Source organism: Actinocorallia libanotica, from assembly GCF_039525175.1.
Lineage (GTDB): Bacteria > Actinomycetota > Actinomycetes > Streptosporangiales > Streptosporangiaceae > Actinocorallia > Actinocorallia libanotica.
Genome location: NZ_BAAAHH010000040.1, coordinates 1 through 54,906 on the forward strand (window position 1 = coordinate 1; position 54,906 = coordinate 54,906).

Genomic DNA, 54,906 nt, shown 5'->3' on the forward strand with positions numbered 1-54,906 from the left:
CCCGCCGGGCCCCGGCGCGGGCCCGGCGGGGGAGTCCAGCAGCACGGAGCGGTCCGCGCCGGCCGCGTTCTCGCGCACCCGGGTGCGCACCCCGGCGCCGCGCACGGCCGCCAGCAGCGGCTCGTCGGCCAGGCCGCGGCGCCGCAGCGCGGCGGCGAGGCCGGTGTCGGCCAGGAACACCCGGTCGGGCAGCGGATCGGCGAGCTGCCCCCAGGTGCGGGAGTGGAAGAGCAGCGGGCCGGTGGCGCGCGGGGTGTCGGCCGCGAGCACCTCGCCGACGAAGATCGTGTGGTCGCCGCCCGGATAGGCGTGCACGACCCGGCAGTCCAGCCAGCCGAGCGCGTTGGCCAGCACGGGCGAGCCCGTGCCGGGCGTCAGCCACTCCTGCCCGGCGAACCGCTCGGCGGGCGGCAGCCGGCCGGCGAAGCGCCGGCCCAGCTCGGCCTGGTCCTTGGCGAGGATGCTGATCCCGAAGGCGCCGCTGTCGGAGATCAGCCGGTGGCTGGCCAGCCGGGTGTCCAGGCAGACCAGCACCAGCGGCGGCGTGAGGCTGACGCTGGAGAACGAGCTGGCGGTCATGCCGTGCCAGTCGCCGTCGGCGGCGGTGGTGACCAGGACGACCCCGGTGGGCCACTGCCCGAGCACGGATCTGAAGGTCTCGGCGTCGACCGTCATCGGAGTCGCCTCGTTTCGCTTGTGGAAACACTGTCCCGCAGAAGGTAACAACGTGGTGGATGGGGTGTCAATGCGTTTCCCCGCCTGTTTCCCGTAGTGGAACATCGTGCTCTAGACTTTCGGCATCGGACCTCTTCTGAAGGGCGGGAACTTGCCGAGGACAGCGTCGACCCGGGGCGATGAGGCCAGCGAGGGTCAGAGCAGATCGATCGCCGCGGTGGAGCGGGCCATGGACGTGCTGCTGCTGTTCGGGCGCAGCGCGCGCCCCGACCTCGGGGTGACGGAGATCGCCACCGAGCTGGGGCTGACCAAGGCCGCCGTGCACCGCATCCTCACCGCCCTGCGCAGCAAGGAGCTCATCACCGTCGACCCGGTGACCCGCCGCTACTCCCTGGGGCACGCGGCGATCTCGCTGGGCCGCGCCTACATGGCGCGGATGGACCTGCGCGCCATGGTCGGGCCGGAGCTGCGGCTGCTGTCGCGCCAGACGGGGGAGACCGCCACGCTGTCGGTGCGCCGCGGCGACACCCGCATGTACGTCGACCAGGCGGTGCCCAACCAGGAGCTGCGGATGGAGGTCAGCCTCGGCATCCCCTACCCGCTGCACGCGGGCAGCTCCTCCAAGGCCTTCCTCGCCTTCCTCGACGAGGCCGAGGTCGACGGCTACCTGGCCCGCCACCCGCTGACCGCCCTCACCGACAAGACCCTCGTGGAGGAGGACGCCCTGCGCGCCGAACTGGTGGCGATCCGCAAGCGCGGGTACGCCACCTCGCTCGGCGAGCGCCAGGAGGGGGCGGCCTCCATCGCGGCGCCGGTCTTCGACCACGACGGCCGGGTGCTGGCCGTGCTGAGCGTCTCGGGCCCGCTGGGCCGGTTCAAACCGCACATCAAGGAGTACGCCCCGCTCCTGCTCGCCGCGGCGGCGCGCGTCTCCGCCCAGCTCGGCCATCCCGGGTGAGCCCTACAGGTTCGCGCCGGGCTTGAGCACGCCCAGCACCGCGGCGGCGAGCACGCTGATCCAGATGCCCAGCACGTAGGGGACGCAGCCGTCGATCGAGCGCTTGACGGCGCTCTCGGTCCCCGGGTCGCCGCCCCGCGTCATCAGCGCGCCCCAGGCCGCCCCGAAGGGCTTCAGCTTGATCCGGATGCCCAGGCCGCAGGCGATCGCCAGGCCGTAGAGGAAGATCTTCCCGGCGAGCCACCTGGGGTTGGTGGTGACGCCGAACGGCTCCGCCGCGGCGAAGGTGTAGGCGGCCGAGCCGAACAGCGCGGCGATGAGCCCGATCCGGATCGTCCAGTCGGCGCGCCGCACCCAGGGGTACTTCCCGTGCGTGCGGTGGTCGGCGATGGCGGAGGCCAGCCAGCCGGCCGCGAACACCCACGTCAGCACGACCAGCGGCCAGCCGAAGACCTCGTGCCCGGCCAGGGTCGCGCCGTGCGGGTCCATCGCCATCAGCGTGACCCCGCTGGGCAGGAACAGCACCAGGCAGATCTTCGGACCGAGGTCCAGGCCGTTCATGATGCTCAGCGCGGTACCGCGCGCGGCGGGTGTGAGGTCCGGGCGGATGACGAACCGGCTGGAGTAGTAGACCCCGAGGTCGCCGCCGAGCCAGAAGACGAACAGCACGAGGTGGAGGACGATCCACCAGCCGTAGGGATGGGCTCCCACCGGTCACTCTCCCGTCGTGAGGGGACCCACCCGCGGTGTGTCCGCCAGGGCCGTGACGGCCCGCGCCAGGGCCTCCGCCCGGTCCTGGGGCACCGCGCGGGCGGCGTTGAGGAGGAACTTGGCGCGCAGGTCGGCGGCGGGCAGGGGATGCCCGGGTCCGCCGCGTGAGGAGTCCACCCGGTGCTCCAGGACGGAGCCGCCGCGGGTGGTCACCCGCAGCACCGCGGCGAACGCGTTGGGGAAGATGTCACCGGCCTTCTCGTCGGCGAAGCACGTGACCTTCGCGGCGAGGGCGAGCCGCTCGGGGTCCTCGTGGGCGCCGTCGGCGAAGTCGTCCAGGTAGACGCCGAGGCCGCCGCCGCCCAGCAGCGCCGTGGCGATGGTGAACGGCCCGGAGAACTTGGCGTGGTAGGCCGAGCGCGGCCGTGCCTTCTCCTCCGGCGGCTCGCCGACGGTGCGCAGCGTCGGCGCGGGGAAGCCCGCCTCGATCGCGGTGATGTCGGCGGGGTCGAGGCCGCGCTCGCGCAGCGCCAGCGCGCAGTCGATGGCCGGATGGGTGAAGTGGTTGGTGGGGTAGGGCTTGTAGACCGTGCGGACGGTCTCCCAGCGCTCGCCGAGCCCTTCCAGCAGCGCGGAGGAGTCGTAGGTGCCGTCGAGCCACGCCTGGAAGAAGCCGAACCTGCCCTCCAGCACGGTCGGCGGCCCGGTCACGCCGGCGGCGGCGAACCCGGCGGCGGCCACGCCTCCGTGCGCGGCCCAGCCGCAGTGGATGCGCTTGACGGTGCCGCCGGTGCGGTTGGCCTCCAGGACGCCCGAGCCCATGCTGGCGGCGATGCCGACGGCCGAGGCGACGCCCTGGGCGTCCAGGCCGTGCAGCAGGGCGGCGGCGGCGGCCGCGCCGAGCGTGCCGCAGATGGAGGTGGCGTGCTGGCCCTTCTCGAAGAAGACCGAGTTGCGCAGCTCCCGGTCGTAGGAGGCCATGCCGAGCCGGTTGCAGATCTCCACGCCCGCCGCGACGGCGGCCAGCAGGTCGGCCCCGGAGGAGCCGCGTTCCTGCGCGACGGCCAGCGCCGCCGGCACCACCGAGGCGCTGGGGTGCAGCACCGACGGCAGGTGGGTGTCGTCGAAGTCCAGCGCGTGCGCGTAGGTGCCGTTGACGAGCGCGGCGTTCGGGGCGGGCAGGACCGTTCCGGTCCCCAGCACCTCGGCCGCGCCGCCCTCGCCCCAGCCGCGCACGGTGGTCAGCACCGCGTTGCCCGGGTCGGTCGCGGAGGTCTCCTCGGCCCGCCCGGCCAGGCAGTTGCCGACGACGTCCAGGATCCGCTCGGAGACGTCGCGGGAGACCTCGGCGGGGATCCCCTCGTCGCGGCAGCGGACGGCGAACTCCGCCAGGGCCTGCACCTGGGTGGGCTCACTCACCGGCCACCGCCGGGATGACGGCGAGCGGGCGGACGGGGGAGCCGGTGGCGCCGACGACCGGCAGCGGGTTGAGCACCAGCAGGAACTCCCGCACGCCGGACTCCAGCAGCGGCAGCAGCCGCATCGTCTCGATGATGTTGATGCCGGCCTCGACCAGCAGGATGCGGTGGACGGGCAGCAGCGCGTGGCCCTTGCCCGGGGCCAGGTGCTCGAAGGCGATCGTCTCGCCGCCCGCGGCGCGCACGCCCAGCCCGGCCAGCCACTCGCCCGCGGCCGCGCCGGGTCCCGGCACGCCGTCCCGGGCGCCGATGAAGCGCTCGCCGTCCGCCCAGTGCCGCGACCAGCCGGTGCCGATGAGCACCACATCGCCGGGGCGGACGTCGAGCCCGTCGGCGGCCTTCTCCAGGTCGGCGACGGTCACCTCGTATCCGGCGGGCAGCACCGGCACGCCGTGCACCTTGGCGACGTCCAGCAGTACGCCCCGCCCGACGTAGGGGGGGAAGTCGTCGATGCCCATCTCGGCGAAGCCGCGGTGGTCGGAGACCGCGGGGCTCCCGCCGTGCAGCAGCCCCTCGTGGGAGACGTGCGCCAGGGCGTCGACGTGGGTGCCGACGTGGCCGCCGGTGATGATGATCTCGTTGGCGGCGGAGCCCCCGTCGGCGCGCACCATGTCGCCGTGGCGCCGCTCCAGCAGCATCCGGAACGGCGGGTGGTTGGGCGACTGCGGCATGCCGGTCCGCATGGGCTGGGCGAGGTCGAGGACCGTCGCCCCGGCCAGGTCGTTCCAGAGCAAGGTCGATCATGCCTTTCTCGCGCGGAGCCCGTTTCGGTTTAGGGAAACGACGTTACACTGTGAGGAACAGTGAGCGGTAGTCGGCGGAGCATGATCGAAGTTCTCCCTGGCGGGGGCGCCGGTCAGGCGGACGCGCGCGGTTCGCTGCGCGCCAGTTCGGCGAAGACGATGAGCCGGTAGGCGGCGGAGAACTTCGGGTGGCAGGTGGTGAGCGTCAGCCGCGCCTTCTCCGGCCTGGCGCCGGGCTTGCCGGGCACCGGGGCCACGACCGAGACGTCCGTGGGCAGCACCACCTTGTGCCCGGTCACCCGGTAGACGTGGGTGGCCGTGGCGGTGTCGACGAGGATCTGGTCGCCGGCCACCAGCTCGCCCACCCGGTTGAACGGGCCGCCGTAGGTGGTGCGGTGCCCGCTGAAGACGGTGTTGCCGACCTGGCCGGGCATCGCGGTGCCGGGGTAGTGGCCGGGGCCCTTGGCGAGGTCGGCGGTGCTCACCCCCTCGACCGTGGCGTACCGCCAGGCGGAGCCGAAGCGGGGGATGCGGATGACCGCGAAGGCCCTGCCCCGCTCGGGGCGGGCGGCGGTCTGGGGCACCATCCGGGGGCCGCCCGGCCGGACGGCCGCCGAGACCGTGGTCTGCTTGCGCCAGAGCGCGTCCAGCTCGTCGTTGAGGCCGGCTTGGGCGCGGCGGGCGTAGTCGTCGGTGCCCCAGGTCAGATGGGCGACGAAGAGGGCGATGACCAGGCCCGCGGTGATGAGGAGTTCCGCGAGGAGGCGTACCACGGTGCGCATGCCCAGGGACGGTATCCCGAGTTTTGCACGAAAGGGAAACAAAAGTCCGGTGAAGGAAACGTTTGCGTTTCACGTCCCCGGACGGTCTTGACAGGGGCGCTTCCGGGGCGGTTCGCTGAACCGCAGTTGTGAAACTTTGTTTCCACCAGCGGAACAGACGGAGATTCATCCCGTGATGAAGAGACAGGCCGCCCTCCGGGGCCTGGTGGCCGGGGCCACCGCCGTGGCCGCCACGGCGGTCGCGGGGGGGCCGGCGCGGGCGGGAACGGGCACCGTGACCTACGACTGCCAGATGTTCGCCAGCAGCTTCACCTACACCGCCGAGGTCGAGGTGAGCGGTCCCCCCTCGCCCGCCGGCGTCGGGGACACCGTCCGGATCGAAGCGGACCTCTCCGATCTGCCCGGTGTCGCACCGCTCAAGATCGACTCCTGGCGGACGACGGCGAAGCTCCTCGCCTCCGGCGCGCAATCGGGAACATACGACCTCACGGGCCCCCGGCGAAAGGGCCCCGTGGAGAAGAAGAAGCCGCTGCCGATCGGCGAGCTCACCGCCCGGGTCCCGCTGACGGCCGGAGGCACCGTGGACTTCACCCTCGGCACGCTCACCCTCACGGGCACCTCGTTCGGCATCTCGGTGCCGATCACCTGCAGGCCCAAGGGCAGGACGCCCAAGCTGCTGTCGCTGAAGGTGCGCGGGGAGAGCTCGCCGGCCACCCTGCTGGCCGACCCCGCCACCGTCGCTCCCGGCGCCGGGATCAAGCTGTCAGGCTCCGGCTGGGGGAGCGGGGAGGTGAAGCTGGCGCTGTGCCGGGAGGACGGCACCGCCTGCGACGCCGGGGGGCTCACCGACGTCACCACCTCGGTGGCGGACGGGAAGCTCACCGGCGGAGCCAAGGTGAAGGAGGGCACGGCCACCGGCACCTACAAGATCAAGGCGAGCCAGGGCGACACCGCCAAGCTCGTGGCGATCCGCGTCGAGGCCCCCGGCGGCGAGACCGAAACCGACCCCTGCGCCGGCAAGGAACCCGAGCAGTGCGGGCAGCAGGACGTCACGGTGACCGTCACCGGCGGGCCCCTCACCCTGGCCCAGGACCCCGGCGAGGTCGTCCTGGACCCCGTCACCCTGAACGGCACCGCCCAGACCACCACCGGGACGCTCCGGAAGGTGACGGTCAGCGACGCGCGGGGCTCGTCCGTCGGCTGGTCGCTCATCGGCACCCTCAGCGATTTCAAGGGCCCGGCCGGCGCGTCCATCGCCGCGGGCAACCTCACCTGGACCCCGCAGTGCGCCGCGCGGGCCGGCGCGACACCCGTCGTCACCGGCACCCCCGGGCCGCTGGGCGAGGCGGGCGTGCTGCTGTGCTCCACCGCGGACAGCACCGCGGGTCCCGTCGGCGGCACCTACGACGCCGGCGCCGCCCTGTCCCTGAACGTCCCCGCGGCCACCGCCTCCGGGGAGTACGACGCGGTCCTGACCCTCACTCTCTCCTGAATCCCCCGCCCCGATACCCCCCGCCGGGCGAACGCGCCCGCCCGGCGGGGCACCCCCCCTCGTGAAGGAGGTGACCACATGATCAGAGTGATCACCGTCCTCGTCGCGGCGCTGGCCGCGCTGGCCCCGCTCTCCCCGGCCCGCGCGGACGGCACCTCTCCGCCCGTGAGCCAGGACGCCCCCCCGGAGAAGCCCGCCGGGACGACCGGAAACGGCTCCTGGGCCGTCGGCCCGGCGACGAACAGCAAGACGCTCACCCCCCGGCTGCACTTCACCCTCGAAGGGCGCGCCGGCGACGTCGTCCGCGACACCGTCCGGATCTGGAACCTCACCGGCGAGAAGATGAGGTTCGAGGTGTACGGGGCCGACGGCTACAACACCGTGCGGGACGGCGCCTTCGCCCTGCGCGGCGAGAAGGAGCCGCAGAAGGGCGTCGGCCTGTGGACCAAGGTCGGCAGCCGGGACGTCACCGTCCCCGCCGGCCGCGCCGTGGACGTGCCCTTCATCGTGAGCGTCCCGAAGAACGCCACGCCCGGCGACCACATCGGCGGCGTCGTGGTCGCCTCCAAAGAGGTGGAGGCGGTCAAGAAGACCGGAGGAGCCACCCTCGGCCTGCGCCGCGCCGTCGGCGCCCGGATCTACCTGCGGCTCGAAGGCCCCCTCGTGCCCGGCGCCAAGGTCGAGAACCTGCGGGTGGAGAACACCGAACCGGAGCTGCCCTGGGGCGGCCCCGTCGGCACCGTTATCCGCTACCGGATCGCCAACGTCGGCAACGTCCGGCTCACCCCGACCGCGCAGATCCGCGCCACCGGCCTCTTCGGGCGGGTCCTGCGCGACTTCCCCGAACGGCCGATGCCCGAACTGCTGCCCGGCGAGGACGTGGAGGTCGAGCTGGCCTGGCCCGGCGCCCCGCCCGCCGACGCGGTGAAGGTCACCGTCGAGCTCAAGACGCGGGCGGGCCTGCAGTCGGTCGCCCGCACCGGCTACGTGACCCTTCCCTGGCAGACGCTCGTCGCCCTGCTCGCCCTCGTCATCGCGGCCGCCCTCGCACTGCGGCTGCGCCGCCATCTCACCGCTCGGAGAAAAGCATGACCGGCACGCGTAGCCCGCGCGCTCTGGCCGCCCTCGTGCTGGTGTCCCTGTTCCTGTGGCCCGCGCCCGCCGCGGCCGACCCCGGCGCGAGCGCCTCCCCCGCCGGAGGCGCGCCCGGCACGGCCGTCCAGGTGCGCGGCGCCGGCTGGCCCGCCGGCGTGTCGGTGCAGATCTCGGTCTGCGGCCGCAACGCCGTCAACGGCTCCGTCGACTGCGACCAGCCGAACGCGGTGGCCGCGCCCGTGGGACCCGACGGGATCGTGACCGCCGGCCTCACCGTGTCCGCACCGCCCGTCCCGTGCCCCTGCGTCATCCACATCACCACGCCCGCGGGCGCGGAGCGGATGACGGTGGACGTCCCGTTCAGCGTGCTGGGCCACGAGACCGCCGACGTCGTCAAGCAGGAGAACCCGGCCCGCATCGACGTGGTCGACGCCGAGCTGCGCGGCAGCGGCGGCGTCAGCGAGCTGTTCGGCTGGCGGACCCGGCGGACGCTGGTGCTGACCGTCCGCAACAACGGGCCCGACCCGGTGACGGACGCGCCGCTGGTCGTCGGCTGGGGCGCGGACGCCACGGCCGACTCCCCGCTGACCGCGCCGCCGACCGGCACCATCGACCCCGGCGCGACCGCGGTCTACCGGGTGCCGGTGGAGCTGCCGCCCGCCTCCTACGGGACGTTCGTGGTCGGCGGCAGGTTCGCGGGCCAGACGGAGTTCCAGCTCAAGTTCACGACCTACCCCTACCTGCTGTTCGCGGTGAACCTCATCGCCCTCCTGGCGGTGCTCGCCGGAGTGCGGGCGGCCCTGCGCCGCAGGCGCACACGATCTCGCGGGGCCGCCGGGAACGCACTCTCCCCGGCCGCGCCGAAGGCGGCTCCGCGCCCGCTCGACCAGACCGCCCTGCTGACCTACCTGGAGGGCAGCGCCCGCCAGGAGGACGGCGAGACCCTGGTCATCGACAGACCCTCGCTGGTGGCCTACCTGAACGGGCCGCCTCTGGTGGACCCCCGGGCCCTCGACCGCTTCCTGTCCGATGGAGGGCCCGATGCGTCACGGTGAACGCGTCCACATCGTCGGTTCCGCGGCGGTAGCGCCGCTCGCCCTGGGCTCGCTGGTGCTGCTGGGCGACGGGCTCGGCACCCTGCTCAGCTTCCCCGGCCAGGTGGTCGGCTACATGGTCGCCATGGGCGTGCTGGTCGGCATCGGCGTGTCGCCGTGGGTGCTGCGCGGCGAGGGCCACCCGGCGGTCCGCCGCCTGCTGTGCCTGCTGCCCGGCCTGAGCCTGCTGGTGATGGCCGCGCTGCCGGCCGTCCCGGTGTTCGCGACCCTGGCCATGGTGATCGGCCTGTGCGTCCCGACCCTGCTGGCGATGACCCGGGGCGGCGCCGGACGCGGCATGGGGTACGCGGGCGTCGCGGGCGCGGCCGGAGCGGTGGCCGTCGCCGCGGTCTGGCAGGACCAGCCGAGGCTGGGACTGGCGGTGGCGGGCGTCTTCGCGGTGTTCACGGGCGCCTTCTCCGGACCCGTCCCCGACTCGCGCCGCGCCTTCCGCGAGGTGCGCTGGACGCTGCCCGCCTATGCGGCGGTCGGCTGGGCGCTGGGCGCGGTGATCCTGCCCGCCGCCAGGCTGCTGCTGTTCCGGTTCGAGCTGTTCGGCGCCGACCGGATGTACCACCTGCTCGCCGCGGTCGCCGGCGGATGCCTGCTGGCGTTCCTGCTCGGCAGGCTGACGGACGAGGTCCCGTCGCTGCTGATCGCGGCGGCCGGCGGCCTGCTGCTGGTGGCCACCGCGCCGTGGGCCGCCGGGATCGCCGTCGGCGCCGCGGTGGTGTTCGGCGCGGCGATGGCCGCGCTGGCCCGGCTGGACCGGCTCGCCGCGGGGCGGGGCGCGGCGCTGAGCGAGACCGCCGCGCTGCTGGGCGCCCTGGGCGCCTACGGGGCCGAGCCGCTGCTGCGCATGTTCGCCGGTTCGGGCTCGGTCCTGGCGCTCAGCACCGTCCCCATGGCGCTGCTCATCCTGTGGTCGGTGCACCTGACCCCGGTCGCCGAGGCCGGAGGCCCGCCGCTGGTGGCGTGGCGGCTGAGCGATCCCGACCGGGACGTCGACCGCCTCGACCTGCGGGCCGAGGCCGGGGAGAAGCTGGCCTTCTACGGGCCCGGGTCGCAGAGCCTGCTCCGCCTGCTGTCGGGCGAGACCAGGGCCGACGGCGGAAGGCTCCTGTCGCGGGGCGTCGACCTCACCCGGACCACCCGGGCGCGGCGCGCCGAACTCAAGGTGAGCCACCCGGCCCCGGCCGCGGCGGAGGGCGACCGCAGGACGGTCGCCGAACGCCTGGCCGACCTGGCGGTGAGCGAGCCCTGGCGGGTCCGCTCGGTGCTGGAGGTCTTCCCCGCGCTGGCGGAACGCCGCGGAGAGCCCGCCGCCGACCTCGACGGGACCGGCGCGCTGCTGCTGGGCCTGGCCGAGGCGCTGCTGCTGCGGCCCCGGATCGTGCTGGTCGACGCCCGCGACTGCGATCCGCAGCTGGTGCCGGTGCTCGACGGGCTGGCCCGCGGCGGCGCGGTGGTCGTCCTGGCCGAGCCTCCGGTGCCCCTGGCCGTCGCCCTGGACGCCCGCACCCTCCTGCTGCGCCGCGGCCGGCCGGCCGAGGAGCTCACGCACCCCACCGAAGAAGAACTGACCGCGAGCCTGGACCGAGGACGCTCATGAGAAGAACCACGCTCCTTGCCCTCGCCGCCGCCTCGGCGTTCGCCGTCGCGTCGGCGCCCGCGCCCGCCCTGGCCGAGGGCGGGCCCGCCCTGGAGATCAGCAAGACCGAGGGCATCGCCGAAGGCGACGAGATCAAGGTCACCGGCACCGGGTTCAAGCCGGGCCTGCAGGGAATCGCGGTCGGGCTGTGCATCGAGGGATACACCAACGGCCTGAAGCACTGCGATATCCAGGACAGCGGCGCCGCCTTCGTCGCCGCCGACGGGCAGGGCAGGCTGCCCGAGCTGACGCTGAAGGTCTCCACGAAGTTCCTCGAGTACGACTGCCTGGCCCAGCAGTGCGTCGTGGGCGCGGGCCCGCTTCCCGGAGCGGTGCCCGACTCCGTGCAGAAGGCCAATTCCGTGACCACCCGGCTCGTCTTCGAGGGCGCCGCCTTCGAACCGGAGCCGACCGAATCCGCGGCTCCGGCCGCGGCGGACGCCGACCCCGACGGCGTGGGCGGCCCCTCGGCCCCCCTGTGGTTCGCCACGGCGGGGCTGCTCGTCCTCATCACCTTCCTCGCCGCCCGGCGACAGTCCCTCAGGAGGATCACATGAAGTTCCGTCAGGTCGCCGCGCTGGGCGCGGCGGCGGCACTCGTCTGCATGCCGGCCTCGGCCTCGGCGGCCGCGGCCAAGCTCTCCTTGAGCAAGTCCAGCGGCCTGGCGGTGGGCGACACGATCAACGTCGTCTCGCTCACCGGCCTGAAGGCCAACCTGTCCCAGGTGTACGTCGCCCAGTGCAAGGCCAAGGTCGCCGGTCCCACCGACTGCGAGCTGAGCAGCGCCCTGTCGGGCAACGCCGACGCCGGCGGCACGTGGAAGTCCAGCAAGGGCACCGCCATCAAGCTGGTGAAGGCGATCGGAGGGACCGACTGCACCACCAAGGCCGGCGCCTGCATCATCGGCGTCACCAGCCTCACCAACCCGGGCGACGTCATCGCCACGGCGCCCCTGACCTTCGGCGGCGCCCCCACGGGCTCCAACGACGACAACGACTCCAACGACTCCAACGACAACTCGAACGACTCCGGCACCCCCACGACGAACAACAACGACACCAGCCTGCCGCAGACCGGCAGCCCCGACGGCGTGCCCACCTTCGCCCTGGCCGCCTCGGCCCTGGTGCTCACCGGCGCGGCCGCCCTGTTCCTGGTCCCGCGCCGCCGCCGGGCCAACTGACCCGCACGACCGAAAGGCCCCGGTCCTCAACGGACCGGGGCCTTCCTCACGTCTCAGGAGGCGGTGGACGTCACATGCCTTCGCCGCTCCAGCGGCCGGTCGAGCGGCTGCGCACGGGGAGGGTGGAGAGGATGGGGGCGGGGATCGGGTCGCCCTGCTTCCACTGGCGGCCCGCGCCCCAGTTGTGGCTGAGCCGGTCGGTGCGTTCGTCGGAGTGCTCCAGGGTCGCCGGGTCCGCGCCCCAGTCGACGGGGGGCGCCTCGTGGTCGTGCGCGTGGTCGTGGTCATGCGCGTGGTCGTGGCCGTGGCCGCCCTGGAGGGTGGCGGCGTCCAGGGCCTTGGCGAGCGCGATGAGGCTCTTGTCGGTGCCCGTGCCGTGCGGGACGAACGGGGCGTCCATCTCGCCCTGGGAGTGCTGGAAGGCCACGGAGGCCGCCAGCTCCTCGTGGTCGCGGTCCGAGCGTCCGGCGGGGCCGAGGTCGTGGGAGGACATCGACCAGCGCATGCGGCCCCCGTTCGGGCCGTAGTTGACCGCCTCGCCGCCCCAGCGCAGCCACTCGTTCTGGGTGTACCAGTTCATCAGCTCGCCGTCGGAGCGCAGCAGCCAGGTCGCGCCGCCCTCCTGGGTGGTGAAGTGGCCGTGCTTGACGCGGGCGGGCCGGAAGAAGTAGGTGCCCAGGTCCAGGGTGCCGAAGTTGTACTCCATGTGGCCCTGGGTGGTGTAGGCCTCCTCGTAGCAGGGGTGGTGGGCCAGGCGGTGGTCGGTCCACCCCTCCTGGGCGTGCACGAGGCGGGTGTAGAAGCCGGTGGCGGGATCGACGTGCAGGTACTTGATGAAGAGGCCGGGCATGGGGCCGGGGTTGGGGACGGCGTCCCACTGCATCGCTTCGGTGTCGATGACGATGACCTCTTCGCGGGCGTCGTCCCAGCGGGTCGCGCCGGGGTCGAACCCCGCGTCTCCGTACTCGCGGTAGTGCAGCACCTTGGCGCCTTCGGAGAACACCAGGGACTCGGCCGGCACCCCCTTGGGAACGTAGAGGTAGGCGCCCTTGCCGTACTCCGTGCCCGCGTACGTCATGGAGCCGTCGAGGACGTAGAACTCGGTGTCGGCGTGATGGACGCCGGGTCCGCGCCCCCAGCGGGTGTGGAAGTCGATGCGCAGCGAGCAGGAGCCGTCCTCCTCGTCCACCGACAGGCGGCGCTCGCTGGCGCGGCCCTCGCCGCCGACGAGTTCGGCGCCGTGCCAGACGTAGTCGTTCTCCTGGATCAGTTCGACGTGTGGCCGCATGTCTCCTTCAGTCCTTCCGCAGTTCGCGCTTGAGGATCTTGCCTGCCGCGTTGCGCGGCAGGGTGGTCAGGAACTCCACCCGGCGCGGCACCTTGGGGCCGGCCAGGACCGCCCGGCAGTGCTCCACCAGGGCGTCGGGATCGGGGGACTCCCCGGGCAGGGGGACGACGAAGGCGGTGACCCGCTCGCCCCAGCGCTCGTCGGGCAGCCCCACCACGGCGGCCTCGGCCACGCCGGGGAAGGCGCAGACGGCCTCTTCCACCTCGCGGGGCGCCACGTTCACCCCGCCCGAGATGATCATGTCCTTCTTGCGGTCCACGATGGCGAGGTACCCGTCGGCGTCCTGCACGGCGATGTCGCCGGAGCGGTAGAAGCCGTCCTCGGTGAGGGCCTCGGCGGTGGCCTCAGGGTTCTTCAGGTAGCCGTTCATCAGGAAGGGGGAGCGCGAGCACAGCTCGCCGCGTTCGCCGCGCGGCACCTCCGCGCCGTCGTCGTCGAGGACCTTCACCTCGGTGAGGAACCACGGGGGGCCGACCGAGCCCGGCTTGCGCAGCGCGTCGGCGGGCCGGCAGTCGGTGACGATGCCGCCTTCGGTCGAGCCGTAGAGCTCGTGCACGCCCGCCCCGGGGAAGGCCGACATCACCCATTCCTTGAGCGAGACCGGCAGCGCGGCGGCGTTGAAGAACAACGTGTCGAGGCTGGAGGCGTCGTACCGGTCCATCAGCCCGGAGGCGCGCAGCTGATGGGCGTGCGTGGGCACCAGGAAGACGCTCTGCGCGCGCGTCTCGGCGACCAGCGACAGCAGCGCCTCAGGACTGAACGCCCGCAGCATCACCACGGTGCCTCCGGTGAAGACCGGGGCGTAGCCGAAGGCGAAACCCGCTCCGTGGTACATCGGCGCGACCGCGACGCTGGTGCGCCCGGGGCCCAGGTTCCACTCCAGCGCCGCGCAGTAGAAGGTGAGCACGCGCGAACGGTGGCTGATGAGCACGCCCTTGGGCCGCCCGGTCGTGCCGGAGGTGTAGACGATGGTGAACGGATCGGTCTCGGCGACCGGCACTTTCGGGTCGACGGGGGAGGCGGCGGCGAGGAACTCCTCGTACCCCCCGTCCACCTCCACCAGTACCGGCGGGGGAGCGGCGACACCGCCCAGCAGCGCCCGCTCGGCGATGAGGGCGGCGCACCCGGAGTGCTCCAGCACGTAGGCGTTCTCCGCCGCGGTGGAGCGGGTGCCCAGCGGCACCATCACCAGCCCCGCCTTGGCCAGCCCCGCGGCGGCCTCCGGCCACTCCAGCCGGTTGCCCAGCAGGACGCCGACCCGGTCGCCGGGCGCCAGGCCCGCCGCGAGCAGCCCGTCGGCCAGCCTGCTGGACCGCTCGTGCACCTGGGCGAAGGTGAGCCGCCGCTCCCCGTCGACCACGGCCGTCGCTCCGGGACTGGAGACCGCGAACTCCCTGATCCCGCCCGCTATCGAAAGCTGCACCCGAGCCTCCGGGATGGTCCGATGCGTTTCCTAGAAGGAAACACTGTTTCATTATCGGCGCCAGCATCCCGCTCCGCGGGCGCTCCCGTCAAGGCGTGCGGGCGGCCAGCAGCTCCACGGCGGCATCGAGGGGGACGACCTCGGCGTACTTGTGGCGGAGGTCGAACAGGGCCGCCTCGTGCGGGCGCGGGTCGCGGTCGCCGCAGGCGTCGGCGACCACGTAGGGGACGAACCCGTGCTGGAGGGCGTCCACGCCGGTGGCGCGGACGCAGCCGCTGGTGGACAGGCCGCAGATCAGCAGGGTGTCGACGGACATCGCGGTGAGGGTGGCGGCCAGGCTGGTGCCGGCGAAGGCGCTGGCGTACTGCTTGACCACCACCACGTCCTCCTCGCGCGGCGCCGGGTCCGCCACGAAGTCCCCGTGGGGATTGCCGCGCTGGAAGGCGGCCAGTGCCGGGACCTTGCGGTAGAACAGGCCGCCGTCGGCGCCTCCGGGGAGGTACTCGACCTTGGTGAAGACGACGGGCACCGAGGCGGCGCGCGCGGCCGCCACCAGCGCCGCCCCCGCGGCCACCGCGTCCTCGACCCCGGCGTACAGGGGGGAGTCCCGGTCCAGATAGGCGCGCACCATGTCCACGACCAGGACGGCGGGCCGCCGACCGAACGGAAGCCGCCCACCGAATCCCGCTTTTTCGTAGTCTTGTTCCAAATTCATTGCGCATCCTCTCCGTGCCTGCCGCTCCAGCATACGGATCTGTATCTTCAAGCGAAACGCCGTTTCCCTAACTTGGGGAGTTGGTCCATGCGACACACCATCGGGCGGGGAATCCTCGCTCTGGGCGCGATGAGCACCTGCCTCACCGCCCTCTCCGGCACCGCCTCCGCGGCGGCGCCGGCGGACGACCTGTGCCTGCGCGCACAGCACCAGACCGCCGGGCTCGACACGGCGGCCTTCCAGGCGGCGGGCGGTGAGCTGAGCAACGTCGACTACCCCGACCGGGCCTCCTTCGAGAAGTCCAAACCGACGGAGCGGCCCCTCGTCACCGGCTCCTACACGACCTATGAGGACGAGGGGAGGACGCTGCCCCGGCAGATCCGGTGCAAGACCAAGCGGTCCGACCACCTGCAGCTGGTCTACGGCCAGCAGGTGGCGGGGCCTGAAGAGCAGTGCAAGGTGGTCAACGAGGCCACGCTCCAGGAGGTCGCCGCCTCCTTCACCGAGGCGGAGCGCGCCGCGCTGGTCTACCCGGTCTCCAAGGTCGTCGTCGACCGCGACGTGCCGGCCTTCACCGGCTGGGACTGGCTGTGGGAGTTCCCGGCGGCCTACCGCGGCATCGGCGGCAGGCTCCACCTGCCGTCGCGGTCGTTGTCCGTCCCGTGGACGTGGGGGGCGCTGCCCGAGAGCTTCCGCGGCCAGCACTACTGCACGTTCATCGCGCCGTCTTATCTCAAACGGCTGATGCTGGGCCAGGCCGTTCTCTGATCTGTCCGGGACCGGCCGTCCCTTCGCCCCGGAACGCCTCCTGCCTGCGGTTATCTGCGGAAACGGGGGAGTTCCGGGGCTCCGGTGAGACGAAGAGTGCTTCTTGGTGTCGTTTGCGCCTCGTGTCACGGTTGGCGGCGCATACCCTGTCCAGATGTCTCAGGTGACGATGCGCCCGCCCTCGGACGCGCCCTCCGGGCCCTCCGTCCCCCGAGAACCGGCACGGCTGGGCTGGCTCGACCTCCTCCGCGGGATCGCCGCGCTGATGGTGGCGCTGCAGCACGCCATGTACTACTACACCCCCGCGGTCTGGACGCAGATGTCGCGTTGGATCGATCCCGGCAAGTACGGCGTCCTGCTGTTCTTCCTCATCAGCGGCTACATCGTGCCCGCCTCGCTGGAGCGGCGGGGGAGCGTGCGCGGCTTCTGGATCGGGCGCCTCATGCGCATCTACCCCCTGCTGCTGACGGTCTGCGCGCTGCTGCTGGTCCCGCTCCACCTGGGCTGGTGGGAGCCGCGCGCCGAGGTCGAGGGCATGGACCCGCTGGTGGGGACCGTGGCGCACCTGACGATGCTGCAGGACCTGGTCGCCGTGCCCAACCTCCTCAACGTGCTGTGGACCCTCTCCTACGAGATGGTCTTCTACCTGCTGGTCGCCGCGCTGTTCGCCACCGGGGCGCACCGGCGCTCGGCGGAGATCTCGATGGGCTTCGCGGTGGCCGCGGTGCTGCTCGGCGGCCTGCTGCCCCGGGCCCTGCTGTCGGAGACCCTGGGCACCGGTCCCGTCGTCCTGGCGGTCGCGGCGGTCCTCGTGGCGGCGCTCGCGGCGTCGGTCTCCGGGCGGCCCGGTCCCGCCCGCTGGGGCGCGGTCGCCGGCGGGGCGCTGGGCCTGGTGCTCCTGCTGGTCAACGGGCGGCCCGGCGCCTGGGAGACGCTGTCCATCTTCGCCGTCATGTTCCTGGGCACCGCCGTCTACCGCGCGGAGCAGGGCCAGATCTCCCGGAGGAAGGCGGCGGGCGCGGCCGTGCTGGTGTTCGGCTGCGCCGCGGCGGCGGGGCTGCTCAACGCCGACCAGTGGCTGAGCGGCGCCCAGGCCACCGAGCTGCGGGTGGTCTGGACGGGCTCGCTGGTGCTGGCGGCCCTGAGCTTCTGGGCCGGCAGGCGCCTGCGCCACCGCCGCATCCCGCGGGCGCTGACCTGGCTCGGCACCGTCAGCTTCTCGCTCTACCTCGTGCACCCGGTGCTCCTCATGGCGGCCGAGGCGCTGCTCGGCGACGCGGGCTCCCAGCGCTGGGGCGGCCTGGCCGTCTTCACCCTGGTGCTCCTCGCGGTGAGCTGGGTGTCCTACCGCTGCGTCGAGGAGCCCTTCCAGCGACTCGGCCGCCGCCTCCTTCGCCGGGAGGCGGCCAAGGGGTAGAAGAGGGGGGTGAAACCTCCTGCCCTCACCCGGGTCGCCGACGGCGTGCACTTCGTGAACACCGGCTCGGCCAACTGGACGATCCTCACCGAAGGCCGCAGCGCCACCCTGGTCGACGCCGGATACCCCGGCGACCTGCCGGCCGTCCTCTGGTCGCTGGAGCGGCTCGGGCACCGCCCGGAGGACCTCGCCGCGGTCCTGGTCACCCACGCGCACGTCGACCACATCGGCTCGCTGCCGGAGCTGCTGCGGCGGGCGCCGCACGCGAAGGTCCTCACCTCGGCGGCCGAGGCGCGGCACGTCCGGCGCGAGTTCCTGGAGCAGGCCACCCCGTTCGACGTCGTCGCCAACCTGTGGCGTCCGGGGTTCCTGCCGTGGGCGCTGCACATCGTGCGGGCGGGCGCGCTGCGGGACGTCCGCGTCCCCGCGGCCGAGGCCTTCCCCGCCGCCGGCCCCCTGGACGTGCCGGGCCGGCCGGTGCCGGTCCCCACTCCCGGCCACACCAGCGGCCACACCTGCTACCACCTGCCGGAGGCCGGGGCGCTGATCACCGGTGACACGCTCGTCACCGCGCACCCCACCTCGCGGTCGGCCGGGCCCCAGCTGCTGGCGTCGCTGTTCCACCACGACGAGCCGGCCGTGCGCGCGGCGCTGGACGTGCTGGAGCCGCTGCCGGCCGGGCTGCTGCTGCCCGGGCACGGGCCGCACCTCGCCGCGTCCCCGGCGGACGCCGTCGCCCTGGTGCGGGCCGGGAGGGGCTAGGCGGGGACGATCGGGACGCCCGGTTCCGGGACGGGGTCGCCCGCCTGCGGGGTCCAGGACTCGCGCAGGTAGGAGATGCCCTCCTGGACCATGGCGGGATGGCTGGAGGCGATGTCCTCGCTCTCCCACGGGTCCTCGAAGAGGTCGTAGAGCTCATACGTCCACGCGGCGCCCGGTGTGCTGTAGTCGGCGCCGGGCCCCCAGCCGACGAGCTTCCAGCGGCCGAACCGCACGGCGGCGGAGACGTTCCGGCCCCGGCCGTCCTCCTCGGCGCGGTGCAGGGGGGTGCTGCCGACGTGCAGGCGCAGCCAGTACAGGTAGGGGTGCACCGCCACCGGGCCCTCGCCGGTGAGGACCGGGCGCAGGGAAAGGCCGTCGGTGCCCGAGGGCGGCCGGACGTCCGCGAAGTCGGCGAGGGTGGCCAGCAGGTCGTAGTGCGCCGTCGGATGCTCGACGGTCGTGCCGGAGGTGCGCCGGAACACGCCGGGCGACCAGGCGAGGAACGGGACCCTGATGCCGCCCTCGTACAGGTTGCGCTTGAGCCCGCGGAAGGGCCCCGCCGCCTGGAAGAAGTCGGGGTGGACGCCGCGCTCCTGGTGCGGGCCGTTGTCGCTGGTGAAGATGACGACGGTGTCGTCGGCCAGCCCCTGGGTCTGCAGCTCCTGGACCAGCGTGCCGACGTACCCGTCGAGGAGGGTGATCTGCGCGGCGTGCGCGGCGTCCTCGGGGTCCCAGCCCAGGCCGGAGTACTCCCCGAGCCGGGGCGCGGCCGAAGGCGCGTGCGGCAGCGGCAGGGTGAGCGTGAGCAGGAACGGCTTCTCGCCCGGCTCGCGCAGGAAGTCCAGCGCCCGCCGCATGATGAGGTCGGGCCCGTAGAGCATGCCGCTCTCGCCCTGGTTGCCCGGCACCGGCACGGACTCCCCGTTGTGCCACAGCGCGCGCGGGTAGTAGTAGTGCGCCGAGCGGTGGGTGAGGTAGCCGAAGAACTCGTCGAAGCCGTAGGAGTTGGGGTGCTCGGGACCGGGCTCGTCGGGTCCGAAGCCCCACTTGCCGAACAGGCCGGTGCGGTAGCCGTTGTCGCGCAGCATGGTGGCGAACGTCGGCACGCCCTTCAGCGGCAGGTCCTGGCCCTGCGGCGGGTTGCGGCGGACCGGTGAGCGGCCGCTGTGCAGCCCGGTGAACAGCGAGGCGCGGGCGGGCGCGCAGACGGGCGCGGCGGCGTAGGCGTGCGTGAAGCGCAGCCCCTCGGCGGCCATCCGGTCGAGGTGGGGGGTGCTGATCTTCTGCTGCCCGTAGCAGCCGAGCTCGCCGTAGCCGAGGTCGTCGGCGAGCACGATGACGAAGTTCGTGCGCCGCTTGGCGGCCCGGGTCCCGCTCTCCTCCGGAGCGCTGGAGGAACCCGGCGCCCGGGAGACCGGCCAGGCCGCGACACCCACCGCGCCGGCCGCCAGACCGCCCATCCCCAGCAGGAAACGGCGCCTGTTCGGTGAGGCAGAGATCATCGGTCGGGCTCCGGGCGGTCAAGCGGGGGGTGGTTTCAGCCAGCTTAGAGCACCCCTGATCATTCGGCGTCCGGTTCACGCCGGTGTCCGCTCCACGCCATTCCCGGTTCCTCCCGCTTCACACCCGAGGTCCGGTTCGATGCCCCGCTAGACCACCGTGACCGGGTGGCGGACGACGGCGCCGAACAGGTATCCGAAGGTGTTGTGCGGCACCGTCTCGGGCTGGCGGGCGCCGGTCTCGTCCACGGCGCGGGCGAGGAGCTCGTGGGCGCCCTTCGCCGGGCTCTCCCAGACGTGGCTCCACCGCTGCCAGGCGTACCGCGCGTGCGCGCGCTCCAGCCTGGCGGGGCGCCAGGAGGCGCCTCCGTCGACGCTGACCTCCACGCGCCGCACCGGCCCGCCGCCCGACCAGGAGCGCCCGGTGAGCTCCACCCGCCGGCCCGCCCGGATCTCGGCGTTCCAGCCCAGCTCGAAGGCGCTCTTGACGTTCTGGCGCGTGATGGGCTCGCTGCCCTCGGGCGGGTACTGCGCGCCGAACAGCCGGTAGTACTCGGTGTTCCAGGGGGAGAACAGCGGCTCGGCGGCGACCTGGATGTCGCCGACCCACTTGATGGAGGCGATGCCCGCCCAGCCCGGCACCACCACGCGCACCGGGAAGCCGTGGTCGGGCGGCAGCGGGCGCCCGTTCAGCTCGTAGGCCAGCAGGACGTCCTGCAGCGCCTTGGCGACCGGCAGGGGGCGGCGCACCCGGCCCTTGGCGACGCCCTTGTCGACGTATTCGGCGTCCAGGCCCGACGGCAGGACGTCCACCGCCTCGGGGGCGATGCCCGCGCGGCGCAGGACGGTCGCCAGCGGCACGCCCCGCCACCGTCCGACGCCGATCGCCCCGAGCTTCCAGGGGGTGCCGCTGACGGTCTGGCCCTGCTGGCCGGTGAAGAAGCTGCGGGCGTTGCCGGTGCACTCGATGGCGGCGGTCACGGTCTCGGCCCGCAGGGAGCGCAGGTCGTCGTACCCGAACTCGACGGCCTCCCCGGGTCCGGGCGCGCCGCGCAGCCCGCTGCCCCACACCCGCAGCCGGTAGGCGGCCGCGTCGATCTCGGGGGTGGCGGTGTGGTTGCGGACGAAGAAGCGCTCGGCGGGGGTGAGGAAGTCGCGGGTGCGCACCGACTCCCAGCGCATCTCGGCGTTGGTGCCGTGGGAGACGAACCACTCGGGGGGCAGCGGCTTGGCGATGGGCCCGGCGGCCCGCGCGGGGGAGGCGGCGGCGCCGGCGGCCAGCCCGGCGCCCAGGACCGCGGATCCCCGCAGCAGGCCGCGGCGCGACATCCGCGCCCACTGGTGCGCGCGGACGGCGTCGTAGACGTTCTCGTCGGTGAGGTCGTGATCCATGCGGACGATGGTCGCCGGAATTTCCTGCTAAGTCAATCGTGTTAGTGGGTTATTCCGGGGCGGCCGTCCGGTCCCGGTGGCCGCGCCCCCGCTGTCTGGAGTTACGGTCACGTGGGGGATACTGTATGTCACTTTCCGTTATTGGAGCGAGGGGGAGCATGCGAGGCCGGTTCTCGCCGGAGCGCGCCGGAGCGTCCGCGGGCACGGGGCGCCGCTCCCGGTGACCCCGGTGCGCAGAACGCTGAGTGTCCTGGTGCTGGGCGCCGGGGCGCTGGTCGTGGTGCTCTGCGGGCGGACCCTCGTCGTCACCCCCCAGCTGGTGGCCGAGAACCCGCCGCCCGCGCCGGGCCAGGACGCCGGCGCCGCCACCGCGCTGGTCATCTTCCCGCTGGTGGTCTCGGCGGGGCTGCTGGGCGGGATGCTGCTGATCTGGTCCGGGGTGCGGGGCGTGCGCTCGGCGGACCGCCCGGTGCTCTGGCGCGCCCGGCAGCGGACGGCCCTGTGGGGCTGCGCGGTCGGCACGCTCCTGGCCGCGTTCATCTACTTCTTCGGCGGCGCCGCCTGGACGGGCCTGCCCCGGGGCTCGCACGCCGTGGCGATCGGAATGGTCGTCTTCTACAGCGTCATGGGCTTCCTGCTGATCGCGGCCCTGGCCCTCCAGAACGAGCGCGAGGGCCTGAACGGGAGCAGCGGGCGCAATGGCCGCAATGGCCGCGACGGGCGCAATGGCCGCGACGGCAGCGCCGCGCGCGTGGCGGCGCCCCGCCGGCGCCCGCCCTCAGAATGAGGACGCCGCCAGTCGGCCGTAGTGCAGGACGGGTCCCTCCCGGCAGACCCGGACGGGCCCCTCCGGCGTCTTCAGCAGGCAGCGCCCGCAGCGCCCGCTGCCGCACTGGATGAGCTCGTGCGCGGCCACCTGGATCCGCTCGGCGGCCATCCCCTGCTCGTGCAGCATCCGCGCGGTGTCCACCGCCTGCCGCATCGGCCCGGCCAGCAGCGCCACCGCCGAGTCCGGGTCGAAGGCCAGCTCGCCCGGGGCCTCGGAGCCGTCCACGGCCGGGACGATCCGCCCCGAGGGGGCGGGCCGCCCGCCGGCGCCCTCGGGCGCCGCCGACCAGACGGCGCCCGCCGCCCACACCCGCAGGCTCCGGTAGCGCGCGGAATCGGTCAGCACCCGCTCCACCACCGGGCGCAGCAGGGTCAGCCCCTGCTCCCAGCCGAGCACCAGCAGCTCGCCGCCCTCCGCGGGGGCGAGGTTCCAGCCGTTGCCGCGCGGTCCCGACAGCCCCACCCGGTCGCCGATCCGGCAGGAACCGGGTCCGCACGGCACTCGCAGCGCGCGCAGCTCCACCAGCGAGCTCTCCCCGGTCCGCCCGTCGGACAGCAGCGGCCTGCTGCTCACGTCGGCGGCGGGGATCCGCATGCCCGCCTGGGTGTGCACCACCCAGAACCGGCCCGGCGCCGCGCCGCCGGACGCGGGGGGCGCGGCCGCCGCGCCCTCGGCGTCCCGCTCCCCGGGGCCGCGGCCCTCGGGCGCGTCGGGCACCAGCACCAGCGTCATCCGGCCCGGGAGCTCGGCGTACCGGTCCACGATCCGGTAGGGGCGCGGCGCCGTGCTCCAGATGCGATACCGCTCCCTGCCCGGCACACGGCCCTCCGCTTCTCCTCCACCGTCCGGCTCTTTCGGACGCCCGCACCAGGCTGCGGGCGGCGCCCCCCGGACAGGTAGGGGCGAAAGTCCCTTTCCCGGCGCAGGACAGCCGGTGGCGAAGGTCCCGGCGGCCGGGGCCGTGCGCCCCTGTCCGTGCGCCGCCGCCGGCACGGCATGATCCACTGGGGAGGAGCACACCGAGTGCTTACCCTCGCACCCGGTACCGCGTCCCCTGATCGGGGGATGTCCATCGAGACGAAGGAGAACACGATGACCCGGCGCCATGGAGTGCTCGTCGGCCACGACGGCTCCGCGGGCGGCGACCTCGCCCTGGACCGCGCCGCGGAGGAGGCCGTGCTGCGCGGGCTCCCGCTGACGATCTGCCACGTCTGGCAGATCGTCTACCCGGGGTTCGTCGTGATGCCGGTGACCACGCTGAGCGACGCGGCCGAGACCATCACCAAGGCCGCCGCCGAGCGCGTCTCCGGCGCCCACCCGGGGCTGGAGGTGCGCCGCGTCGTGGAGAGCGGCTCGCCCGCCTACTCGCTGGCCGAGCACTCCCGCGAGGCCGAGCTGACCGTGGTGGGCAGCGAGGGCGCGGGCACCGTGCGCAAGGCGCTCCTGGGCTCGGTGAGCGCCCAGGTGACCGCGCACGGGTCCGGGTCGGTGATGGTGGTGCGCGAGACCTTCGGGCAGGGGCCGCGGCCGGGCCGGATCGTGGTCGGCGTCGACGGTTCGCCCGCCGCCGCGGAGGCGCTGCGGGCGGCGTTCGAGGAGGCGCACCTGCGCCGGGCGGAGCTGTCCGTCCTGTGCGTGTGCCCGGAGGGCGCCGCGGTCCGCGACACCCCGTTCATCGACGGGAAGGTGCTGCGCGAGCTGGCCAGGGAGCGGTTCGAGCGGGCCGTGGACGCCCGGCAGGCGGAGTTCCCCCAGGCGCGGGCCGAGAAGGTCTTCCTGGAGGGGGACCCGGTCACCGAGCTGGTCAACGCGTCCGAGGGGGCGTTCCTGCTGGTCGTCGGCTCCCGGGGCGAAGGCGGGCTCAGGGGCAGGCTCCTGGGCTCGGTGAGCGACGCCGCCGTCCGCCACGCCCTCTGCTCGGTCACGGTGGTCCACCCCCCGAAGGAGTGAGCACGACCGAAGGGAGAAGGAGCATGAAGGGGAGAGGCCGGGCCCGGTGGCTCGGGCCGTCCGCGGGGCTGGCCGTCCTTGCCCTCTACGGGTACGGGAGGCTGCTGCCCCGCCTGGAGGGCCGCGGGGCGACCCGCGAGGAGGCCGCGGCGCGGCTGCCGGGGGACGAGATGATCCCCGGCGGGACGGTGAGCACCATGGGCGTGACCCTGCGGGCCGCGCCGGAGCGGGTGTGGCCGTGGCTGGCGCGCGAGGAGCTCAAGGCGGGCGAGCGGGTGCCCCCGCCGTCCGGCGGCGACCCCTGCCTCACGGTGGAGATCGTCGACGCCCCGCGCACCCTGGTCCTCAGCTCCGACCTGCGGCTTCCCCAGGGCCGGATGACGGTGCCCGAGGGGCCGCTGCCGCCGGTCTACTCCACCTGCGTGCGGGGCTACCACCTGCGGCCGCTCCCCGGCGGGCGCACCCGGCTGGTCGTCCGGACCCGGAGCGAGGGCAGGCCGCGGTCCCTGATGTGGATCGCCGGCCTCCTCGCCGAACGCCCGGGGCGCGTCCTGCGGCAGTTCCGCCACCTCCGGCGGCTGCAGGAGCTCGCCGAAGGGGCGGAGGGAACGGCGGCCCCGGTGGACGAAGGTCCCGCCGAAGCCCGCCCTTCGTCCTCTGCCTCGGGGGGACACAGGACCCATCCTGGGAGGTAGGGGAACCAGGGGGGTGGAATCCGGTGGAAGAGATCAGAGTCGTCCATCGTGACCAGGACGCGTTCGCGATCTTCGTGCGTGACTACGTCGTGCAGGTGGACCAGCCGGCCCGGGCGGGGGAGGAGAGCGGGCCGACCCCGGTGGAGCTGTTCGTCGCCGCGATGGCGGCCTGCGCCGCGCATTTCGCCTGCCACCACCTCAAGAGGCAGGGGCTGCCCTACAACGGGCTGGAGATGGGCGCCCGCTACCTGCTGGGGGGCGGCTCCCCGCAGCGCATCTCCCGGCTCACGCTCACCGTGCGCCCGCCCGCCCGGCTGCGGCAGGAGGACACCGACGCCATGATCACGGCGATCCGCGACTGCCCGGTCACCCAGTCCCTGCTGACGCCGCCGGACCTGAGGATCACGCTGGACGACCGGGCGCAGGCGGCCTGAGAGGAGAACGGACATGCCCGAGGTCCTCGTCGGCTACGACGGTTCACCCGCCTCCGAGCAGGCGCTGCGCTGGGCGGTGCACGAGAGCGCCCTGCGGGGGCTGCCCCTGGCGGTCTGCCACGCCTGGCACTGGCCTTACGCGATGGATCCCACGCACCTGCCCTCGGCGGAGACCGTCCGCGGGTTCGCCGAGAACCTGCTCGCCAAGGGCTCCTTCAAGGCCGAGAGCCTCGCCCCGCGGGTGAAGGTCCGCCCGGTGCTGCACCGGGGCCCCGCCGCGTCCGCGCTGCTGCACGAGGCGGGGCAGGCGGCCATGGTGGTCCTGGGGGCGCGCGGCGGAGAGGGGTTCCCCGACCTGCCCACCGGCTCCACCGCCACCCAGGTCGCCGGGCACGCCTCGTGCCCGGTGGTGGTCGTCCGCGAGCCCGGTGCGGACGGTCCGGTGGCGGTGGGGGTGGACGGCACGCACGCCGCCGACGCCGCCCTGGCCTTCGCCTTCGAGGAGGCGGCGCTGCGGGGGCGGGAGGTGGTGGCCGTGCACGCCGCTCCGCTCCCGGCCGATCCGGTGCGCCAGGAGGAGGCCGCGCGGGAGGCGGGGTCCCTGCTGCAGCGGCAGGTGGCGCCCTGGGCCACCAAGTACCCGCAGGTGCAGATGCGGACCCGGCTGCTGCACGAGGAGCCCCGCGAGGCGCTGCGCGCCGTGGCGGCGGAGTCCGCGCTGCTGGTCCTGGGCGACCGGCGGGACGACACGCCCTCCACGCTGCGGCTGGGCGCGGTCAGCAGCGCGCTGCTGGACCTGACCCCCCGCACCCTGGTGGTGGTCCACCCCTGGCGGCGGGCCTGAGGCCCTAGTCCGGCTCCATCCGGGGGCGCAGCGGCCAGTGGTGGCCGTACCCGTGCGGCCTGACCACCCGCAGCGCCTCGTCCAGGCAGATCTCGACGGGCTGGTCGGTGTCCACGGCGGCGGCCCCCGGCCACGGCGCGGCCTCGGCCGCCATCGCCTCGGCGACGGCGGGGTCGGCGTCGGACGGGCCGCCCCTGCGCGCGCGCAGCCGCGCGGCGGAGACCGGGGCCGGCGTGCGGCACTCCAGGGCCACCAGGTCCGCGCGGGCGCGCCCTGCCACCGCAGCGGCCTCCTCCCGGAACACCTCGTCGGTCCAGGAGGCGTCGAGGATGACGGGCTCGCCCATGCCGAGCAGCTTCTCGGCCCGCCGCAGCAGCTCGGCGTAGGTCTCCTTGGTGGTCCGCGGATCGTAGAGGCCCTGCCCGTAGGGGGCGCGGGCCGGTTCCTCGGCGGACAGCCCGGCCAGCTCCTTGCGGGTGCGGTCGCTGCTCAGGACGCTCCAGCCGAGCCGGTCGCCCAGCGCGCCCGCCAGCGTCGACTTGCCGGTGCCCGGCAGCCCCCCGACCAGCACCAGCGCCACCGCACCGGCCCGCAGGTGCCGCAGCGCCAGCTCGGCGTACTCCCGCGCCACGGCGGGGCGCTCGGACAGGCAGGCGACCTTGGCCCGCACGAACGCGCGGTAGGCGATGTAGTGGTGGCGCAGCGAGGCGGGCGCGGGGTCGCCGCTGAACTCGGCGTACCGGTCGAGGAAGTCGCGGGCCAGGGCGGGCGCGCGCAGCCGCTCCAGGTCCATGGCGAGGAACGCGGCGTCGTCCAGCCCGTCGACGTACCGCAGCCGGTCGTCGAACTCCAGGCAGTCCAGGATGCGCGGCCCGTCGGGCGGGCAGAAGACGTCGTCGGCGATGAGGTCGCCGTGGCCGTCCACGATCCGGTCGTCGGCGATCCGGCGGGCGAACAGCGGGTCGCGGCCGTCCAGGAAGCGCATTACCAGCCGTTCGATCTCGGCGGCCTCCGGCAGCCCGTAGGCGGTGGTCTCGGCGAGGTTGTCGCTCCAGCGGCGGCGCAGCGCGTCCCGTCCGCCCTCCCGGGAGATCGCCGGGCCGCGCGGCGCGCCGGCGTGCCAGGCGGCGAGCCGCCGCGCGACCTCCCGCAGCGGCTCGCCGACCGGCTCGCCCATGCGCACGAGCGCGGAGAGCCGGCGTTCGGGATCCATGCGGCGCATCGCCACCAGGTGGTCGCAGACCTCGCCCCGCTCGTCACGGACGTCGTAGACGCCCAGGTAGACGTCGGGGGCGAAGCGGCGGTTGAGCTCCACCTCCCGGCGGCAGGCGCGCTCCCTGGCCTCCCGGGTGGTGAAGTCCAGGAAGCCGTTGCGCACCGGCTTCTTCAGCTTGTAGGCGCGGTCGCCGGAGAAGAAGACGGTGGCGATGTGCGTCTCTGCCACCATGGCGGGACGGCTGTAGGACATGGGACCCCCCACGCGTGTGTCACCCGGGGTCCAGTCCATCGTGTGACGGGAATGTCGGGAGAGGGCCGTCCAGCACCAGCCCGCGGGACCTTGGTCCTTTCCGTGCCAAGATCTCCGCGTCCTACGCTCGAAGCATGAGCGAGCGCGCGCAAAGACCGATCATCGTCGGGGCCGACGGCTCCGGGCCCGGCTACGCCGCCGTCGAGTGGGCGGCGCAGGAGGCGGTCCGCCGCGACCGCCGCCTGCGGATCGTCTCCGTGCTCTCCCCCTGGCTGCTGGAGCCGCTGCCCGAGCCCAACGCCGACCGGATGCGCCGCGAGCTGCGCGACAACGGCCAGGAGGTGCTCCGGCAGGCCGCCGCCCGCGCCGCGGCGGGGGAACCGCGGGTGCGCACCGAGACCGAGCTGGTCCCCGGCGGACCCGCCCAGACGCTCCTGAAGGAGGCCGAGGGGGCGCCGATGCTGGTGGTCGGCGGCCGGGGGCTGGGGGAGTTCGGCGGGCTGCTGCTCGGCTCGGCCACCAACCAGGTCGCGCTGTACGCGCGGTGCCCCGTCGTGGTCGTCCGGCGCACCGAGGAGACGGCGCACGGCGAGGTCGTGGTGGCGGTGGACGACACGCCGAGCGCCCAGGCCGCGCTGGGGTTCGCCTTCGAGGAGGCCGCGCTGCGCTCGGCGCGGCTGCGGGCCGTCCACGCCTGGCGCGACCCCGCCTCCCTGGGCTGGGGCGAGATGCAGCCCCCGGTCTACGACCCCGAGCTCGTCGCCGGGGAGGAGTCGCGGGTGCTGTCGGAGGCGCTGGCGGGCTGGCCGGCCCGTTACCCCGACGTGGAGGTCGTGGAGGAGGTGGTGCGCGGCGGCACCGTCCGGGCCCTGGCCGGGGCGTCCGCCCGGGCCGACCTGCTGGTGCTGGGCAGCCGGGGGCGCGGCGGCTTCGCCGGGCTGCTCCTGGGCTCGGTCGGCCAGGCGATGCTGCACCACGCCCACTGCCCGGTCGCCGTCGTCCGGTGAGGGCTCAGGCGGCCACGGCGTTGATCCTGCGGCCCGACACGTAGCGGCCGGAGATGCGGATGTAGCGGTCGCGGGGGCCGGGCGCCCAGGCGGGCAGCGGGAGCCGCGACAGCCGCTCGGCCTCGGCCGGGTCGGTGACGGCCCTGGCCTCGCCGAGCAGCGTCACCGACCAGCCGCTGCCCCGCTCGGTGTCGAAGTCGTCGGCCTCGAAGGCCACGACCGCGCGCCGGATGGCCAGGCCGAGTTTGCTGCCGACGTTGGTCCGCAGGATGACGTCCGTGCCGTCGAGCACGAAGTTGACGGGCTGGATCGCCGGCAGCGCCCGCTCGGTGAAGGCGACACGGCCGACCGGGACGGAGGCCAGCAGCCGCAGGCACTCCCGCTGGTCCAGCACTTCGAGTCCATGAGCGTCGACTTCCATGGACTCATCGTGTGACGCGCGCCGCGGCCGGGTGCAGAGACGAAGGTCCCCCGCGGCGAGCGTTGGTCGGTGCGGCGGCGGACCTTGGTCCCTGTCCCGGCGGTACCCGCGGTGGTGTGCTGGGACGGTGAGAACCGACGTCGAAGGGATCGTACGCGCCGCGATCGAGGCGGCGGTGTGGGCGCCTTCCGTGCACAACACCCAGCCGTGGTGGTTCGGCACCGCCGACCACGGGGAAGGCGGCGCGCGCCTCGGCCTGCACGCCGACTCCGAACGGCGGCTGGACATCGCGGACCCGGACGGCAGGGAGATGCTCATCAGCTGCGGTGCCGCCCTGTTCACGCTGCGGCTGGCCGTCCAGGCGCAGGGCTGGGAGCCGCGGGTGCGCACGCTGCCCGAACCCGACCGGCCGGGCCTGCTCGCCGAACTCGTCCTCGACCCCGCCGCGCGGGTCGAGCCGGGCGCCCTCCTGGCGGTCGAGCGGCTGTACCGGCAGGTGAAGGAGCGGCGCAGCCACCGCGGCCCCTTCAAACAGGCGGTCCTGGCCACCGACACGCTGACCGCGCTGCGCGAGGAGGTGCACCGGGAGGGCGCCGAGCTGCTCCTGGTGTCCGACACCAGGGAGCGGCGCGCGCTGGCCGCCTTCACCGAGGTCGCCGAGCAGCTGCAGCGCATGGACCCCGAGCACCAGGCGGAGGCGGCGCGCTGGGCTCCGCCTCCGGGCGGCCACCGCCACGAGGGCATGGTCGACCGCTCCTACCCGGCCGAGGACGTGTTCGCCGATCCGCACTTCGCCACCCGCGACTTCGCCCAGGGCCGGCCGTGGGGCGTGCCCGAGGAGCCGTCCGCCGAGCCCGGCATCACCGGGGTGGTCGCGCTCGTCACCACCCGCGGCGACGGGCGCGCCGACTGGCTGGCGGCCGGCCAGGGACTGCAGCGCATGCTGCTGCGCGCCTCGGCCGAGGGCCTGTCGGGGGCACTGCACACCCAACCGCTGGAGATACCCGAACTGCGCTCACTCATTCGCGTCCGCCTGTGTCACGGAGGACACCCCCAGGTTCTGCTCCGCCTGGGTGAGCCCACCGCGACTCTGGGAACGGTACGCAGGAGACCCGAAGAACTCACCGACGAGGAAGTATGAGCGGACCGGACGAACTAGACGCCCTGGACGCCTGGTGGCGGGCAGCGAACTATCTCTCCGCCGGGCAGATCTACCTCCTGGACAACCCCCTGCTGCGCGAACCACTGCGGCCCGAGCACATCAAGCCACGCCTGCTCGGCCACTGGGGCACCTCGCCCGGCCTGAACTTCTGCTACGCCCACCTCAACCGGGCGATCCGGCAGCGCGACCTGGACATGATGTTCGTCATGGGCCCCGGCCACGGCGGGCCCTCCGCGGTGGCCAGCGCCTGGCTCGACGGCACCTACAGCGAGATCTACCCGCACGTCTCCCAGGACGAGCGGGGCATGGCGCGGCTCTTCCGGCAGTTCTCCTTCCCCGGCGGCATCCCCTCCCACGCCGCCCCCGAGACGCCCGGTTCCATCCACGAGGGCGGCGAGCTCGGCTACTCCCTCGCCCACGCCTACGGCGCGGCGTTCGACAACCCGGGCCTGACGGTGGCGTGCGTCGTGGGCGACGGCGAGGCCGAGACGGGGCCGCTGGCGGCGAGCTGGCACTCCACCAAGTTCCTCGACCCCGTCCGGGACGGGGCGGTGCTGCCGATCCTGCACCTCAACGGCTACAAGATCGCCAACCCGACGGTCCTGGCCCGCATCCCCGAGGAGGAGCTGCTCTCCCTCATGCGGGGCTACGGCCACCGCCCGTACCTGGTGAGCGGCGACGAACCCGCCCAGATGCACCGGCTGATGGCCGAGACCCTGGACCGGGCGCTGGACGACATCGCGCGGATCCAGGAGGAGGCGCGCTCGGGCGGCGGGCGGGGGCGCCCCGCCTGGCCGATGATCATCCTGCGCACCCCCAAGGGCTGGACCGGCCCCCGCAAGGTGGACGGCGTGCTGGTGGAGGGCACCTGGCGCGCCCACCAGATCCCGCTGAAGGCGCCCCGCACCGAACCCGAGCAGCTGGCGCAGCTGGAGGCGTGGCTGCGCTCCTACCGGCCCGAGGAGCTCTTCGGCGAGGGCGGCTCCCCGGTGCCGGAGGTCCTGGCGCAGAGCCCGGCGGGCGACCGCAGGATGAGCGCCAACCCCAAGGCCAACGGCGGGCTCCTGCTGCGCCCCCTGGACCTGCCGGACTTCCGCGGCTACGCGGTGGCCGTGCCCGAGCACGGCATGGTCCAGGCCGGTGCCACCGGGGTGCTCGGCGGCTACCTGCGCGAGGTCGTCGCCGCCAACCGCACGAGCTTCCGCCTCATGGGACCCGACGAGACCGCCTCCAACCGGCTCACCGCCGTCTTCGAGCGCACCGACCGGGTGTGGCGCGGCGAGATCCTGCCCACCGACGAGCACCTCGCCGAGCACGGCCAGGTCATGGAGGTGCTCAGCGAGCACCTGTGCCAGGGCTGGCTGGAGGGCTACCTGCTGACCGGGCGGCACGGCCTGTTCAACACCTACGAGGCGTTCGTGCACATCGTCGACGCCATGTTCAACCAGCACGCCAAATGGCTGGAGGCCTCCCGCGACCTGTCCTGGCGGCGGCCGATCGCCGCGCTGAACTACCTGCTGTCCTCGCACGTGTGGCGCCAGGACCACAACGGCTTCACCCACCAGGACCCGGGCTTCCTCGACGTCGTCCTCAACAAGCGGCCCGAGGTCGTCGGGGTCTACCTGCCGCCGGACGCCAACACGCTGCTGTGCGTCGCCGACCACTGCCTGCGCACCAGGGACGTGGTGAACGTCATCGTCGCGGGCAAGCAGGAGTCGCCGGTCTGGCTGCCGATGGACGAGGCGGTCGCGCACTGCGCCCGCGGCATCGGCATCTGGGAGTGGGCGAGCACCGACGCGGGCACCGATCCCGACGTCGTCCTGGCCTGCGCCGGCGACATCCCCGCGCTGGAGACCCTCGCCGCCGCCCGGCTGCTCGCCAAGTACCTGCCGGAGCTGCGCGTGCGGGTGGTCAACGTGGTCGACCTCATGCGCCTGCAGCCGCCGTCGGAGCACCCGCACGGGTTGAGCGACGCGGAGTTCGACGCGCTGTTCACCACCGACAAACCGGTCATCTTCGCCTTCCACGGCTACCCGTGGCTGGTGCACCGGATGACCTACCGCAGGCACGGCCACGACAACCTGCACGTGCGCGGCTACAAGGAGAAGGGCACCACCACGACGCCGTTCGACATGGTGATGCTCAACGACCTCGACCGCTTCCACCTCGTCATGGACGTCATCGACCGGGTGCCGGGCCTGGGCGGCCGGGTGGCGCCGCTGCGCCAGCGGATGGCCGACGAGAGGCTGCGCTGCCGCGCCTACACCCGCGCGCACGGCGAGGACGACCCGCTGGTCAGCCGCTGGGACTACCGGCCCGACCAGTCCGACCGGCCGGGGCCGGCGACCTGAGGATGCGGCGGCCCGAGCACAGCCGGGGGGAGATGCGGATGAACTCCTCCCGGCCGCCGGGCACCCACGGCCACAGGTCCAGCGCGCCCAGCTCGGCGGCCTCCTCGGGGTCGGTCACCCGCCGCGCCTGCCCCACCAGCACCACCGACCAGCCGGTGCGGCGCTCGGCGTCGTAGGAGTCGATCTCGAAGGCCACCACCGCGCTGCGCGCGGCGGCCGCCAGCTTCGACCCCGGCGAGGTGCGGATGATCACGTCCCGGCCGTCCATGGCGTAGTTCACCGGCTGGACGGCGGGCAAAGCCTGGTGGGTGAAGACGATGCGGCCCACGGGGGTGGTCTGGAGGAGGGCCAGGCACTCGTCGTCCCCGAGTATCTCCAGGCCTCCGGCGTCGAAGGGCATGGGCGCCATCCTGCTCCCCGGGCCCGCCGGCCCGTAGGGGCGAAGGTCCCTATCCCTGCCGCCCCTCGTCGGGACGCTCCCGGTCGGCTGCGGCGCGGGAGGCCTTGAGCTGGGCGGCGAACGCCGCGGCCTGGGTGCGGCGGCGCATGTCCAGCTTGGCGAAGAGGTTGGAGACGTAGTTCTTCACCGTCTTCTCGGCCAGGAACATGCGCTCGCCGATCTGCCGGTTGGTCAGTCCCTCGCCGATCAGCTCCAGGATCTGGCGCTCCTGGTCCGACAGCGCGGCCAGCGGGTCCTTGCGGCTCTCGCGCTCGCGCAGCCGCTGCAGCATCTGGCTGGTGGAGCGCGGGTCCAGCAGCGACTGGCCGGAGGCCACGGTGCGCACCGCGCCCACCAGGTCCGAACCGTGGATCTGCTTGAGGACGTACCCGGACGCCCCCGCCATCACCGCGTCGAACAGCGCCTCCTCGTCGGAGAAGGAGGTGAGCATCAGGCACGCCACCTGCGGCAGCTGCGCCCTGATCTCCCGGCACACGCCCACCCCGTCGCCGTCGGGCAGCCGCACGTCCAGCACCGCCACGTCCGGCGCGGAGGCGGGGATGCGGGCCAGCGCCTGGGCCGCCGAGGAGGCCTCCCCGACGATCTCGATGTCCCCTTCGGCCTCCAGCAGGGCGGCGACGCCCTTGCGCACGACCTCGTGGTCGTCGAGCAGGAAAACACGGATCTTGGCGCCGTGGGTGACCTGGGTCACGGAATGGCCTTCTTCCTCGGGCGGTATGTTGCTGCTGAAGGTATCGGGGCGACCGCCCTCGAGACAACGGCCGAAGGCCCGGGAACGCGGGACCAAGGTCCCCGCGGGCCCGACGCCGCGGCCGGGCCGCCCCGACCGCCTTGACCAGGACGTTCATCCGGAAGGGGCAGCGAAGGTGGAGGGCGATTTCCGGCACGGCGACCGGGCCCGGCTGATCCTGCCGCAGCTGCGGCTGGACGACCTGCTGAGCGAGCTGCAGGCCCGGCTGGAGGCCGCCCGCTCCACCCGGGACCGGGTGCACTCCCTGCTGGAGGCCGTGGTCTCCATCGGCAGCGACCTCGACCTGGCCACCGTGCTGCGCCGCATCACCGAGGCCTCCACCACCCTGGTGGAGGCCAGGTACGGCGCGCTCGGCGTGATCGGCGACGACGGGGAGAGCCTCGCGGAGTTCGTCACCGTCGGCGTCAGCGACGAGGAGATCGCCGCGATCGGGCACTGGCCGCACGGCGAGGGCATCCTCGGCCTGCTGATCAAGGAGCCGCGCCCGCTGCGCCTGGCCGACCTGGGCGCCCACCCCGAGTCGGTGGGCTTCCCCGCCAACCACCCCCCGATGCACCGCTTCCTCGGCGTGCCCATCCGGGTGCGCGAGGAGGTCTTCGGCAACCTCTACATGGCCGAGAAGCAGGACGGCGGCGAGTTCGACGAGCAGGACGAGGTGGTCCTCACCGCGCTGGCCACCGCGGCCGGCATCGCCATCGAGAACGCCCGCCTGTACGAGGAGACCCGCCGCAGGGAGCGCTGGCAGCAGGCCCTGACCGAGATCTCCACCGCGCTGCTGTCGGGCACCGCCCCCGACGAGGTGGGCGGCCTGGTCGCCGACCGGGCGCGGGAGATCTGCGACGCCGGTCTGGCCTTCGTGGCCACCGCCGACGAGGTGGCGGGGGAGTTCGTGGTGGCGGCCGCCGCCGGGCAGGGCGCCGAGCGCATCCGCGGCCTCCGGCTGCCCTTCGAGGACGCCCTCGGCGCCGACGTGCACGAGCACGACAGGTGCCTGCTGGTGCCCGACGCCCGGCAGGCCGCCCCCCGGGACGCGATCTGCGCGGAGCTGCCGCTGGGGCCCGCCCTGCTGGTCCCGCTGGGCCGCGGCGGCTCGGCCCGCGGCGTGCTCGGCGTCGCCAACGCCGCGGGCGGCACCGCCTTCACCGAGGTCACCCAGCGGCTGCTGGAGCCCTTCGCGGGGCAGGCCGCGGTCGCCATGGAGCTGGCCGACCGGCGGCGCGACCTGGAGCGGCTGTCCCTGCTGGAGGACCGCGACCGCATCGCCAAGGACCTGCACGACACCGTCATCCAGCGGCTGTTCGCCACCGCCATGACGTTGATGAGCGCCGGGAAGATCGCCGACCGGCCCGACGTGCGCCGCCGCATCCAGCGGTCGGTGGACGACCTGGACGAGACCATCCGGCAGATCCGCTCCACGATCTTCGCCCTCCAGGTCGAGCCGGACGCCGGGAGCCTGCGCAGCCGGCTCCACTCGGTCGTCGACGACTTCACCGGGCCCCTGGGCTTCGCGCCCTCCGTCCGGTTCGACGGCCTCCTCGACACCGACGTCGACCCCCAGATCGGCGAGCAGCTCGTCGCGGTGGTCTCCGAGGCGCTGTCCAACGTGGCCAGGCACGCCGGGGCGGGCCGCGTCGAGGTCGCGCTGGACGTGCGCGACGACCTCGTCCTGCGGGTCGAGGACGACGGCTGCGGCATCCCGCCGGGCGGCAGGCGCAGCGGCCTGAAGAACATGGCCGAGCGCGCCGAGTCCCTGGGCGGCTTCATGGAGCTGGCGGACCGCGAGGGCGGCGGCACCCGCCTGCTGTGGCGGGTCCCCCTGCGCTGACCGGCGAGGCGGGACGAAGGTCCCTGCCCGCCGGGGACCTCCGCGCCTCGCGTCCGGCGGCGGGGCGGAGCACGCTCGGGTTATGAACGAGTCTTCCCCGCAGCCGGTGATCGTCGGCACCGACGGCTCGCCCGCCTCGCACGCCGCGGTGTCCTGGGCCGCCGACGAGGCCCTGCGCACGGGCCGCCCGCTGCGCATCGTCCACGTGCAGGAGCCGTGGACGCTGGGCCTGCCCGACATCCCGCCGCCGATGGCCGACGAGGCGCGGACCGTGGAGTCCCGGGAGATCCTCGACGAGGCGGCCGGACTGGCCGCGCGGGGCCGCCCCGAGCTGAGGGTGGAGACCGAGAACATCCAGGGCGAGACCGTCCGCGTGCTGCGCCTGCTCGCCGAGCGGGGCGGCGAGCTGGTGCTCGGCAGCCGGGGGCGCGGCCGTTTCGCCGAGCTGCTGCTGGGCTCCACCACCCTGCGGGTCGCCGGGCACGCCGCCCGGCCCGTGGTGGTGGTGCGCGGCGAGCCGGCCACCCGCCGCGGGGAGATCGTGGTGGGCGTGGCCTTCGACCACGACCCGACCGGGCCCCTCACCTACGCCTTCGAGGCCGCCCGGCGGCGGGGGTCGCGGCTGAAGGCCGTGCACGCCTGGGACGTCACCGACACCTTCGCCCGCCAGGCCGAGGAGGACCCGTCCTTCATCGACCCCCTGGACCGCCTCACCGAGCTGCTGGAGTCCTGGCGCGCCCGCTACCCCGACGTCAAGGCGTCCGAGGAGATCGTCAACGCCCATCCCGCCGCCGTCCTGACCGAGTCCTCCGCCGACGCCGACCTGCTGGTGGTGGGCACCCACGGCCGCGGCTCCCTGGGCAGCCTCCTCCTCGGCTCGGTCGGCCACGCCGTGCTCCACCACGCCCGCTGCCCCGTGGTGATCGTGCCGGTCTGACAACCGGCCCGACGCGCATTAGCGTCGGAACCATGAACGAAGCGATCGTGGTGGGGGTGGACGGCTCCTCGGGGGCCGCGGGCGCGCTGGACTGGGCGGCGGACGAGGCGGTCCGCCGCGGGGCGCCGCTGCTGCTGGTGCACGCCAGCAAGCTGCTGGAGCCGGGGAACATGCTGAAGGAGGACGCGCTCGAACGGCTGCGGGAGGAGCGGCGGCACCTGCTGGAGTCGACCCGCGAGGGGCTCCTGGGGGAGCGGCCGGACCTGCGGGTCGGGCTGGAGCTGGCGGACGACGACCCGGCGCGGGTGCTGACGGAGCTCAGCAGGACGGCGCCCATGGTCGTGGTCGGCACCCGGGGCGCCGGCGGGTTCGAGCGGCTCCTGCTGGGCTCGGTGGGCCTGCACGTGGCGGCGCACGGCTACTGCCCCGTCGTGGTGGTGCCGCGCGGCGGGGAGCGCGGGCGCGGCGAACACGTCGTGCTGGGCGTCGACGAGCGGCACCGGCAGTCCGCGGCGATCGGCTGGGCCTTCGCCGAGGCCGAGCTCCGCGGGGTCCGGCTGGCGGCCCTGCGCGCGGTGAACGGCTACGGGGCGCCGGGGCAGCGGATCGGCGAGGAGATGATGCTGTCGGAGGCGCTGGCCGGGCAGGTGAGCGACCACCCCGACGTGGTGGTGGAGTACCGGCTGCCCGAGACGTCCGCGGCCCGCGCGCTCGTCGAGGCGTCCGAGGACGCGGCGCTGCTGGTGCTGGGGGCGCGCAAGCGGCGGCTGGGCTTCGGCACGGTGCTGGGGCGGGTCGGGCACGCGGTGCTGCGCCACTCGGCCTGCCCGGTGGTGGTCGTCGCCGAGCCCGAGGAGGACTGAGCGGCCCGGTACCGGGCCGGACGAGGCGGGGGAAACGGAAAGCGGCGCAGGGAGGATACGGGGGCAACCCTCCCTGCGCCGCACATCGGTGTTCCGACGGGGGCCCGGAACACCGGCACGGGCGCCCCGACGGGGGACCGGAGCGCCAGGTACAAATCGTACACCGAACCCCCCCGGGGTTAGTCAAGAGATAGTCACGGACTGGTTTCTGAAGAGACGCCGGAATCGGCCTGATCCGCCGCCGGGGCGTCCTTGCGGAACGCCTGGGGCGGCGGCGGGGGAGCCGGGACGGCCCGCTGGTCGAAGAGCTCGGCGGGTCCGCCGTCCCGCGGAGGCTTGCGCCCGCCGTTGGCGAAGACGACCGCGGTGTAGGGCAGCAGGATGGCGCCGACCAGCAGCAGCCCCAGCAGCACCGGGTGGATCCGGCCCCACAGCACCACGGCCAGGAGGAGGCAGGCCAGCCGGATACCCATGGAGATCAGGTAATGGCGCTGGCGTTCGTCGACGTCCTCCGACAGGGGCCGGGAGGCGTCGGTCACGGTGTAGACGGTGGTCTTCCGACGGGAAAGTGCCCTCACGCCCTCCACGTTAGGCGACATCCGGGCGGCCCGCTGGGTAGGGGGAGGTCAACGGCTTCTCAGGAGGAACAGATGAGCAACAACACCTACCGGGTGACCGAGATCGTCGGCACGTCCCCCGACGGGATCGAGCAGGCGATCCGCAACGGCATCAGCCGCGCCGCGGCGACCCTGAGGAACCTCGACTGGTTCGAGGCCACCGAGCTGAGGGGCCAGGTGGAGGACGGCGAGGTCGCCCACTTCCAGGTCACCCTGAAAGTGGGCTTCCGCCTCGAGGAGCCCGAGCCCGGAAAGGGCTAGGACGCCTGGCTCACCGTGGACATGTTGTAGTCGGGCACGCGCAGGGCGGGCATCGCCGCGCGGGTGAAGTAGTCCGACCACTCGCGCGGCAGGGTCCGCTCGGTGCGGCCGGTCTCGCTCACCCGGGACAGCAGGTCCACCGGGCTCTCGTTGAACCGGAAGTTGTTGACCTCGCCGGTGATCTCGCCGTTCTCCACCAGGTAGACGCCGTCGCGGGTGAGGCCGGTCAGCAGCAGGCTCTGCGGGTCCACCTCGCGGATGTACCACAGGCAGGTCAGCAGCAGCCCGCGCTCGGTGCGCGCCACCATCTCCTCGAGGGTGGCGCCGCCGGGGGCGCCCTCCATGAGGAGGTTGTCGATCGCCGGGGTGACCGGCCGCCCGGTGAGCCCGGCCGAGTGCCGGGTCTGGGTCAGCGCGGCGACCTCCCCGCCGGAGATCCAGTCGGTGGCCGACAGCTCCAGGCCGTTGTCGAAGACCGACGTGTCGCGGCCCGAGGCGTGCGCCACGGTGAACGGCGCGCACTCCAGGCCCGGCGCGTGCGGGTCGCTGTACAGCCGCAGCGGCAGGGGCGACAGCCGCGAGCCCACGGGGTGGGAGCTGAAGACCGTGCGGCCCTCGTGGGCGTCGCGGGCCCCGGCCGTCCAGTACAGGTAGATCATCAGGTCGGAGACGGCGCTGGGCGGCAGCAGCGTCTCATAGCGCCCGGCGGGCAGGTCCACGCGGCGCCGCCCCCAGGACAGGCGGCGCTCCAGCTCGGCGCCCAGCCCCGGCACGTCCAGGTCGGCGAAGTCGCGGGTGCTCGCGCCCGTCCAGGCCGAGCTCCCCTCGTTCTTGGCGTTGAGCTCCAGCCTTCCCGTCGGCTGGTCGTGGCGCAGCCGCAGGCCCGTGGAGGAGCCCAGGTAGGTGGAGGTCAGCTGGTGCTCGGCGAACCCGTAGAGGCGGCGGCCCCCCGCCTGCGCGGCCGCGAACTGCTCGCCCAGCGCCGGGGCGAAGGCGGAGAACACCGAGATGTCGGTGACGGCGGGCGCGGCGTCCCAGTCACCCGCCGCGGACCCCGACAGCAGCGGCGCGGCGTCCTCGGCGGGCTCGGCGGAGCGGGCCTGCTCCTCGGCGGCCTTGACCAGGTCGGGCAGCTCTTCGGCGCCCACCCCGGCCCGGGAGACCGCGCCGACCGCGCCGTCCTGGACGGCGATCACCGTCAGCCGCCGGGAGCGGCCCACCCCGTTGGTGGTCAGGGTGTTGCCGGCCCAGCGCAGGTTGGCCGCGCTGGACTCCTCGGCGATGACCACGCAGTCGCCGGTCGTCGACAGGTCGAGGGCGCGCTCGACCGCTTCCTGTGGCCTCACTTGCCCGCCTCCTTGAGCGCGTTGAGGATGTTGACGCCGCGGAACAGCGCGGACGGGCAGCCGTGGCTGACCGGCGCGACCTGCCCGGGCTGGCCCTTGCCGCAGTTGAACGCGCCGCCCAGCACGTACGTCTGCGGGCCGCCCACGGCCTCCATGGAGTTCCAGAAGTCGGTGGTGGTGGCCTGGTAGGCGACGTCGCGCAGCTGGCCGTCCAGGCGGCCGTTGCGGATGCGGAAGAAGCGCTGCCCGGTGAACTGGAAGTTGTAGCGCTGCATGTCGATCGACCAGCTCTTGTCGCCGACGATGTAGACGCCGTCCTCGACCCGGGAGATCAGCTCCTCGGTGGAGGGGCCGCCGGGCTCGGGCCGGATCGACACGTTCGCCATCCGCTGGATGGGGGTGTTGGCGGGGGAGTCGGCGAAGGCGCAGCCGTTCGAGCGCTCCCGGCCCGCCACGTGGGCGATGCGCCGGTCGGTCTGGTAGCCGGTGAACAGGCCGCCGGTGATGATGTCCCACTCCTGGGTCCGCACGCCCTCGTCGTCGAACCCGATGGTGGCCAGGCCGTGCTCGGCGGTGCGGTCGCCGGTGACGTTCAGGGCGGCCGAGCCGTACTGCAGCCTCCCGAGCTTGTCGGGGGTGGCGAACGACGTGCCGGCGTAGGCGGCCTCGTAGCCCAGCGCGCGGTCCAGCTCGGTGGCGTGCCCGATCGACTCGTGGATGGTCAGCCACAGGTTCGACGGGTCGACGACCACGTCGTAGGTGCCGGCCTCCACCGACGGCGCGGCGAGCTTCTCGGCCAGCAGGGAGGGGATCCGGGCGAGCTCGGCGTCGAAGTCCCAGCCGGTGCCGGTGAGGTACTCCCAGCCGCGGCCGGCCGGCGGCGCCAGGGTGCGCATGGTGTCGAACGCGCCCTCGGCGACCCGCACGGCGGTCAGCTGCGGGTGTATCCGCACCCGCTGCTGGGTGGTGACGGTGCCCTCCAGGGAGGCGAAGAACTTGTTCTCCTTGACCTGCAGCAGCGAGGCGTCCACGTGGTCCACGCCCGCCGCCAGCAGCCGCCTGGACCACTCGGCCAGCAGCTCGGCCTTCTCGGAGGCCGGGATCGTGAACGGGTCGATCTCATACGACGACACCCAGGTCTGCTCGCCGTGCGCGGGCTCGGGCGCCAGCTCGACGGGCTCGCGGTTGATGGCGCCGGCCACCCGGGCGACCGCGACCGCCTGCGCGGCCAGCGCGGCGGCGGCCTCGGGGGTCAGGTCGATGCCCGAGGCGAAGCCCCAGGTGCCGTCCTTGACGACCCGTACCGACAGGCCGATGTCGTCGGTGTCCAGTGAGGTCTCCAGGGCGCCGTCCTTCAGGCGCAGGGACTGGCTGCGGATGCGCTCCAGCCGGAAGTCGGCGTGGGAGGCTCCCAGCTCCCGTGCGCGGGACAGCGCGGCGTCGGCCAGGACGCGGAGGGGAAGCGCGGTGAAAGCCGGATCGATTTCATGCACGGATTCGAACCTATCCGCACCCGCGCGGACCGGCACCGGGTTTCCCCCGGCCCGAGGGCGCGCGCACAAGAAGACCCGCCCCAAACTTGTGGATCTCGACACCCGACACGCGGCCGCCGGAGCGGTAACCTCGTGCCGCGATGTGACGTTCGCTACCCACAAAACCCACACGGAGGTGCAGCGCATGGCGCGCTCAGTCCTGGTCACCGGCGGAAACCGCGGCATCGGGCTCGCGATCGCCCGCGAGTTGCAGGCCGCGGGGGACGCCGTGGCCGTCACCTACCGGTCGGGCGAGCCGCCGGAAGGCTTCTTCGCGGTCAAGTGCGACGTGACGAGCTGGGAGGACGTCGACACCGCCTTCGGCAAGATCGAGGCCGAGCAGGGCCCGGTCGAGGTCGTCGTCGCCAACGCGGGCGTCACCCAGGACCAGCTCCTGGCGCTGATGAGCGAGGAGAAGTTCACCTCGGTCCTGGACACCAACCTCACCGGCTCCTTCCGGGTCGCCAAGCGGGCCGTGAAGGGCATGATGAAGATGCGCCGCGGCCGGATGGTCTTCATCTCCTCGGTGGTCGGCCTCTCCGGCTCGGGCGGGCAGGCCAACTACGCGGCCTCCAAGGCGGGCATGGTGGGCATGGCCCGCTCCCTCGCCCGCGAGCTGGGCTCGCGCAACATCACCGCCAACGTCGTGGCGCCCGGCTTCGTGAACACGGACATGACCGCGGTGCTCGACGACAAGCTGCAGGACACGATCAAGCAGAACATCCCGCTGAAGCGGCAGGCCGAGCCCGAGGAGATCGCCAAGGTGGTCAGGTTCCTCGCGAGCGACGACGCCTCCTACATCACCGGGGCCGTGATCCCGGTGGACGGCGGACTGGGAATGGGGCACTGAGCATGGGCATCCTCGAAGGCAAGAACATCCTGGTCACGGGCGTCCTGACGGACGCCTCGATCGGCTTCCACGTGGCGCGGATCGCGCAGGAGGAGGGCGCCAACGTCATCCTCACCGCGTTCCCGCGGCCCACGCTGACCCAGCGCATCGCCAAGAAGCTGCCCAGCGGCCCCGACAACCCGCCGGCGGTCATCGAGCTGGACGTCACCAACGAAGAGCACCTGGGCGGCCTGGAGGCGCAGCTGCGCGCGCTGGGCTGGGACAGGATCGACGGCGTGGTGCACTCCATCGGCTTCGCGCCGCAGGACGCGCTCGGCGGCAACTTCCTCAACACCAAGTGGGAGGACGTGGCGACGGCCGTCCAGATCTCGGCGTACTCGCTGAAGTCGCTGACGATGGCGTGCCTGCCGCTGATGAAGGACGGCGGCGGCTCGGTCGTGGGCCTGACCTTCGACGCGCGCGCGGCCTGGCCGGTCTACGACTGGATGGGCGTGGCCAAGGCGGGCCTGGAGTCCACCAACCGCTACCTCGCCCGCTACCTGGGCGGGGAGGGCATCCGCTTCAACCTGGTGGCGGCCGGCCCGATCAAGACGATGGCGGCCAAGAACATCCCCGGCTTCGAGGGCATCACCGAGGGCTGGAGCAAGTCGGCGCCGCTGGGCTGGGACATCACCGACGTGGTGCCCACGGCCAAGGCGACGGTCGCGCTGCTGTCGGACTGGTTCCCGGCGACCACGGCCGAGATCGTCCACGTCGACGGCGGCGTGCACGCCATGGGCGGCCAGTTCGACTGACGGTGTCGCCCCGGTCGTGCGAACCGAAGGCCCCGGACGCTCCGACGTCCGGGGCCTTCGCCGTTCCCGCGGGTCCTTCAGCGCCCCTGGCGGGCCCGCCGGCGCAGCCGCGCGCCGATGAGGCTGAACTGGCCCATCACCACCGCGGTGATGCCCGCGGAGGCGCCCGCCGCCCACATGGCCCGCGCGGAGTCGCCCTCAAGGGGCCGGACGGCGGCCACGGGCTCGACCATGCGGGTCTCGGGCAGGGCGAGCACCGGGGTCTCGGCCTGCGGGGCGTCGGCGACCTGCGGCTGCTCGGGCAGCGCGTCGGCGGCCGACTCCCGGGGCGCGGCCGGGGTGTCCTTCGGCGGCTGCACCGTGAACGTCGAGGGCGCCCGCACGCTGGTCTGGGGGGTGATCGGCGTGCCGCCGCGGGGCGCCGTCGACTGCCGCGGCTTCCTGGGCTTCTCGGGCTTGGCGGTGCCCTTGTCGCCCTTGGCCTCGTCCGGCTTGCTCCCGGAGTCGTCGGCGGGCTTCTCGGGCTTCTCTGTCTTCTTGCCGTTCGCCTCGTCGATCTTGTTCTTGATGGTCTCGACGTTGTTGTGGAACTGGCACTCGATGTCCTTGATGGAGGACTGCGGGTCGTGCCCCTTGACGCACTTCTTGGGTTCGGCGGCCGCCGTCGGCGCGGGGGCCGCGAACACCAGCAGCACGCCGGCCGACAGCGCGAGGGAGGCCGCGCCCAGCCGGCGGACGGGGGGTCGTCCTGGAAGCATGCTCCTCCTTGCCCGGGGGTGGTGTCGCTCTGTCCTTGTTTAACGGATCAATGGCGGTGGAGTCACGTCTTGACAAAGAGAAAAATCGAATGACGTTCTACATAAAAAGCGACATCAGCCTCGTCTGTCTCTTAACCGGGGCAAATTCGGTGACGGACGCGGCGAGTCCGGGCCCCGCCGCCGTCACCACCGACAGGTGCCGCAGCGCCCGGGTGAACGCGGTCAGCACCAGCGGGCGCGTCAGCCCCTCGGCCGAGGGGAAGACCGCCACGACCGCCGGCCAGCGGGTCCCGGCCGCCTGCTGGACCGGGATCGCCCAGCCCGCCCGCAACCGCGGCAGCGACGCGGCGGGAACGCGCACCACCGCGTCGGGGAACTCCACCGTCAGCCCCTCGGGGGAGGCCTCGGTGACCGTCCCGGTCTCGCCCGCGGCGGCCTCGGCGAACGGCACCGCCACCACCACGCGGTCCCCGGCGTCGAAACCGCCGCACACGCCCGGCCCGGGGTTCAGCCGCGCCTTCAGCGCGGCGTTGAGCGCCGCCGTCCCCGCCGCGCCCGGCGTGAGCACCTGCACGTCCCGGACGTCGATGCCCAGCGCCCGCGGGATGGAGTCGGCCAGCAGCTGGCCCACCCGGTGGGCGGCCTCGCGCCCGTCGGCGGCCGCCACCACCACGACCTCCTTGCCGGGCGCCTCCACCCGGCGCAGCCCGCCCGCGCGCACGCCCTCGGCGAGCTCGGCCAGCGGCCCGCCGTCCGGCGGCTCCGGCGTGACGGGCACCTCCTGCGTCGCGACGAGGTCGGCCAGCACCCGGCCCGGCCGGTAGGAGGCGAGCCCGTCGGGGTCGCCCGCCAGCACCAGGTGCGTGCCGTCGGGGCACGCCTCCACCAGCGCGGCGGCCAGCTCCACATCCAGCGCCTCCGCGCCCGTCACGACCAGCACGCCGGGCTCCAGCGGCCACTGCTCGCCCCGCGCGTAGCCCAGGACGCCCAGGCCCTCACGCGCCTCCAGGAGCCGGTGCAGGCTCACCGCGCCCTCATGGCGCGCGGCGGCCGTCGCGGTGACCGCCGCGACCGTCACGGGGACGTCCAGGGACGGCTCCAGCGCCCGCAGGTCGGCGATCAGGCCGTCCTCCGAGCCGGGCGGGCCCGCCACGATGCTCACGCCGTGGAAGAGCGCCTGGCGCGCCGCCTCGCCGTGCTCGGCGGCGCCGTCCCCGGCCTCGATCGGCGGCGCGGTGGCGGCCAGCCGCTGCACGCCCTCGGCGACGGTCTCCTCGGCCAGCCCGTACCGGGCCAGCGCCAGCCACTGCTCGGCCTCGGGCAGCTCCTCCGCCGACTCGTCGAAGACGTCGGGGAGCTCGGGCTCCACCTCGAACAGCATGACCCGCGCCTCGTCCAGCGCCGCGTTCACCGCCGCGTTCGCGTCGGCGATGCGCAGCCCGCCCAACGCCCGGACCACCGCCTCGCCCGGCAGCGCGGTGTCGCCGCGGCGCGCCGCCTCGGCCAGCAGGAACCCCACCAGCGCGCGGCCGCGCCGCGCGTCCTGCGGGTCCGCCGACGGCAGCACCGACAGGGCGAACCTGTCGGCCTGCGCGGGCGTCACGCCCGGCACCCGCAGCAGTTCCCACGGATCGCCGCGCAGCAGCGCCTCGGCGTCCTCGCCGAGGTGGGCGCGGGCGCGGGCGGCCAGGTCGCCGGGCAGTCCCAGCGCGGTCAGGGAGGTCGTCTCAGACATCGGATACGTCGTCCAGTGCGTCGCGGATCTCGTCGGGCAGGGTCAGCTCCTCGGCCTGCAGCGCGGCCCGGAGCTGGGCGGCGGTGCGGGCGCCGACCAGGGGCGCGGCGACCCCCGGCTGGTCGCGCACCCAGGCCAGGGCGACGGCCAGCGGCGTGACGCCCAGGCCGTCGGCGGCGGTGGCGACCGACTCCACGATCCGGGAGCTCTGCTCGCCCAGATACGGTGCCACGAAGTCCTCCAGCCGGTCGCGCGCCGCGCGGGAGTCGGCCGGGATGGCGGTGCGGTACTTGCCGGTGAGCACGCCGCGGCCCAGCGGCGACCACGCCAGGATCGAGGTGCCCGAGTCCAGCGCGGCGGGCACCGTCTCCCGCTCGGGGTCGCGCTGCAGCAGCGAGTACTCCACCTGGTCGGAGACGATCGGCTGCCGCCCCGGCCAGGCGCGCTGCCAGGTCGCGGCGGTCGCCAGCTGCCAGCCGCCGTAGTTGGACACCCCCACGTAGCGGGTGCGCCCGGAGGAGACCGCCTCGTCCAGCGCCGCCAGCGTCTCCTCGTAGGGGGTGGCCGGGTCGTGCGCGTGGACCTGCCACAGGTCCACGTGGTCCAGGCACAGGCGGTCCAGTGAGCGGTCGAGCGCGGCGAGCAGGTGCCGGCGCGAGGAGTCGTAGCCGCGGGGCGTCACCCCCGCCTTCGTCGCCACGACGATGTCGTCGCGGTCCACGACGGTGTTGAGCAGCTGGCCGAGGATCTGCTCGCTGCGCCCGTGGCCGTAGACGTCGGCGGTGTCGACGAGGTTGCCGCCGGCGTCGACGAACTCGGTGAGCTGCGCCGCGGCCTCCTCGGGCCGGGTGCCCTCACCCCAGTCCATGGTGCCGAGTCCCAGCCGGGACACCATGAGACCGCTCCGACCGAGCTGACGCTGCTCCATAAGGACCACAGGCTATAGCGTTTCGGCGCCCGCGGAGGGAGGCGGCGCGGGCGGTGCGGCGTGCCCGTCCGCGGGGGCACTGTCCGAAACGGGCGTATCGGGCTAAGGTTCGGGGTCGTGGTAGTTCCCGTAGATCCGCCGCCGGGTGCGGGCCCGGAGGGCGACCCCGGCTATCTCGCGTCGCTGCGCACCGGAACCCTGCTCGCCCAGTTGCGCAAGGCCTTCCTCGGGCTGCTGGCGGTGCCCGTCGGGGTGCTGGCCCTCTCGCCGTACATCATGCGGGTGGAGACGCACACCGTGGACGCCCGGCCGCTGCTGTCGTGCGCGGTCGTCCCGCTGGCCGCCGCGGGCGTGCTGCTCCTGGTGCGCCGGCTGCCGTCCGCGCTGCCGCGCGGGGGCGGAGGGCCGCGGCTGAGCGCGTCGGAGTCCTTCCGCGCCGGCCTGTTCCTGCGCTTCGCGCTCACCGAGGGCGTGGTGCTCCTGGGGCTCCCGCTGTCGATGGCCTCCGACAGCTTCCTGCCGATGGCGCTGTCGTTCTGCCTGGGCTACCCGCTGGTGGTCGCGCTGGCGCTCCCCACGCGCGGCACGATCGAGCGGATGCGCGCGCGGATGGAGGCCGACGGCGTCAGCAGCGACCTGTGGGGCTCCCTGCTGGCCCCCTACCGCAAGGCCGGCGCGCAGGGCTGACGCGGCTGCTGGAATTCGTTACAGTTCGCCCCGGGTGTGACCGAGCGGAAGGCGGGCGGATGGGTACCTTTGTCGTCAGCGGAGCGGCGTCGGGAATCGGGGCGGCGACCACCGCCCTGCTGCGCGGTCGGGGGCACGAGGTCCTCACCGTCGACCTGCGGGACGCGGACGTGACCGCCGACCTCGCCACCGCGCGGGGCAGGGCCGAGGCCGTCGCCGCGGTGCGCGCCAAGGCGCCCGTCGTGCACGGCGTCGTGCCGTGCGCGGGCATCGCGGGGCTCACCGGCGTGGACCCGGCCCTGGTGGTGTCGGTGAACTACTTCGGCGCGCTGGCCCTGGTGCGGGGACTGCGCGCGGGGCTGGCGGCCGCCGGGAGCTCCGCGGTGGTGGTGCTGTCGTCGAACTCGGTGACCTGCCAGCCCGGCTGGAACGCCGAAGTGGCGGCGGCGTGCCTGCGCGACGACGAGGAGGGCGCGCGCCGTGCCGCCGAGACCGGCGACGCCGTCGCCGCCTACCCCGCCACCAAGGCCGCGCTGGCCTACTGGGCGCGCGGCGAGGGCGTGAAGGAGGAGTGGATCGGCGCGGGCATCCGGCTCAACGCCGTCGCCCCCGGCATGATCGCCACCCCGATGACCGACGACCTGCGCAAGGACCCCAAGCTGGGGGTGTTCGCCGACGCCTACCCCAGCGCGCTGGGCCGGCCCGGCAGGCCCGAGGAGGTCGCCGAGGCGATCGCGTTCCTGCTGTCGGACGCCTCCTCGCTCATGGTGGGCTCGGTGCTGTTCGCCGACGGCGGCACCGACGCGCTCCTGCACCCGACCAAGCCCGAGGGCATGCAGGTCGGCAAGCTGGCCGTCGGCCTCCTGCACAAGGCGTCGGCGGCGGCGACCCGCGTCAGGTCCCTGCGCGGCAGGGGCTGAGCGGCGTCACAGCCAGCCGCTCTTCTTGAACCTGCGGTACAGCAGCGTGCAGGCGCCCGCCATGCCGAGCACGACCAGCGGGTAGCCCAGCACCCAGCCGGTCTCGGGCATGTGCTCGAAGTTCATGCCGTAGACGCCCGCGACCATCGTGGGCACCGCCAGGACCGCGGCCCAGGCGGAGATCTTGCGCATGTCCTCGTTCTGCTGCCTGCCCTGCAGCGCCAGGTGCGCGGTCAGCACGCTGGTGACCATCTCGCTGTGCGCGTCGATCTGCTGGTCGACGCGCAGCAGGGTGTCCTGCACGTCGCGGAAGCGCTCCCGGTGCCGCGCGCACAGCGGGACCCTGCCCCTGACGAGCTCCTGCAGCACCGGCAGCAGCGGATCCTGGGCGGTGCGGAACTCCAGGATCTCCCGCTTGAGGGTGTAGACGTCCTCGGTGGCGTCGCCGCCGCTGCGGGTGAAGACCCGGCTCTCCAGGGCGATGATGTCGGCCTCGATGTCGTGGTTGACCACGTCGTAGCTGCCGACGACCTCGTCCAGCACCGCGTACAGCACCGCGGGCGGGCCGGTGGCCAGCAGGTCGGCGTCGTGCTCCAGGCGCCGGCGCACCGGGACGAGGGGGTTGGCGGCGCCGTGCCGGACGGTGATGACGAAGTCGGCGCCGACGAACAGCATGATCTCCCCGAGGACGACCTCGGCGGGCTTGGTGTAGGTGACGGTCTTGAGCACCACGAAGATGGTGTCGCCGTAGTCCTCGATCTTGGGGCGCTGGTGTCCGTAGGCGGCGTCGTCGATGGCCAGCGGGTGCAGGCCCAGCTCCCTGCGGACGGTGTCGAACTCCTCGTAGCCCGGCTCGTGCAGCCCGATCCACAGGAAGGCGCCCGTCTCCCGCCGCGCGGCCCGCAGCAGCTTTTTGACGTCGTCGTCCGCCTCCTGCCGGACTCCGTCGCGGTAGAGGGCGCAGTCGACAATCATGCCGCCCAGTATCCGGCATAAAGTGTGGACCGTGCCGACTGTTCTCTTCCTCCGCCACGGCCTGACCGCCAAGACAGGGCCGGTGCTGACCGGCTGGACCCCCGGAGTGCCGCTGGACGAGCGCGGCGCCGCCCAGGCGCGCACCGTGGGGGCGCGGCTGGCCGGGCTGCGGCTGGACGCGGTGGTCACCAGCCCCCTGGAGCGGTGCGTGCAGACCGCGCAGGCCGTCCTCGACGCCCGCCGGGAGCCCGGCGGGCTCCACGTCGAGGAGCGGTTCGGCGAGGTCCGCTACGGCGACTGGACGGGCAGGGAGCTGAAGGAGCTCGCCGAGGAGCCGCTGTGGAAGGTGGTGCAGGCCCACCCCAGCGCGGTCGTCTTCCCCGGCCCCGACGGGGAGCCGCTGGCCTCCGCGCAGCTGCGGGCGGTGCGCGCGGTGCGCGAGTGGAACGAGCGGCTGGGGCCCGACGCCGTCTACGCCGTCTGCTCCCACGGCGACATCATCAAGGCGCTCGTGGCCGACGCGCTGGGCCTGCACCTCGACCAGTTCCAGCGCATCCAGGTCGACCCCGCCTCGCTGACCGTCGTCCGCTACACCGAACTGCGGCCCTTCCTGGTGCGGCTGAACGACCGCGGGGAGGACCTGAGCGGTTTGGTGCCGGCGAACCAGGGGGACGGTGACGCGCCGGTCGGCGGCGGCGCGTAGGGTCGGATCATGCCCGTCATCTCCTATGACCTGCCCGACCGGTTCGTCGTCGGCACCGTCGGCGCCCCCGGGCAGCGTGCCTTCTACCTGCAGGCCCGCGCCGGGAACCGGGTGACCAGCGTCGGCCTGGAGAAGTTCCAGGTCGGGCTGCTGGCCGAGCGGATGGAGGAGCTGCTGGACGAGGTGCTGCGGCGCAGCGGCGGCGCCGCCCCCGTCCCCGCGGTGGCCCCCGAGTCCCTGCACGACGACTCCCCCCTGGACCAGCCGGTGGAGGAGGAGTTCCGGGTCGGCTCGATGGCGCTGGCCTGGGACCCCGAGGACGAGCGCATCATCGTCGAGGCCGCCGAGAACGACCCCACGCTGCTGGACCCCGAGGAGCCGCCGGAGGCCGAGCCGGAGGGCGACACGCTGCGGGTGTCGATCACCGCGGCCCAGGCCCGGGCGTTCGCCGACCGCGCCCTGCGGCTGGTGGCCGCCGGCCGGCCGCCCTGCCCGCTGTGCGGGCTCCCCCTGGACGCCACCGGGCATGTCTGCCCCCGCCAGAACGGACACCTCAGGACGATATGACGCAGTCCCTCGCGGAGGACACCGCCGCGGCCGAACGGCTGCTGACCCACGGCGCGATGACGGTCGAAGGGCGCCTGGTCCAGGCCTCCAACGCCACGCTCCGCTGCGACATCGAGTTCGAGGGCCTGCGGGCCAAGTGCGTCTACAAGCCCGTGGCCGGCGAGCGCCCGCTGTGGGACTTCCCCGACGGCACCCTCGCCGGGCGCGAGGTCGCCGCCTACCTGGTGTCCCAGGCGATGGGCTGGCGGATCGTGCCGCCGACGGTGCACCGCGACGGGCCGTGGGGCCCGGGCATGGCCCAGCTGTGGATCGAGCCCGACCCGGCCGTCGACGTCGTGGCCCTGTCCCGCGCCAACGACGCGGCGGTGCGCCGGATCGCGGTGTTCGACGCGGTGATCAACAACGCCGACCGCAAGATCGGGCACCTGCTGCCGGTGGCGGGCGGCCACGTGCACGGCTGCGACCACGGGGTGTGCTTCTCCACCGAGTACAAGCTGCGCACGGTGCTGTGGCAGTGGCGCGGCAAGCCGCTCAAGCCGCTGGCGCTGCAGGGGCTGGCCCGGGTGCGGGCGGAGCTGGAGGGCGAGCTGGCCGGGCGGCTGGCCCGGCTGATCACCGCCGAGGAGGTCGAGGCCACCCGGCGCCGGGTCGACCTCATGCTCAAGCACCGGGTGCACCCCTACCCGCCGGAGGACTGGCCCGCGGTTCCCTGGCCCCCGATGTAAAAGTATTTCCGGTTATTTGGCGATAATGAACGTGTGTGTACCTGTCTGCTGAGCTTTGACCCAGCCTCCGCGGTCCCGGTGCTGCTCGTCGGGGTGCGCGACGAGTACGCCGACCGGCTCTGGGACCCGCCCGCCGCGCACTGGCCGGACCGGCCGGACCTGCTGGGCGGCCGCGACCGCCAGGCCGGGGGCACCTGGCTGGCGGTGAACCCCACCCTGCCCAGGGCCGGCTGCGTCCTCAACGGCTGCGGCGCCGACGCGCCCGCCGAGGGCCGGCTCTCCCGCGGCGACCTCCCGCTGCGCGCCGCCGGGGACGGGGAGCTGGGCGGCCTCGACCTGCCGCGGCTCGACCCGTTCCACCTGGTGTGCGCCGAACCCGACCGGGTCCGGGTGTGGACCTGGACCGGGCTGGAGCTCACCGAGCGGTCCCTGGAACCGGGCGTCCACGTGGTGGTGAACACCGGCCTGGACGCCTCCTGCCCGGGCCCCACGGCGATCCCGCAGCACGCCCTCGACGGGATCCGCGCCCGCCTGGGGCACTTCGGGCCGCGGCTGAGGGCCGCCGAGCGCCCCGAGCCCAAGGACGGCGACACCGCCGCGGCCTGGGGGAGCTGGCTGCCGCTGGCCGAGGGCGACGGCCTCGACCAGGACGACCCGCGCGCCCTGCTGCACCGGCACCTCACCGACACCGGCCGCGTCTTCGCCACCACCTCGGTCAGCCTGGTCGCCCTGGGCCCGGCGGGCGTGCGCTACGACTTCTCCGGCCGCCCGGGCGACCCGGCGGCCTGGACGACGGTCCTGGGCTAGAGCGCCACGCCCAGCAGGGCGTCGGTGACGGCGGCGACCTGCGCGGGCGCGGCCGCGTCGTCCCCGCCGGCGTCGGCCCAGGCGTCGACCGCGGCCAGCGCGGCCGGGGCGTCGAGGTCCTCGGCCAGCGCGGCGCGCACCAGCTCCAGCAGCGCGGCGGCCGGCGGTCCGGCCGGGCGGGCGACGGCGGCGCGCCAGCGGTCCAGCCGCTCGTGGGCGGCCTCCAGCTGGGACAGGGTCCACTCCCAGTCGGCGCGGTAGTGGTGGGCCAGCAGCGCCAGGCGGATCGCCATCGGGTCGGCGCCCTGGGCGCGCAGCCGGGAGACGAAGACCAGGTTGCCCTTGGACTTGGACATCTTCGCGCCGTCCAGGGCGACCATCCCGGCGTGCACGTACGCCCGGGCGTGCGGCGCCTCGCCGGTGGCGGCCTGGGCGTGGGAGGCGCTGAACTCGTGGTGGGGGAAGGTCAGGTCGCTGCCGCCGCCCTCCACGTCGAAGCCCATGCCCAGGTGGCGCAGGGAGATCGCCGAGCACTCGATGTGCCAGCCGGGCCTGCCCCGTCCGAAGGGGGAGTCCCAGGACGGCTCGCCGGGCCGCTCGGCCAGCCACAGCAGCGCGTCCAGCGGGTCCTTCTTGCCCGCGCGGTCGGGGTCGCCGCCGCGCTCGGCGAACAGCGGCAGCATCTCGGCCCGCGACAGGCCGCTGACCTGCCCGAAGCCGGGGTCGGCGGAGGCGGGGAAGTACAGGTCGCCGTCCACCTCGTAGGTCAGGCCCCGCTCCTTCAGCTCCGTGATCATCTCGATGATCATCGGGATGGCCTCGACCGCGCCGACGTACTGCGCCGGCGGCAGGACGCGCAGCGCCTCCATGTCGGTGCGGAACAGCTCGATCTCCCGCTCGGCCAGGTCCCGCCAGTCCACGCCGATCGCGTCGGCACGTTCCAGCAGCGGGTCGTCGACGTCGGTGGCGTTCTGCACGTAGTGCACCTCGTGCCCGCCGTCCCGCCACACCCGGTTCACCAGGTCGAAGGCCAGGTAGGTGTTGGCGTGCCCCAGGTGCGTGGCGTCGTAGGGCGTGATGCCGCACACGTACATGCGGGCGATCGGGCCGGGCGCGGTGGGCCGCACCGCCGCGGTGCCGCTGTCGTGGAGCTTCAGGGCCGGGCCCGGACCGGGCAGGCCGAGAGCGGGGAGCCGGGGGACATCGGGAGCAGACCAGGAGCGCATGAGGGCAGCTTATCTTCTAACGAACCGGATGATCCGGACAGATCAGACCGGCGGTTCCATGCCCCTGCGCCGCAGGTAGCGCTCGAACTCCCGGGCGATGGACTCGCCGGACGCCTCCGGCAGCTCCGCGGCGTCCTTCTGCTCCTCCAGGGTGCGCACGTAGTCGGCGACCTCGGTGTCCTGCTCGGCGAGCTCGTTGACGCCCTCCTCCCAGGCGCGGGACTGCTCGGGCAGCTCGCCCAGCGGCACCGTCACGTCCAGGATGTCCTCCACCCGGCGCAGCAGCGCCAGGGTGGCCTTGGGCGAGGGCGGGGCGGAGACGTAGTGCGGGACCTGCGCCCACAGCGAGACCGTGGCGACGCCCAGCCCGTCGAGGCCGTCCTGGAGCACGCCCAGGATGCCGGTGGGGCCCTCGTAGCGGGAGGGCTCCAGCGCCAGCGTCTCGCCCAGGCCGAGGTCGGCGGCGCTGCCGCTGACCGGGACCGGGCGGGTGTGCGGCGAGTCGGCCAGCAGGGCGCCCAGCAGCACCGCACTGCGCACGCCCAGGCGCACCAGGTAGTCGGTGATCTCGCGGCAGAACGCGCGCCAGCGCATGTTCGGCTCGATGCCGTGCAGCAGGACCACGTCGCGCCCGGACTCCAGCCGGGCGGTGAGGATCCGGGTGGTGGGCCAGACGATCTCGCGCCGGTCGCCGTCCCCGGCCAGGCGCACCGCCGGGCGGGTCACCTGGAAGTCGTAGTAGTCGTCGGGGTCGAGCTCGGCGATCTGGCGCGCGCCCCAGCTCTCCGCGAGGTGGCCGATCACCCCGCTGGCCGCCTCACCCGCGTCGTTCCAGCCTTCGAACGCGGCGACCAGCACCGGGCGGTCGAGCTCCGGCACGGATTCCAGTTCGAGCACGCGGCCTCCTTACCGGGGGTGACGACACGTCGGGGCCGACTCCAGCCTATGTCCTGGCGGCCCGTCCCCGTCCCTTCGACCGGGCATCCCACCCCGGCGGGGCCGGGGCGGGATGTCGACGTTTCGGGTGATCCCCGCTTGTTTCACGGGGGTTTTCCCGGCTTCGCGGTACCGAAACTCCCGTTACCGACCGTCGGTGGTGCGGACGATGAGGACGTCGCACGGCGACTTGTGGGAGAGGTTGGCCGGGACCGAGCCGAGCAGCCGCCCGGCCAGGCTGTTCAGGCCCCGGTTGCCGACCACCACGAGGTCCACGTCCTGGCGGCGCGCCAGCGTGGCCAGCACGTCCACCGCGTCGCCCTCCGCCGCGACCGTCTCGATCTCCTTGGCGCCCGCGGTCACCGCGCGCGCCCGGGCCGCGCGCAGCACGTCCTCGGCGGGTGTGGCGCCCTGCACCTTGTAGGCCAGGTCGCCCAGCCGGTCGGCGGCGACCGTGCGCTCCTTCTCCGGCATCGGGTGATAGGCCGAGGCGAGGACCAGCACCGCGCCGGTCGCCCCGGCCAGGGCCGCCGCGCGGTCCACGGCAAGGAAGGAGGAATCCGAACCGTCGGTGCCCACGAGGATGGACCGGTACGTCATGGGGGGTGCTCCTTACCAGTCGGTAGTCTCTGTCCGGGGAACGCTACTGCGCCCGTCAAGGTTCCGCCATATCCTCGTCTCCCGTGAGTCTCCAAGCGATCCTCTTCGACCTCGACGGCACCCTCATCAACTCCGAGCCGGTCTGGCTGGAGGTGGAGCACGAGGTCATGCGGTGGCTCGGCGGCCCGTGGGACGTCGAGCACCAGAACGCCGTGGTGGGCGGGGCGCTGTGGTCGACCGTCGACTACATGCTGGCGCTCGCGGGCTCGCGCGTGCCCCGCGAGGAGGTCGCCGAGCGCCTGCTGGGACTGATGGCCGAGCGGCTGCCGACCGACCTGGTCGTCATGCCGGGCGCCGGGGAGCTGCTGGCCGAGGCGGCCGAGGCGGACGTCCCGATCGCGCTGGTCACCTCCACGGTCCGCTCGCTGGCCGACGTGGCGATCGACGCGCTGGGCCGGCACCACTTCGCGCTGACCGTCGCCGGCGACGAGGTGGACCACACCAAGCCGCACCCCGAGCCCTACCTGAAGGCGGCGCGCCTGCTGGGCGCCGACCCGGCGCGGTGCGTGGCGCTGGAGGACTCCCTGACGGGGGTGCGCGCCGCCGAGGCCGCGGGCTGCGCGGTGGTGGCGATCCCGTGCGTGGTGCCGATCGAGCACGCGCCGACCCGGACGGTGCTGCCCTCGATGGAGGGGCTGACCGTCGAGCGGCTGCGCTCCCTGGTGGTGCGCCCCTGATCCGCGCCCGGGGGAGACCCTG

The 54,906-nt window shown here is 73.9% G+C and carries 56 protein-coding genes; 31 read left to right on the forward strand and 25 right to left on the reverse strand.

The window, feature by feature from the left end; genetic code table 11:
• A partial coding sequence (locus ABD140_RS33235; RefSeq protein ID WP_344245685.1) for a flavin reductase family protein occupies positions 1-675 on the reverse strand: 675 nt, incomplete at its 3' end.
• A 151-nt stretch (positions 676-826) separates the two neighbouring features.
• On the opposite strand from ABD140_RS33235, the gene ABD140_RS33240 reads away from it, so the two are divergent.
• Positions 827-1,633, forward strand: coding sequence for an IclR family transcriptional regulator (locus ABD140_RS33240; RefSeq protein WP_344245687.1), 807 nt, complete (start codon positions 827-829; stop codon positions 1,631-1,633).
• Positions 1,634-1,636: 3 nt separating this feature from the next.
• Here ABD140_RS33240 and ABD140_RS33245 read toward each other — a convergent pair whose 3' ends face one another.
• The 4 genes from ABD140_RS33245 to ABD140_RS33260 form a co-directional block, all read right to left on the reverse strand.
• Positions 1,637-2,344, reverse strand: coding sequence for a hypothetical protein (locus tag ABD140_RS33245; protein ID WP_344245689.1), 708 nt, complete (start codon positions 2,342-2,344; stop codon positions 1,637-1,639).
• A gap of 3 nt (positions 2,345-2,347) precedes the next feature.
• The gene (locus ABD140_RS33250) at positions 2,348-3,763 is read right to left on the reverse strand and encodes an MmgE/PrpD family protein (RefSeq protein ID WP_344245691.1); all 1,416 of its coding nucleotides are present in this window, start codon (positions 3,761-3,763) and stop codon (positions 2,348-2,350) included.
• Complete coding sequence (locus tag ABD140_RS33255) at positions 3,756-4,556, reverse strand: cyclase family protein (RefSeq protein WP_344245693.1); 801 nt, start codon at positions 4,554-4,556, stop codon at positions 3,756-3,758. The genes ABD140_RS33250 and ABD140_RS33255 overlap by 8 nt, the downstream gene beginning before the upstream one ends.
• 122 nt (positions 4,557-4,678) lie before the next feature.
• Positions 4,679-5,347, reverse strand: a complete 669-nt coding sequence (locus ABD140_RS33260) for a class E sortase (RefSeq protein WP_344245695.1) — start codon at positions 5,345-5,347, stop codon at positions 4,679-4,681.
• A 172-nt stretch (positions 5,348-5,519) separates the two neighbouring features.
• On the opposite strand from ABD140_RS33260, the gene ABD140_RS33265 reads away from it, so the two are divergent.
• The 6 genes from ABD140_RS33265 to ABD140_RS33290 all read left to right on the forward strand — a co-directional run bounded on the left by ABD140_RS33265 (position 5,520) and on the right by ABD140_RS33290 (position 11,859).
• Positions 5,520-6,839 carry a WxL domain-containing protein gene (locus tag ABD140_RS33265; RefSeq protein ID WP_344245697.1) on the forward strand — a complete coding sequence of 440 codons (1,320 nt, stop codon included), beginning with the start codon at positions 5,520-5,522 and terminating at the stop codon, positions 6,837-6,839.
• A 78-nt stretch (positions 6,840-6,917) separates the two neighbouring features.
• Complete coding sequence (locus ABD140_RS33270; protein WP_344245699.1) at positions 6,918-7,931, forward strand: hypothetical protein; 1,014 nt, start codon at positions 6,918-6,920, stop codon at positions 7,929-7,931.
• A complete protein-coding gene (locus tag ABD140_RS33275; protein WP_344245701.1) occupies positions 7,928-8,989 on the forward strand; it encodes a hypothetical protein in 1,062 nt (353 codons plus the stop codon). Before ABD140_RS33270 ends, ABD140_RS33275 begins: the two co-directional genes overlap by 4 nt.
• Positions 8,976-10,640 carry a hypothetical protein gene (locus ABD140_RS33280; RefSeq protein WP_344245703.1) on the forward strand — a complete coding sequence of 555 codons (1,665 nt, stop codon included), beginning with the start codon at positions 8,976-8,978 and terminating at the stop codon, positions 10,638-10,640. The genes ABD140_RS33275 and ABD140_RS33280 overlap by 14 nt, the downstream gene beginning before the upstream one ends.
• Positions 10,637-11,236, forward strand: coding sequence for a neocarzinostatin apoprotein domain-containing protein (locus ABD140_RS33285; protein WP_344245705.1), 600 nt, complete (start codon positions 10,637-10,639; stop codon positions 11,234-11,236). The genes ABD140_RS33280 and ABD140_RS33285 overlap by 4 nt, the downstream gene beginning before the upstream one ends.
• A complete protein-coding gene (locus ABD140_RS33290; protein WP_344245707.1) occupies positions 11,233-11,859 on the forward strand; it encodes a neocarzinostatin apoprotein domain-containing protein in 627 nt (208 codons plus the stop codon). Before ABD140_RS33285 ends, ABD140_RS33290 begins: the two co-directional genes overlap by 4 nt.
• Before the next feature lie 70 nt (positions 11,860-11,929).
• Here the strand turns inward: ABD140_RS33290 and ABD140_RS33295 are convergent, their stop codons facing one another.
• The 3 genes from ABD140_RS33295 to ABD140_RS33305 all read right to left on the reverse strand — a co-directional run bounded on the left by ABD140_RS33295 (position 11,930) and on the right by ABD140_RS33305 (position 15,345).
• Positions 11,930-13,147, reverse strand: coding sequence for a DUF4437 domain-containing protein (locus ABD140_RS33295; protein WP_344245709.1), 1,218 nt, complete (start codon positions 13,145-13,147; stop codon positions 11,930-11,932).
• A gap of 7 nt (positions 13,148-13,154) precedes the next feature.
• Positions 13,155-14,630 (reverse strand): class I adenylate-forming enzyme family protein, encoded by a 1,476-nt coding sequence (locus tag ABD140_RS33300; protein ID WP_344245711.1) that lies wholly within the window; start codon positions 14,628-14,630, stop codon positions 13,155-13,157.
• 88 nt (positions 14,631-14,718) lie between these two features.
• Complete coding sequence (locus tag ABD140_RS33305) at positions 14,719-15,345, reverse strand: isochorismatase family protein (protein WP_344245713.1); 627 nt, start codon at positions 15,343-15,345, stop codon at positions 14,719-14,721.
• Positions 15,346-15,432: 87 nt separating this feature from the next.
• On the opposite strand from ABD140_RS33305, the gene ABD140_RS33310 reads away from it, so the two are divergent.
• From ABD140_RS33310 to ABD140_RS33320, 3 genes are all read left to right on the forward strand, one after another.
• Positions 15,433-16,113 carry a hypothetical protein gene (locus tag ABD140_RS33310; protein WP_344245715.1) on the forward strand — a complete coding sequence of 227 codons (681 nt, stop codon included), beginning with the start codon at positions 15,433-15,435 and terminating at the stop codon, positions 16,111-16,113.
• 154 nt (positions 16,114-16,267) lie between these two features.
• Entirely contained in the window at positions 16,268-17,530 is a 1,263-nt protein-coding gene (locus ABD140_RS33315) for an acyltransferase family protein (protein WP_344245717.1), read from the forward strand.
• 9 nt (positions 17,531-17,539) lie between these two features.
• Positions 17,540-18,292, forward strand: coding sequence for an MBL fold metallo-hydrolase (locus ABD140_RS33320; RefSeq protein ID WP_344245719.1), 753 nt, complete (start codon positions 17,540-17,542; stop codon positions 18,290-18,292).
• Here the strand turns inward: ABD140_RS33320 and ABD140_RS33325 are convergent.
• Positions 18,289-19,752, reverse strand: coding sequence for an arylsulfatase (locus tag ABD140_RS33325; protein WP_344245721.1), 1,464 nt, complete (start codon positions 19,750-19,752; stop codon positions 18,289-18,291). The two genes, ABD140_RS33320 and ABD140_RS33325, sit on opposite strands and share 4 nt — an antisense overlap.
• Before the next feature lie 189 nt (positions 19,753-19,941).
• Entirely contained in the window at positions 19,942-21,183 is a 1,242-nt protein-coding gene (locus ABD140_RS33330) for a sulfite oxidase (RefSeq protein WP_344245723.1), read from the reverse strand.
• Between the two features lie 229 nt (positions 21,184-21,412).
• On the opposite strand from ABD140_RS33330, the gene ABD140_RS33335 reads away from it, so the two are divergent.
• Positions 21,413-21,970, forward strand: coding sequence for a hypothetical protein (locus ABD140_RS33335; RefSeq protein ID WP_344245725.1), 558 nt, complete (start codon positions 21,413-21,415; stop codon positions 21,968-21,970).
• On the opposite strand, the gene ABD140_RS33340 is transcribed toward ABD140_RS33335, so the two are convergent.
• On the reverse strand, positions 21,962-22,831 hold the full coding sequence (locus ABD140_RS33340; RefSeq protein ID WP_344245727.1) for an iron-sulfur cluster-binding protein: 870 nt from the start codon (positions 22,829-22,831) through the stop codon (positions 21,962-21,964). The two genes, ABD140_RS33335 and ABD140_RS33340, sit on opposite strands and share 9 nt — an antisense overlap.
• A gap of 273 nt (positions 22,832-23,104) precedes the next feature.
• Between ABD140_RS33340 and ABD140_RS33345 the strand changes: the two genes are divergently transcribed.
• Genes ABD140_RS33345 through ABD140_RS33360 form a run of 4 tightly spaced genes read left to right on the forward strand, consistent with a single transcriptional unit; the run spans position 23,105 to position 25,935 of the window.
• On the forward strand, positions 23,105-23,962 hold the full coding sequence (locus ABD140_RS33345; RefSeq protein ID WP_344245729.1) for a universal stress protein: 858 nt from the start codon (positions 23,105-23,107) through the stop codon (positions 23,960-23,962).
• A 23-nt stretch (positions 23,963-23,985) separates the two neighbouring features.
• Positions 23,986-24,657 carry a hypothetical protein gene (locus ABD140_RS33350; RefSeq protein ID WP_344245731.1) on the forward strand — a complete coding sequence of 224 codons (672 nt, stop codon included), beginning with the start codon at positions 23,986-23,988 and terminating at the stop codon, positions 24,655-24,657.
• A gap of 23 nt (positions 24,658-24,680) precedes the next feature.
• On the forward strand, positions 24,681-25,091 hold the full coding sequence (locus ABD140_RS33355) for an OsmC family protein (RefSeq protein ID WP_344245733.1): 411 nt from the start codon (positions 24,681-24,683) through the stop codon (positions 25,089-25,091).
• A gap of 13 nt (positions 25,092-25,104) precedes the next feature.
• Entirely contained in the window at positions 25,105-25,935 is an 831-nt protein-coding gene (locus ABD140_RS33360) for a universal stress protein (protein WP_344245735.1), read from the forward strand.
• A 4-nt stretch (positions 25,936-25,939) separates the two neighbouring features.
• On the opposite strand, the gene ABD140_RS33365 is transcribed toward ABD140_RS33360, so the two are convergent.
• Positions 25,940-27,403 (reverse strand): bifunctional aminoglycoside phosphotransferase/ATP-binding protein, encoded by a 1,464-nt coding sequence (locus tag ABD140_RS33365; protein WP_344245737.1) that lies wholly within the window; start codon positions 27,401-27,403, stop codon positions 25,940-25,942.
• A gap of 134 nt (positions 27,404-27,537) precedes the next feature.
• Between ABD140_RS33365 and ABD140_RS33370 the strand changes: the two genes are divergently transcribed.
• Positions 27,538-28,410 carry a universal stress protein gene (locus tag ABD140_RS33370; protein WP_344245739.1) on the forward strand — a complete coding sequence of 291 codons (873 nt, stop codon included), beginning with the start codon at positions 27,538-27,540 and terminating at the stop codon, positions 28,408-28,410.
• A 4-nt stretch (positions 28,411-28,414) separates the two neighbouring features.
• Here ABD140_RS33370 and ABD140_RS33375 read toward each other — a convergent pair whose 3' ends face one another.
• Positions 28,415-28,831 (reverse strand): pyridoxamine 5'-phosphate oxidase family protein, encoded by a 417-nt coding sequence (locus ABD140_RS33375; protein ID WP_344245741.1) that lies wholly within the window; start codon positions 28,829-28,831, stop codon positions 28,415-28,417.
• Between the two features lie 127 nt (positions 28,832-28,958).
• Between ABD140_RS33375 and ABD140_RS33380 the strand changes: the two genes are divergently transcribed.
• Together ABD140_RS33380 and ABD140_RS33385 are read left to right on the forward strand one after the other, a co-directional pair.
• Positions 28,959-29,972 (forward strand): Acg family FMN-binding oxidoreductase, encoded by a 1,014-nt coding sequence (locus ABD140_RS33380; RefSeq protein ID WP_344245743.1) that lies wholly within the window; start codon positions 28,959-28,961, stop codon positions 29,970-29,972.
• Complete coding sequence (locus ABD140_RS33385; protein WP_344245745.1) at positions 29,969-32,344, forward strand: phosphoketolase family protein; 2,376 nt, start codon at positions 29,969-29,971, stop codon at positions 32,342-32,344. The genes ABD140_RS33380 and ABD140_RS33385 overlap by 4 nt, the downstream gene beginning before the upstream one ends.
• Here the strand turns inward: ABD140_RS33385 and ABD140_RS33390 are convergent.
• Positions 32,289-32,744, reverse strand: a complete 456-nt coding sequence (locus ABD140_RS33390; RefSeq protein ID WP_344245747.1) for a pyridoxamine 5'-phosphate oxidase family protein — start codon at positions 32,742-32,744, stop codon at positions 32,289-32,291. The two genes, ABD140_RS33385 and ABD140_RS33390, sit on opposite strands and share 56 nt — an antisense overlap.
• Before the next feature lie 49 nt (positions 32,745-32,793).
• A complete protein-coding gene (locus ABD140_RS33395) occupies positions 32,794-33,495 on the reverse strand; it encodes a response regulator transcription factor (RefSeq protein WP_344245749.1) in 702 nt (233 codons plus the stop codon).
• Between the two features lie 175 nt (positions 33,496-33,670).
• Here ABD140_RS33395 and ABD140_RS33400 point away from each other — a divergent pair, with 175 nt between their 5' ends.
• The 3 genes from ABD140_RS33400 (at position 33,671) to ABD140_RS33410 (ending at position 37,180) form a co-directional block, all read left to right on the forward strand.
• The gene (locus tag ABD140_RS33400; protein ID WP_344245751.1) at positions 33,671-35,380 is read left to right on the forward strand and encodes a sensor histidine kinase; all 1,710 of its coding nucleotides are present in this window, start codon (positions 33,671-33,673) and stop codon (positions 35,378-35,380) included.
• 82 nt (positions 35,381-35,462) lie between these two features.
• A complete protein-coding gene (locus ABD140_RS33405) occupies positions 35,463-36,317 on the forward strand; it encodes a universal stress protein (protein ID WP_344245753.1) in 855 nt (284 codons plus the stop codon).
• 32 nt (positions 36,318-36,349) lie between these two features.
• Positions 36,350-37,180 (forward strand): universal stress protein, encoded by an 831-nt coding sequence (locus ABD140_RS33410; RefSeq protein WP_344245755.1) that lies wholly within the window; start codon positions 36,350-36,352, stop codon positions 37,178-37,180.
• Between the two features lie 194 nt (positions 37,181-37,374).
• Here the strand turns inward: ABD140_RS33410 and ABD140_RS33415 are convergent, their stop codons facing one another.
• A complete protein-coding gene (locus ABD140_RS33415; protein WP_344245757.1) occupies positions 37,375-37,758 on the reverse strand; it encodes a DUF3099 domain-containing protein in 384 nt (127 codons plus the stop codon).
• Between the two features lie 72 nt (positions 37,759-37,830).
• Here ABD140_RS33415 and ABD140_RS33420 point away from each other — a divergent pair, with 72 nt between their 5' ends.
• Positions 37,831-38,058: a dodecin gene (locus ABD140_RS33420; RefSeq protein WP_344245759.1), complete on the forward strand. Its 228-nt coding sequence runs from the start codon at positions 37,831-37,833 to the stop codon at positions 38,056-38,058.
• On the opposite strand, the gene ABD140_RS33425 is transcribed toward ABD140_RS33420, so the two are convergent.
• Both ABD140_RS33425 and ABD140_RS33430 read right to left on the reverse strand, forming a co-directional pair.
• Positions 38,055-39,404 (reverse strand): metallopeptidase TldD-related protein, encoded by a 1,350-nt coding sequence (locus ABD140_RS33425; protein ID WP_344245761.1) that lies wholly within the window; start codon positions 39,402-39,404, stop codon positions 38,055-38,057. The genes ABD140_RS33420 and ABD140_RS33425 overlap by 4 nt on opposite strands.
• Positions 39,401-40,897, reverse strand: a complete 1,497-nt coding sequence (locus ABD140_RS33430) for a TldD/PmbA family protein (RefSeq protein WP_344245763.1) — start codon at positions 40,895-40,897, stop codon at positions 39,401-39,403. Before ABD140_RS33430 ends, ABD140_RS33425 begins: the two co-directional genes overlap by 4 nt.
• Positions 40,898-41,081: 184 nt before the next feature.
• Between ABD140_RS33430 and ABD140_RS33435 the strand changes: the two genes are divergently transcribed.
• Together ABD140_RS33435 and fabI are read left to right on the forward strand one after the other, a co-directional pair.
• Entirely contained in the window at positions 41,082-41,786 is a 705-nt protein-coding gene (locus ABD140_RS33435; protein ID WP_344245765.1) for a beta-ketoacyl-ACP reductase, read from the forward strand.
• Positions 41,787-41,788: 2 nt separating this feature from the next.
• Entirely contained in the window at positions 41,789-42,580 is a 792-nt protein-coding gene (fabI, locus tag ABD140_RS33440; protein ID WP_344245767.1) for an enoyl-ACP reductase FabI, read from the forward strand.
• 77 nt (positions 42,581-42,657) lie between these two features.
• On the opposite strand, the gene ABD140_RS33445 is transcribed toward fabI, so the two are convergent.
• The 3 genes from ABD140_RS33445 to ABD140_RS33455 form a co-directional block, all read right to left on the reverse strand.
• Positions 42,658-43,338 (reverse strand): hypothetical protein, encoded by a 681-nt coding sequence (locus ABD140_RS33445; protein ID WP_344245769.1) that lies wholly within the window; start codon positions 43,336-43,338, stop codon positions 42,658-42,660.
• A gap of 97 nt (positions 43,339-43,435) precedes the next feature.
• Positions 43,436-45,073: a helix-hairpin-helix domain-containing protein gene (locus tag ABD140_RS33450; RefSeq protein ID WP_344245771.1), complete on the reverse strand. Its 1,638-nt coding sequence runs from the start codon at positions 45,071-45,073 to the stop codon at positions 43,436-43,438.
• Positions 45,066-46,001 carry an aldo/keto reductase gene (locus ABD140_RS33455; protein WP_344245773.1) on the reverse strand — a complete coding sequence of 312 codons (936 nt, stop codon included), beginning with the start codon at positions 45,999-46,001 and terminating at the stop codon, positions 45,066-45,068. Before ABD140_RS33455 ends, ABD140_RS33450 begins: the two co-directional genes overlap by 8 nt.
• Positions 46,002-46,118: 117 nt before the next feature.
• Between ABD140_RS33455 and ABD140_RS33460 the strand changes: the two genes are divergently transcribed.
• Both ABD140_RS33460 and ABD140_RS33465 read left to right on the forward strand, forming a co-directional pair.
• Positions 46,119-46,688 carry a hypothetical protein gene (locus tag ABD140_RS33460; protein ID WP_344245775.1) on the forward strand — a complete coding sequence of 190 codons (570 nt, stop codon included), beginning with the start codon at positions 46,119-46,121 and terminating at the stop codon, positions 46,686-46,688.
• Between the two features lie 59 nt (positions 46,689-46,747).
• Complete coding sequence (locus ABD140_RS33465; RefSeq protein WP_344245777.1) at positions 46,748-47,608, forward strand: SDR family oxidoreductase; 861 nt, start codon at positions 46,748-46,750, stop codon at positions 47,606-47,608.
• A 6-nt stretch (positions 47,609-47,614) separates the two neighbouring features.
• Here ABD140_RS33465 and ABD140_RS33470 read toward each other — a convergent pair whose 3' ends face one another.
• Positions 47,615-48,583, reverse strand: a complete 969-nt coding sequence (locus tag ABD140_RS33470) for a magnesium and cobalt transport protein CorA (RefSeq protein WP_344245779.1) — start codon at positions 48,581-48,583, stop codon at positions 47,615-47,617.
• A gap of 31 nt (positions 48,584-48,614) precedes the next feature.
• Here ABD140_RS33470 and ABD140_RS33475 point away from each other — a divergent pair, with 31 nt between their 5' ends.
• The 4 genes from ABD140_RS33475 to ABD140_RS33490 are packed head-to-tail and all read left to right on the forward strand — an operon-like array spanning position 48,615 to position 51,385.
• Positions 48,615-49,286, forward strand: coding sequence for an MSMEG_4193 family putative phosphomutase (locus ABD140_RS33475; protein WP_344245781.1), 672 nt, complete (start codon positions 48,615-48,617; stop codon positions 49,284-49,286).
• A gap of 9 nt (positions 49,287-49,295) precedes the next feature.
• Entirely contained in the window at positions 49,296-49,853 is a 558-nt protein-coding gene (locus tag ABD140_RS33480; protein ID WP_344245783.1) for a DUF3090 domain-containing protein, read from the forward strand.
• Positions 49,850-50,578, forward strand: coding sequence for an SCO1664 family protein (locus tag ABD140_RS33485; RefSeq protein WP_344245785.1), 729 nt, complete (start codon positions 49,850-49,852; stop codon positions 50,576-50,578). Before ABD140_RS33480 ends, ABD140_RS33485 begins: the two co-directional genes overlap by 4 nt.
• 33 nt (positions 50,579-50,611) lie before the next feature.
• Positions 50,612-51,385, forward strand: coding sequence for an NRDE family protein (locus ABD140_RS33490; RefSeq protein WP_344245787.1), 774 nt, complete (start codon positions 50,612-50,614; stop codon positions 51,383-51,385).
• Here ABD140_RS33490 and mshC read toward each other — a convergent pair.
• The 3 genes from mshC to ABD140_RS33505 form a co-directional block, all read right to left on the reverse strand.
• Positions 51,382-52,611, reverse strand: coding sequence for a cysteine--1-D-myo-inosityl 2-amino-2-deoxy-alpha-D-glucopyranoside ligase (mshC, locus tag ABD140_RS33495; RefSeq protein ID WP_344245789.1), 1,230 nt, complete (start codon positions 52,609-52,611; stop codon positions 51,382-51,384). The two genes, ABD140_RS33490 and mshC, sit on opposite strands and share 4 nt — an antisense overlap.
• Positions 52,612-52,653: 42 nt before the next feature.
• Complete coding sequence (locus tag ABD140_RS33500) at positions 52,654-53,508, reverse strand: PAC2 family protein (protein ID WP_344245791.1); 855 nt, start codon at positions 53,506-53,508, stop codon at positions 52,654-52,656.
• A gap of 183 nt (positions 53,509-53,691) precedes the next feature.
• Positions 53,692-54,147, reverse strand: coding sequence for a universal stress protein (locus ABD140_RS33505; RefSeq protein WP_344245793.1), 456 nt, complete (start codon positions 54,145-54,147; stop codon positions 53,692-53,694).
• An 83-nt stretch (positions 54,148-54,230) separates the two neighbouring features.
• Here ABD140_RS33505 and ABD140_RS33510 point away from each other — a divergent pair, with 83 nt between their 5' ends.
• Positions 54,231-54,884: an HAD family hydrolase gene (locus ABD140_RS33510; protein ID WP_344245795.1), complete on the forward strand. Its 654-nt coding sequence runs from the start codon at positions 54,231-54,233 to the stop codon at positions 54,882-54,884.
• Positions 54,885-54,906 lie beyond the last annotated feature (22 nt).

Excerpts from the sequence above, each read along its gene's own strand:
- ABD140_RS33260 (WP_344245695.1), bottom strand. The coding sequence starts at position 5,347 with ATGCGCACCGTGGTACGCCTCCTCGCGGAACTCCTCATCACCGCGGGC.
- ABD140_RS33270 (WP_344245699.1), top strand. The coding sequence starts at position 6,918 with ATGATCAGAGTGATCACCGTCCTCGTCGCGGCGCTGGCCGCGCTGGCC.
- ABD140_RS33275 (WP_344245701.1), top strand. The coding sequence starts at position 7,928 with ATGACCGGCACGCGTAGCCCGCGCGCTCTGGCCGCCCTCGTGCTGGTG.
- ABD140_RS33280 (WP_344245703.1), top strand. The coding sequence starts at position 8,976 with ATGCGTCACGGTGAACGCGTCCACATCGTCGGTTCCGCGGCGGTAGCG.
- ABD140_RS33285 (WP_344245705.1), top strand. The coding sequence starts at position 10,637 with ATGAGAAGAACCACGCTCCTTGCCCTCGCCGCCGCCTCGGCGTTCGCC.
- ABD140_RS33290 (WP_344245707.1), top strand. The coding sequence starts at position 11,233 with ATGAAGTTCCGTCAGGTCGCCGCGCTGGGCGCGGCGGCGGCACTCGTC.
- ABD140_RS33295 (WP_344245709.1), bottom strand. The coding sequence starts at position 13,147 with ATGCGGCCACACGTCGAACTGATCCAGGAGAACGACTACGTCTGGCAC.
- ABD140_RS33305 (WP_344245713.1), bottom strand. The coding sequence starts at position 15,345 with ATGAATTTGGAACAAGACTACGAAAAAGCGGGATTCGGTGGGCGGCTT.
- ABD140_RS33310 (WP_344245715.1), top strand. The coding sequence starts at position 15,433 with ATGCGACACACCATCGGGCGGGGAATCCTCGCTCTGGGCGCGATGAGC.
- ABD140_RS33315 (WP_344245717.1), top strand. The coding sequence starts at position 16,268 with ATGTCTCAGGTGACGATGCGCCCGCCCTCGGACGCGCCCTCCGGGCCC.
- ABD140_RS33325 (WP_344245721.1), bottom strand. The coding sequence starts at position 19,752 with ATGGGCGGTCTGGCGGCCGGCGCGGTGGGTGTCGCGGCCTGGCCGGTC.
- ABD140_RS33330 (WP_344245723.1), bottom strand. The coding sequence starts at position 21,183 with ATGGATCACGACCTCACCGACGAGAACGTCTACGACGCCGTCCGCGCG.
- ABD140_RS33345 (WP_344245729.1), top strand. The coding sequence starts at position 23,105 with ATGACCCGGCGCCATGGAGTGCTCGTCGGCCACGACGGCTCCGCGGGC.
- ABD140_RS33350 (WP_344245731.1), top strand. The coding sequence starts at position 23,986 with ATGAAGGGGAGAGGCCGGGCCCGGTGGCTCGGGCCGTCCGCGGGGCTG.
- ABD140_RS33360 (WP_344245735.1), top strand. The coding sequence starts at position 25,105 with ATGCCCGAGGTCCTCGTCGGCTACGACGGTTCACCCGCCTCCGAGCAG.
- ABD140_RS33365 (WP_344245737.1), bottom strand. The coding sequence starts at position 27,403 with ATGTCCTACAGCCGTCCCGCCATGGTGGCAGAGACGCACATCGCCACC.
- ABD140_RS33370 (WP_344245739.1), top strand. The coding sequence starts at position 27,538 with ATGAGCGAGCGCGCGCAAAGACCGATCATCGTCGGGGCCGACGGCTCC.
- ABD140_RS33375 (WP_344245741.1), bottom strand. The coding sequence starts at position 28,831 with ATGGAAGTCGACGCTCATGGACTCGAAGTGCTGGACCAGCGGGAGTGC.
- ABD140_RS33385 (WP_344245745.1), top strand. The coding sequence starts at position 29,969 with ATGAGCGGACCGGACGAACTAGACGCCCTGGACGCCTGGTGGCGGGCA.
- ABD140_RS33390 (WP_344245747.1), bottom strand. The coding sequence starts at position 32,744 with ATGCCCTTCGACGCCGGAGGCCTGGAGATACTCGGGGACGACGAGTGC.
- ABD140_RS33405 (WP_344245753.1), top strand. The coding sequence starts at position 35,463 with ATGAACGAGTCTTCCCCGCAGCCGGTGATCGTCGGCACCGACGGCTCG.
- ABD140_RS33410 (WP_344245755.1), top strand. The coding sequence starts at position 36,350 with ATGAACGAAGCGATCGTGGTGGGGGTGGACGGCTCCTCGGGGGCCGCG.
- ABD140_RS33420 (WP_344245759.1), top strand. The coding sequence starts at position 37,831 with ATGAGCAACAACACCTACCGGGTGACCGAGATCGTCGGCACGTCCCCC.
- ABD140_RS33435 (WP_344245765.1), top strand. The coding sequence starts at position 41,082 with ATGGCGCGCTCAGTCCTGGTCACCGGCGGAAACCGCGGCATCGGGCTC.
- fabI (WP_344245767.1), top strand. The coding sequence starts at position 41,789 with ATGGGCATCCTCGAAGGCAAGAACATCCTGGTCACGGGCGTCCTGACG.
- ABD140_RS33445 (WP_344245769.1), bottom strand. The coding sequence starts at position 43,338 with ATGCTTCCAGGACGACCCCCCGTCCGCCGGCTGGGCGCGGCCTCCCTC.
- ABD140_RS33450 (WP_344245771.1), bottom strand. The coding sequence starts at position 45,073 with ATGTCTGAGACGACCTCCCTGACCGCGCTGGGACTGCCCGGCGACCTG.
- ABD140_RS33455 (WP_344245773.1), bottom strand. The coding sequence starts at position 46,001 with ATGGAGCAGCGTCAGCTCGGTCGGAGCGGTCTCATGGTGTCCCGGCTG.
- ABD140_RS33465 (WP_344245777.1), top strand. The coding sequence starts at position 46,748 with ATGGGTACCTTTGTCGTCAGCGGAGCGGCGTCGGGAATCGGGGCGGCG.
- ABD140_RS33470 (WP_344245779.1), bottom strand. The coding sequence starts at position 48,583 with ATGATTGTCGACTGCGCCCTCTACCGCGACGGAGTCCGGCAGGAGGCG.
- ABD140_RS33480 (WP_344245783.1), top strand. The coding sequence starts at position 49,296 with ATGCCCGTCATCTCCTATGACCTGCCCGACCGGTTCGTCGTCGGCACC.
- ABD140_RS33485 (WP_344245785.1), top strand. The coding sequence starts at position 49,850 with ATGACGCAGTCCCTCGCGGAGGACACCGCCGCGGCCGAACGGCTGCTG.
- mshC (WP_344245789.1), bottom strand. The coding sequence starts at position 52,611 with ATGCGCTCCTGGTCTGCTCCCGATGTCCCCCGGCTCCCCGCTCTCGGC.
- ABD140_RS33505 (WP_344245793.1), bottom strand. The coding sequence starts at position 54,147 with ATGACGTACCGGTCCATCCTCGTGGGCACCGACGGTTCGGATTCCTCC.